Annotated in this window: 62 protein-coding genes, 3 tRNA genes and 1 pseudogene (2 of these 66 running past the window's edge); 28 read left to right on the top strand and 38 right to left on the bottom strand. The window is 68.8% G+C overall.

Annotated features, from left to right (window positions below; translation table 11 throughout):
* Positions 1-468 carry the 5' end (the start) of an acyl-CoA dehydrogenase family protein gene (locus tag A9A59_RS10640; protein ID WP_098504246.1) on the bottom strand. Its footprint begins 705 nt before the window's first position, so the window shows 468 of its 1,173 coding nt (coding positions 1-468); its start codon is at positions 466-468; the stop codon falls past the left edge of the window.
* Between the two features lie 161 nt (positions 469-629).
* On the opposite strand from A9A59_RS10640, the gene A9A59_RS10635 reads away from it, so the two are divergent.
* Genes A9A59_RS10635 through A9A59_RS10625 form a run of 3 tightly spaced genes read left to right on the top strand, consistent with a single transcriptional unit; the run spans position 630 to position 3,837 of the window.
* Positions 630-1,718, top strand: coding sequence for a TIGR03617 family F420-dependent LLM class oxidoreductase (locus tag A9A59_RS10635; RefSeq protein WP_165772666.1), 1,089 nt, complete (start codon positions 630-632; stop codon positions 1,716-1,718).
* 41 nt (positions 1,719-1,759) lie between these two features.
* The gene (locus A9A59_RS10630) at positions 1,760-3,448 is read left to right on the top strand and encodes an alkaline phosphatase D family protein (protein WP_098504244.1); all 1,689 of its coding nucleotides are present in this window, start codon (positions 1,760-1,762) and stop codon (positions 3,446-3,448) included.
* A 32-nt stretch (positions 3,449-3,480) separates the two neighbouring features.
* Entirely contained in the window at positions 3,481-3,837 is a 357-nt protein-coding gene (locus tag A9A59_RS10625; RefSeq protein WP_278286883.1) for a DUF192 domain-containing protein, read from the top strand.
* Here the strand turns inward: A9A59_RS10625 and A9A59_RS14470 are convergent.
* From A9A59_RS14470 to A9A59_RS10585, 8 genes and pseudogenes are all read right to left on the bottom strand, one after another.
* Positions 3,834-3,992: pseudogene (locus A9A59_RS14470) on the bottom strand (nuclease); the annotation flags it as partial. The gene A9A59_RS10625 and the pseudogene A9A59_RS14470 sit on opposite strands and share 4 nt — an antisense overlap.
* Positions 3,993-4,496: 504 nt before the next feature.
* Positions 4,497-5,462 (bottom strand): sulfurtransferase, encoded by a 966-nt coding sequence (locus tag A9A59_RS10615; RefSeq protein ID WP_098504243.1) that lies wholly within the window; start codon positions 5,460-5,462, stop codon positions 4,497-4,499.
* Positions 5,463-5,481: 19 nt separating this feature from the next.
* Complete coding sequence (locus A9A59_RS10610; protein ID WP_098504242.1) at positions 5,482-5,766, bottom strand: sulfurtransferase TusA family protein; 285 nt, start codon at positions 5,764-5,766, stop codon at positions 5,482-5,484.
* 21 nt (positions 5,767-5,787) lie between these two features.
* Positions 5,788-6,972, bottom strand: coding sequence for a YeeE/YedE family protein (locus tag A9A59_RS10605; RefSeq protein WP_165772665.1), 1,185 nt, complete (start codon positions 6,970-6,972; stop codon positions 5,788-5,790).
* Between the two features lie 202 nt (positions 6,973-7,174).
* Positions 7,175-7,251 (bottom strand) — tRNA-Met (locus A9A59_RS10600).
* Positions 7,252-7,315: 64 nt separating this feature from the next.
* Entirely contained in the window at positions 7,316-8,074 is a 759-nt protein-coding gene (locus A9A59_RS10595) for a metallophosphoesterase family protein (RefSeq protein ID WP_165772664.1), read from the bottom strand.
* Complete coding sequence (locus A9A59_RS10590) at positions 8,067-8,573, bottom strand: DinB family protein (RefSeq protein ID WP_098504239.1); 507 nt, start codon at positions 8,571-8,573, stop codon at positions 8,067-8,069. Before A9A59_RS10590 ends, A9A59_RS10595 begins: the two co-directional genes overlap by 8 nt.
* On the bottom strand, positions 8,570-9,223 hold the full coding sequence (locus tag A9A59_RS10585; protein ID WP_165772663.1) for a class I SAM-dependent methyltransferase: 654 nt from the start codon (positions 9,221-9,223) through the stop codon (positions 8,570-8,572). The genes A9A59_RS10590 and A9A59_RS10585 overlap by 4 nt, the downstream gene beginning before the upstream one ends.
* A 106-nt stretch (positions 9,224-9,329) precedes the next feature.
* On the opposite strand from A9A59_RS10585, the gene A9A59_RS10580 reads away from it, so the two are divergent.
* The 4 genes from A9A59_RS10580 to A9A59_RS10565 all read left to right on the top strand — a co-directional run bounded on the left by A9A59_RS10580 (position 9,330) and on the right by A9A59_RS10565 (position 12,201).
* The gene (locus A9A59_RS10580; RefSeq protein WP_165772662.1) at positions 9,330-9,632 is read left to right on the top strand and encodes a putative quinol monooxygenase; all 303 of its coding nucleotides are present in this window, start codon (positions 9,330-9,332) and stop codon (positions 9,630-9,632) included.
* A 58-nt stretch (positions 9,633-9,690) separates the two neighbouring features.
* Positions 9,691-10,512 carry an undecaprenyl-diphosphate phosphatase gene (locus A9A59_RS10575; RefSeq protein WP_098504236.1) on the top strand — a complete coding sequence of 274 codons (822 nt, stop codon included), beginning with the start codon at positions 9,691-9,693 and terminating at the stop codon, positions 10,510-10,512.
* Positions 10,513-10,574: 62 nt separating this feature from the next.
* Positions 10,575-11,417 (top strand): SDR family NAD(P)-dependent oxidoreductase, encoded by an 843-nt coding sequence (locus tag A9A59_RS10570; RefSeq protein ID WP_098504235.1) that lies wholly within the window; start codon positions 10,575-10,577, stop codon positions 11,415-11,417.
* Positions 11,410-12,201 (top strand): SDR family NAD(P)-dependent oxidoreductase, encoded by a 792-nt coding sequence (locus tag A9A59_RS10565; RefSeq protein ID WP_098504234.1) that lies wholly within the window; start codon positions 11,410-11,412, stop codon positions 12,199-12,201. Before A9A59_RS10570 ends, A9A59_RS10565 begins: the two co-directional genes overlap by 8 nt.
* 18 nt (positions 12,202-12,219) lie before the next feature.
* Here the strand turns inward: A9A59_RS10565 and A9A59_RS10560 are convergent, their stop codons facing one another.
* Entirely contained in the window at positions 12,220-12,648 is a 429-nt protein-coding gene (locus A9A59_RS10560) for a ferredoxin-thioredoxin reductase catalytic domain-containing protein (protein WP_098504233.1), read from the bottom strand.
* 109 nt (positions 12,649-12,757) lie between these two features.
* Here A9A59_RS10560 and A9A59_RS10555 point away from each other — a divergent pair, with 109 nt between their 5' ends.
* A complete protein-coding gene (locus tag A9A59_RS10555) occupies positions 12,758-13,531 on the top strand; it encodes a GNAT family N-acetyltransferase (RefSeq protein WP_098504232.1) in 774 nt (257 codons plus the stop codon).
* A 6-nt stretch (positions 13,532-13,537) separates the two neighbouring features.
* Here the strand turns inward: A9A59_RS10555 and A9A59_RS10550 are convergent, their stop codons facing one another.
* Both A9A59_RS10550 and A9A59_RS10545 read right to left on the bottom strand, forming a co-directional pair.
* On the bottom strand, positions 13,538-14,068 hold the full coding sequence (locus A9A59_RS10550; RefSeq protein ID WP_098504231.1) for a DinB family protein: 531 nt from the start codon (positions 14,066-14,068) through the stop codon (positions 13,538-13,540).
* Between the two features lie 75 nt (positions 14,069-14,143).
* Positions 14,144-14,917 carry a response regulator transcription factor gene (locus A9A59_RS10545; protein ID WP_165772661.1) on the bottom strand — a complete coding sequence of 258 codons (774 nt, stop codon included), beginning with the start codon at positions 14,915-14,917 and terminating at the stop codon, positions 14,144-14,146.
* 379 nt (positions 14,918-15,296) lie between these two features.
* Here A9A59_RS10545 and A9A59_RS10540 point away from each other — a divergent pair, with 379 nt between their 5' ends.
* A complete protein-coding gene (locus A9A59_RS10540) occupies positions 15,297-15,728 on the top strand; it encodes a CAP domain-containing protein (RefSeq protein ID WP_098504229.1) in 432 nt (143 codons plus the stop codon).
* A 26-nt stretch (positions 15,729-15,754) separates the two neighbouring features.
* Here the strand turns inward: A9A59_RS10540 and A9A59_RS10535 are convergent.
* Both A9A59_RS10535 and A9A59_RS10530 read right to left on the bottom strand, forming a co-directional pair.
* Positions 15,755-15,831, bottom strand: a tRNA-Val gene (locus A9A59_RS10535).
* A gap of 22 nt (positions 15,832-15,853) precedes the next feature.
* Entirely contained in the window at positions 15,854-16,873 is a 1,020-nt protein-coding gene (locus A9A59_RS10530; RefSeq protein ID WP_165772660.1) for a 5'-3' exonuclease, read from the bottom strand.
* 183 nt (positions 16,874-17,056) lie between these two features.
* Here A9A59_RS10530 and A9A59_RS10525 point away from each other — a divergent pair, with 183 nt between their 5' ends.
* On the top strand, positions 17,057-18,694 hold the full coding sequence (locus A9A59_RS10525; protein WP_133117598.1) for a methyl-accepting chemotaxis protein: 1,638 nt from the start codon (positions 17,057-17,059) through the stop codon (positions 18,692-18,694).
* Positions 18,695-18,706: 12 nt separating this feature from the next.
* Here the strand turns inward: A9A59_RS10525 and A9A59_RS10520 are convergent, their stop codons facing one another.
* Entirely contained in the window at positions 18,707-20,512 is a 1,806-nt protein-coding gene (locus A9A59_RS10520) for an O-antigen ligase family protein (protein WP_098504226.1), read from the bottom strand.
* Between the two features lie 18 nt (positions 20,513-20,530).
* Entirely contained in the window at positions 20,531-21,568 is a 1,038-nt protein-coding gene (locus tag A9A59_RS10515) for a GNAT family N-acetyltransferase (protein WP_098504225.1), read from the bottom strand.
* 106 nt (positions 21,569-21,674) lie between these two features.
* Here A9A59_RS10515 and A9A59_RS10510 point away from each other — a divergent pair, with 106 nt between their 5' ends.
* Complete coding sequence (locus tag A9A59_RS10510) at positions 21,675-21,986, top strand: hypothetical protein (protein ID WP_098504224.1); 312 nt, start codon at positions 21,675-21,677, stop codon at positions 21,984-21,986.
* Between the two features lie 93 nt (positions 21,987-22,079).
* Here A9A59_RS10510 and A9A59_RS10505 read toward each other — a convergent pair whose 3' ends face one another.
* Both A9A59_RS10505 and A9A59_RS10500 read right to left on the bottom strand, forming a co-directional pair.
* The gene (locus tag A9A59_RS10505) at positions 22,080-23,468 is read right to left on the bottom strand and encodes a glycine--tRNA ligase (RefSeq protein ID WP_278286881.1); all 1,389 of its coding nucleotides are present in this window, start codon (positions 23,466-23,468) and stop codon (positions 22,080-22,082) included.
* Positions 23,469-23,544: 76 nt separating this feature from the next.
* Positions 23,545-23,814, bottom strand: coding sequence for a DUF167 domain-containing protein (locus A9A59_RS10500; protein WP_098504222.1), 270 nt, complete (start codon positions 23,812-23,814; stop codon positions 23,545-23,547).
* A 121-nt stretch (positions 23,815-23,935) separates the two neighbouring features.
* Here A9A59_RS10500 and recA point away from each other — a divergent pair, with 121 nt between their 5' ends.
* From recA to A9A59_RS10470, 6 genes are all read left to right on the top strand, one after another.
* A complete protein-coding gene (gene recA / locus A9A59_RS10495) occupies positions 23,936-24,970 on the top strand; it encodes a recombinase RecA (protein WP_098504221.1) in 1,035 nt (344 codons plus the stop codon).
* A 12-nt stretch (positions 24,971-24,982) separates the two neighbouring features.
* On the top strand, positions 24,983-25,663 hold the full coding sequence (locus tag A9A59_RS10490; RefSeq protein ID WP_098504220.1) for a regulatory protein RecX: 681 nt from the start codon (positions 24,983-24,985) through the stop codon (positions 25,661-25,663).
* Between the two features lie 92 nt (positions 25,664-25,755).
* Positions 25,756-26,937 carry an acyl-CoA dehydrogenase family protein gene (locus A9A59_RS10485; RefSeq protein WP_098504219.1) on the top strand — a complete coding sequence of 394 codons (1,182 nt, stop codon included), beginning with the start codon at positions 25,756-25,758 and terminating at the stop codon, positions 26,935-26,937.
* An 84-nt stretch (positions 26,938-27,021) separates the two neighbouring features.
* Positions 27,022-28,422 (top strand): peptidoglycan D,D-transpeptidase FtsI family protein, encoded by a 1,401-nt coding sequence (locus A9A59_RS10480; protein WP_098504218.1) that lies wholly within the window; start codon positions 27,022-27,024, stop codon positions 28,420-28,422.
* Entirely contained in the window at positions 28,419-29,102 is a 684-nt protein-coding gene (locus A9A59_RS14340) for an FHA domain-containing protein (RefSeq protein WP_278286880.1), read from the top strand. Before A9A59_RS10480 ends, A9A59_RS14340 begins: the two co-directional genes overlap by 4 nt.
* A complete protein-coding gene (locus tag A9A59_RS10470) occupies positions 29,099-29,545 on the top strand; it encodes an FHA domain-containing protein (protein ID WP_098504217.1) in 447 nt (148 codons plus the stop codon). Before A9A59_RS14340 ends, A9A59_RS10470 begins: the two co-directional genes overlap by 4 nt.
* 11 nt (positions 29,546-29,556) lie before the next feature.
* Here A9A59_RS10470 and A9A59_RS10465 read toward each other — a convergent pair whose 3' ends face one another.
* The 3 genes from A9A59_RS10465 to A9A59_RS10455 form a co-directional block, all read right to left on the bottom strand.
* The gene (locus A9A59_RS10465; RefSeq protein WP_098504216.1) at positions 29,557-32,106 is read right to left on the bottom strand and encodes a M1 family aminopeptidase; all 2,550 of its coding nucleotides are present in this window, start codon (positions 32,104-32,106) and stop codon (positions 29,557-29,559) included.
* Between the two features lie 71 nt (positions 32,107-32,177).
* Positions 32,178-32,651: a thioredoxin-dependent thiol peroxidase gene (gene bcp, locus A9A59_RS10460; RefSeq protein WP_098504215.1), complete on the bottom strand. Its 474-nt coding sequence runs from the start codon at positions 32,649-32,651 to the stop codon at positions 32,178-32,180.
* A 58-nt stretch (positions 32,652-32,709) separates the two neighbouring features.
* The gene (locus tag A9A59_RS10455) at positions 32,710-33,681 is read right to left on the bottom strand and encodes an ATP-dependent 6-phosphofructokinase (protein ID WP_098504214.1); all 972 of its coding nucleotides are present in this window, start codon (positions 33,679-33,681) and stop codon (positions 32,710-32,712) included.
* Positions 33,682-33,758: 77 nt separating this feature from the next.
* Between A9A59_RS10455 and A9A59_RS10450 the strand changes: the two genes are divergently transcribed.
* Positions 33,759-35,141, top strand: coding sequence for a DUF3048 domain-containing protein (locus A9A59_RS10450; RefSeq protein WP_098504213.1), 1,383 nt, complete (start codon positions 33,759-33,761; stop codon positions 35,139-35,141).
* A gap of 96 nt (positions 35,142-35,237) precedes the next feature.
* Positions 35,238-35,459: a hypothetical protein gene (locus tag A9A59_RS10445; RefSeq protein ID WP_133117597.1), complete on the top strand. Its 222-nt coding sequence runs from the start codon at positions 35,238-35,240 to the stop codon at positions 35,457-35,459.
* Positions 35,460-35,557: 98 nt separating this feature from the next.
* On the opposite strand, the gene A9A59_RS10440 is transcribed toward A9A59_RS10445, so the two are convergent.
* The 3 genes from A9A59_RS10440 to A9A59_RS10430 form a co-directional block, all read right to left on the bottom strand.
* Positions 35,558-35,776: a helix-turn-helix domain-containing protein gene (locus tag A9A59_RS10440; protein ID WP_098504211.1), complete on the bottom strand. Its 219-nt coding sequence runs from the start codon at positions 35,774-35,776 to the stop codon at positions 35,558-35,560.
* A 105-nt stretch (positions 35,777-35,881) separates the two neighbouring features.
* Complete coding sequence (locus A9A59_RS10435) at positions 35,882-36,862, bottom strand: D-2-hydroxyacid dehydrogenase (protein WP_098504210.1); 981 nt, start codon at positions 36,860-36,862, stop codon at positions 35,882-35,884.
* Between the two features lie 7 nt (positions 36,863-36,869).
* Positions 36,870-38,045, bottom strand: coding sequence for a THUMP-like domain-containing protein (locus A9A59_RS10430; protein WP_165772659.1), 1,176 nt, complete (start codon positions 38,043-38,045; stop codon positions 36,870-36,872).
* A gap of 39 nt (positions 38,046-38,084) precedes the next feature.
* On the opposite strand from A9A59_RS10430, the gene A9A59_RS10425 reads away from it, so the two are divergent.
* Complete coding sequence (locus A9A59_RS10425) at positions 38,085-38,765, top strand: HAD-IB family phosphatase (RefSeq protein ID WP_165772658.1); 681 nt, start codon at positions 38,085-38,087, stop codon at positions 38,763-38,765.
* A complete protein-coding gene (locus A9A59_RS10420; RefSeq protein WP_098504207.1) occupies positions 38,723-39,232 on the top strand; it encodes a flavodoxin family protein in 510 nt (169 codons plus the stop codon). The genes A9A59_RS10425 and A9A59_RS10420 overlap by 43 nt, the downstream gene beginning before the upstream one ends.
* Here A9A59_RS10420 and A9A59_RS10415 read toward each other — a convergent pair.
* The 7 genes from A9A59_RS10415 to ftsH form a co-directional block, all read right to left on the bottom strand.
* On the bottom strand, positions 39,192-39,395 hold the full coding sequence (locus tag A9A59_RS10415; protein ID WP_278286879.1) for a hypothetical protein: 204 nt from the start codon (positions 39,393-39,395) through the stop codon (positions 39,192-39,194). The two genes, A9A59_RS10420 and A9A59_RS10415, sit on opposite strands and share 41 nt — an antisense overlap.
* Positions 39,396-39,475: 80 nt before the next feature.
* Complete coding sequence (locus tag A9A59_RS10410) at positions 39,476-40,708, bottom strand: DNA polymerase Y family protein (protein WP_098504206.1); 1,233 nt, start codon at positions 40,706-40,708, stop codon at positions 39,476-39,478.
* Positions 40,709-40,773: 65 nt separating this feature from the next.
* Positions 40,774-41,697 carry a DUF1385 domain-containing protein gene (locus A9A59_RS10405; protein WP_098504205.1) on the bottom strand — a complete coding sequence of 308 codons (924 nt, stop codon included), beginning with the start codon at positions 41,695-41,697 and terminating at the stop codon, positions 40,774-40,776.
* Positions 41,698-41,761: 64 nt separating this feature from the next.
* Positions 41,762-41,962, bottom strand: coding sequence for a 50S ribosomal protein L31 (rpmE, locus tag A9A59_RS10400; protein WP_098504872.1), 201 nt, complete (start codon positions 41,960-41,962; stop codon positions 41,762-41,764).
* Between the two features lie 11 nt (positions 41,963-41,973).
* Positions 41,974-42,240 carry a 50S ribosomal protein L27 gene (rpmA, locus tag A9A59_RS10395; RefSeq protein ID WP_098504204.1) on the bottom strand — a complete coding sequence of 89 codons (267 nt, stop codon included), beginning with the start codon at positions 42,238-42,240 and terminating at the stop codon, positions 41,974-41,976.
* Positions 42,241-42,244: 4 nt separating this feature from the next.
* On the bottom strand, positions 42,245-42,556 hold the full coding sequence (gene rplU, locus A9A59_RS10390; protein ID WP_098504203.1) for a 50S ribosomal protein L21: 312 nt from the start codon (positions 42,554-42,556) through the stop codon (positions 42,245-42,247).
* A gap of 112 nt (positions 42,557-42,668) precedes the next feature.
* The gene (gene ftsH / locus A9A59_RS10385; protein ID WP_098504202.1) at positions 42,669-44,678 is read right to left on the bottom strand and encodes an ATP-dependent zinc metalloprotease FtsH; all 2,010 of its coding nucleotides are present in this window, start codon (positions 44,676-44,678) and stop codon (positions 42,669-42,671) included.
* A gap of 261 nt (positions 44,679-44,939) precedes the next feature.
* Here ftsH and npdG point away from each other — a divergent pair, with 261 nt between their 5' ends.
* From npdG to cofE, 3 genes are read left to right on the top strand one after another with little or no spacing between them, the layout of a single operon-like run.
* Positions 44,940-45,590: an NADPH-dependent F420 reductase gene (gene npdG, locus A9A59_RS10380; protein WP_098504201.1), complete on the top strand. Its 651-nt coding sequence runs from the start codon at positions 44,940-44,942 to the stop codon at positions 45,588-45,590.
* A gap of 2 nt (positions 45,591-45,592) precedes the next feature.
* Positions 45,593-46,390, top strand: a complete 798-nt coding sequence (locus tag A9A59_RS10375) for an alpha/beta fold hydrolase (RefSeq protein ID WP_098504200.1) — start codon at positions 45,593-45,595, stop codon at positions 46,388-46,390.
* Between the two features lie 22 nt (positions 46,391-46,412).
* A complete protein-coding gene (gene cofE / locus A9A59_RS10370) occupies positions 46,413-47,165 on the top strand; it encodes a coenzyme F420-0:L-glutamate ligase (RefSeq protein ID WP_098504199.1) in 753 nt (250 codons plus the stop codon).
* 27 nt (positions 47,166-47,192) lie between these two features.
* On the opposite strand, the gene A9A59_RS10365 is transcribed toward cofE, so the two are convergent.
* The 3 genes from A9A59_RS10365 to A9A59_RS10355 all read right to left on the bottom strand — a co-directional run bounded on the left by A9A59_RS10365 (position 47,193) and on the right by A9A59_RS10355 (position 48,921).
* Positions 47,193-48,134, bottom strand: a complete 942-nt coding sequence (locus A9A59_RS10365; RefSeq protein ID WP_098504198.1) for an intradiol ring-cleavage dioxygenase — start codon at positions 48,132-48,134, stop codon at positions 47,193-47,195.
* Between the two features lie 92 nt (positions 48,135-48,226).
* Positions 48,227-48,655 carry a type II toxin-antitoxin system VapC family toxin gene (locus A9A59_RS10360; protein ID WP_098504197.1) on the bottom strand — a complete coding sequence of 143 codons (429 nt, stop codon included), beginning with the start codon at positions 48,653-48,655 and terminating at the stop codon, positions 48,227-48,229.
* Positions 48,655-48,921 (bottom strand): type II toxin-antitoxin system prevent-host-death family antitoxin, encoded by a 267-nt coding sequence (locus A9A59_RS10355; protein ID WP_165772657.1) that lies wholly within the window; start codon positions 48,919-48,921, stop codon positions 48,655-48,657. Before A9A59_RS10355 ends, A9A59_RS10360 begins: the two co-directional genes overlap by 1 nt.
* An 86-nt stretch (positions 48,922-49,007) precedes the next feature.
* Here A9A59_RS10355 and dut point away from each other — a divergent pair, with 86 nt between their 5' ends.
* The 3 genes from dut (at position 49,008) to rplS (ending at position 50,234) form a co-directional block, all read left to right on the top strand.
* On the top strand, positions 49,008-49,442 hold the full coding sequence (gene dut / locus A9A59_RS10350) for a dUTP diphosphatase (RefSeq protein ID WP_098504195.1): 435 nt from the start codon (positions 49,008-49,010) through the stop codon (positions 49,440-49,442).
* A complete protein-coding gene (gene crcB / locus A9A59_RS10345; protein WP_098504194.1) occupies positions 49,439-49,813 on the top strand; it encodes a fluoride efflux transporter CrcB in 375 nt (124 codons plus the stop codon). Before dut ends, crcB begins: the two co-directional genes overlap by 4 nt.
* Positions 49,814-49,886: 73 nt before the next feature.
* Positions 49,887-50,234 (top strand): 50S ribosomal protein L19, encoded by a 348-nt coding sequence (gene rplS, locus A9A59_RS10340; RefSeq protein WP_098504193.1) that lies wholly within the window; start codon positions 49,887-49,889, stop codon positions 50,232-50,234.
* Positions 50,235-50,334: 100 nt separating this feature from the next.
* On the opposite strand, the gene A9A59_RS10335 is transcribed toward rplS, so the two are convergent.
* Entirely contained in the window at positions 50,335-51,999 is a 1,665-nt protein-coding gene (locus tag A9A59_RS10335; protein WP_098504192.1) for an MDR family MFS transporter, read from the bottom strand.
* Positions 52,000-52,093: 94 nt separating this feature from the next.
* On the bottom strand, positions 52,094-52,501 hold the full coding sequence (locus tag A9A59_RS10330) for a DUF3293 domain-containing protein (RefSeq protein WP_106427075.1): 408 nt from the start codon (positions 52,499-52,501) through the stop codon (positions 52,094-52,096).
* On the opposite strand from A9A59_RS10330, the gene A9A59_RS10325 reads away from it, so the two are divergent.
* Positions 52,500-53,309: an enoyl-CoA hydratase/isomerase family protein gene (locus A9A59_RS10325; RefSeq protein WP_165772656.1), complete on the top strand. Its 810-nt coding sequence runs from the start codon at positions 52,500-52,502 to the stop codon at positions 53,307-53,309. The genes A9A59_RS10330 and A9A59_RS10325 overlap by 2 nt on opposite strands.
* A 104-nt stretch (positions 53,310-53,413) precedes the next feature.
* Here A9A59_RS10325 and A9A59_RS10320 read toward each other — a convergent pair.
* Together A9A59_RS10320 and gltX are read right to left on the bottom strand one after the other, a co-directional pair.
* Positions 53,414-53,487, bottom strand: a tRNA-Gln gene (locus tag A9A59_RS10320).
* A 50-nt stretch (positions 53,488-53,537) separates the two neighbouring features.
* Positions 53,538-53,692, bottom strand: partial view of a glutamate--tRNA ligase gene (gene gltX / locus A9A59_RS10315; protein WP_098504190.1) — the 3' portion only. 1,318 nt of this gene lie beyond the right edge of the window; only the last 155 of its 1,473 coding nucleotides appear in the window; the start codon falls outside the window, past its right edge — the gene reads right to left on this strand; it ends in the stop codon at positions 53,538-53,540.

Here is a 53,692-nt window from a genome sequence, read left to right as displayed (position 1 = left end):
CCCGTTGATGATGAAGTCATCCCCGTCGCGGACCGCGCGGGTCTGCAGGCTGGCAAGGTCGGAGCCTGCGCCGGGTTCGCTGTAACCCTGGCACCACTGCACTTCGCCGCGCAGGATAGCCCCGAGGTGCTCCCGTTTCTGCTCTTCGTTGCCGTGGATGATGAGCGTCGGGCCGATCATCGAAACGCCCATGCCCCCGACCTGCGGGGCCCGCGCCTCGGCGAACTCCTCGTTCATAATGAACTGCTCCATCACGCCGAGCCCGGCGCCGCCGTACTCCTTCGGCCAGGCAGGTGCAATCCACCCCTTCTTCGCGAGCTTATCGCGCCACTCCTTCAGCACGCCGCCCCGCTCGCGTGCCAGTTCCATCGGGTTCGCATCCGGGTCGACCTTCGGCCGCTCCTTCTCAAGGAACTCGCGCACTTCGGCGCGCCATGCCGCCTGCTCGGGGGTGTCTCGGAAGTCCATCGCCTTCTCCTGCCGTGTCGTTAGGGGCTTCGCGAACACTAGCAAACGGCAACCCTGACGTAAAGGGAAAGGTCACCGGCGGCACGCAACCGCCGTGCAGCCCCGTTCCCCGGCGCGTAGACTGCGCACGCAGTCGCATTCCCAACGAAAGGACGCCCGCCATGAAAGTTGGTTCAGGTTTTGGCGGCACCTGGCTCACCGCCGTCCCCGACCAGGCCCGCCACGCCGAAGAGCTCGGCTACGACTTCGCCAGCACGCCCGAAACCCAGCACGACTCCATCCTCGCTGCCACCCTAGCGGCCTACTCCACCGAAAAGCTGGAAATTCAGACGAGCGTCACCATCGCCTTCCCCCGCAGCCCCACGGTCCTTGCCATGGAGGCCTGGGATATCCAGCACCTCAGCAAGGGCCGCTTCGTCCTCGGCCTCGGCTCGCAGGTGAAAGGGCATAACCAGCACCGCTTCAGCGTCGACTGGCCCGGCGCTCCGGCCACCCGCATGAAGGAGTACATCAAGATGCTCCATGCGGTCTGGGACTCCTTCCAGGACGGCAAGAAGCCGGAGTTCATCGGCAAGTACTACCACTTCACCCTCATGACCCCGAACTTTAATCCGGGGCCCATCCCCTACCCCCGCCCCAAGGTCGGCCTCGCCTGTGTCGGCGACGCAATGGCCCGCGTGGCCGGCGAAGTTGCCGACGTCGTCATGCCCCACGGCTTCATGACCGACAAGTACATGCGCGAGGTGGTCCTTCCGAACGTCGCCATCGGCCTGAAGCGCTCCGGGCGGACCTGGCAGGATATCGAAATCGCCGGAGGCGGCTTCACGGTCTTCGGCGAAACCGAGTCGGAGATCGAGCAGGGCCTCGAACGCCTCCGCCAGCCGATTTCGTTCTACGGTTCAACCCGCTCCTACCACGAAGTCTTCGAAGTCCATGGCCTGAAGAGCCTTGGCATGCAGCTGCACGAGCTCTCCCTGCAGGGCAAGTGGGATGAGATGCAGCGCGTCATCCCCGAGGAAGTTCTCCGCGTCTTCGCCCAAACCTCCACCTACGACAAACTGCCCGAGTTCGTGGCCAACCACCGCGAATACGCCTCGCGCATCACGCTGCCCCTCCCGGCCTCGACCCCCGAGCAGCGCGAGCGCGCGAAGTACATCATCGAGCAGGTCCGGAAGGTGCAGGTGCCCCGGGTCCCGCGCGGCCTCGAAGATCTCTCCGCCATCCCCGACCGGCCGAAAGCGACCGCCTGACGGCCCATCCCCGCCCGGCGCCTGCCGCGTAGGATCGGTCCATGCCCACGCGACCCTGGCGCCGGACTGCTCCGGCATTCCTTGCCCTGGTCGGAACTGGAGCCTTGGCTGCTGTCGCTGTCGACCTCGCCGGCGGCTTTGCGCTCGCCGCACGACCATGGGAGGGCTCGGCACTCGCCTGGGCGGTGCTGGCCGCCCTTTCCGGGACGCTCCTGTCGCTGCGCTCGCAGGTGGCGGCCTCCGTGCTCTGGCTCGCCGCAGCCTGGGCAGCGCTCGTCATCGTTCGCCTCGGCGAGGCCCCGGCCATTGCGATGCTCGGGAGCGGCCTCATGGGGCTTGCCGGCCTTTTGGCGCTCGCCGGGCCGCTCCGCCGCCAATCCCGCCGCACGGCTGGCACGCTTGCGGGCGCCGCAGTCCTGTTCGCCATCCTGACCGTCGTCGGCGTTCGGGTCCACGATGCGTACCTCGGCCCAACCCACCCCGCCTCGGCGCTCGAGCCGCAGCCCGTCGACCTTGTCGAATGGGCGTGGGCGGGCGCCGTCACCCCTACGTCCTTCGCCGTGACCGCCCAGCTTGCCGAGCCCGTCCGCAATGCCGGGCCTCCCGAACCCGCCTTGGTCGTCCGGGCTGCGGATGAAGGAACGGTCGTGGGCCGATTCGCGCCGGTTACCGTGAGCCCCGCGGGCGTCGCCCGCTTCGAAGCCGCTGGGCTCGAGCCCGGCGCCCGGTACCGCTGGTCCATCGCCCTCGGCGACCGCGAGGAGCGCTACCGCACCGGTAAGCTCCAAACGTTCCCCGTCGGCCAGTCGAGCTTCACGCTCGCGTTCGGTGCCTGCGCCTCGACCGGGTCGAACGGCCAGGTCTTCGACCGCATCCGCGACGCGGAGCCCCTCCTCTTCATCCACACCGGCGACTTCCACTACGCCGACATCGACGAAAACGACCCCGCGGCAATCCGTCGCGCCTACGCACGCTCGCTCAGGAGCCCCGCGCAGCAGGCTCTCTGGCTGGCCGCGCCCGTCGCCTATACGTGGGACGACCACGATTACGGGGGCAACGACGCCGACCGGACCACCGCCTCGCGCGACGCTGCCCGGTCCGTCTACCGCGAGATCGTGCCCCACTACCCCCTGCCGCTCGATGGCCCAATCGCCCAGGCGTTTACCGTCGGGCGTGTGCGCGTCATCCTCACGGACAGCCGCTCCGAACGCGCACCCTCCAGCGTCCCCGACGGCCCGGACAAGAGCATGCTCGGCGACGTTCAGCTCGCGTGGTTGTTCGACGAACTCCTTCGCGCCCGCGACACCGCCGCCCTGGTCATCTGGGTCAGCAGCGTCCCGTGGATCTCGTCGTCGGCCGGCGGCGATGACTGGGGCGCATACGCCGCCGAACGCCGCCAAATCGCCGACTTCGTCCTCGAGCACGGGATCCGCAACCTTGTGATGCTCAGCGGTGATGCCCACATGCTCGCTGCGGACAGCGGCGCGAACAACCGCTTCGCTGCCGGCGGCGCCGGTCCGGGCTTTCCCGTCTATCACGCCGGGGCCCTCGACCGGCGCGGCTCGGTCAAGGGCGGCCCCTACAGCGAGGGTGCCCGCCCCGGCGGCGGCCAGTTCGGCCTCCTGGCCATTGACGACCGCGGCGATGCCATCGAGGTCACGTTCAGCGGCCGCAACTGGCGCGGCGAAGAACTCATCCGCCACGCCGTCACGTTCGCAGTCCAGCGGTAGCCGGCGCCCGGTGCCCGGTGTACCCTCCGGCCGTGCCGCCCACCGTCCGTCTTGTGAACCAGCGCACCGGCGAAACGGTCGCAGCGCGCGTCAGCGTCGCCGATTCCTTCTGGAGCCGCTTTCGCGGGCTCATGTTCCGTCGGCCGCTCGAGCCCGGCGAGGGCCTATGGATTCAGCCCTGCTCCTCCATCCACATGCTCGGCATGAGGTTTGCGATCGACGCAATCTTTCTGGACCACGACGGCCGGGTCCTGAAGGTTGCCCGCGGCGTCCGCCCATGGCTCGGGCTGGCAGCTGCGCGCGGAGCCCGGTCTGTGGTCGAGCTCCCCGCCGGCTCCGCCGCCGCCATCCAACCGGGCAACCGTCTCGAGGCGGTCCCAGTTCCCTAGCCGCTCTCGCAGCCGATGCCGTCGCCGTCGCTGTCGAAGCCGTGCGGGTCAGGTGGAAGCACGACAAACCTGCGGTGCGGAATGCTCTTGCAGTCGAGGTCGGGTGGTGGCGGAGGAATGCAGACAGTCGGGTATGACGGGTCACACCGTCCTGATCCGCCCGGCGGGGATGTCGGCGTGAGTCCGGGCGGCCTGCTCGTGGCGGTGGGCGTCGGCTGGGGCGGACGCAGAGTCGGCGTGGCCGTCGGAGGCAGAGGCGGCGTCGTCGGCGTTGCCGTCGCCTGGCCGGCCGGTCGTGTGGGAGTTGCCGTCAGTGCCGGGGTGGGCGAGGGCCGCGGAGGCGTGACGCCGGCTGCCGTTGGCGTCGCAGTCGGGGTCGCTGTGGCAGTGGGCGTCGCCGCACGGCTTTCGGCCGGTCCGGCACCGACGTTGGCCTCCTGCTGCCCCGCCCCGGCACCAGCCGCGTCTCGTTCCGCCTCGCCTGGACCGCCGCAGGCTGCAACGGCCAGTACCAGGGCGCCTGCTGCCATGCCAAGCCATGCCCTCACGTCATCAATCCTAACCGCGATGTCAAGCCGGCACGGCCGAAACCGAAAAGAACGAGAGCGGGGCGCCCTGCTGAGCGCCCCGCATCGTGAATCCGCGCCGTGAAACGGCAGCTACTGCTGGACCGGTGTCTCCTTCGAATTCCCCCACTCGGCCCACGAACCGTCGTACACCTTGTTGCCTTTCCCAAGGCCGACCAGGCGGAGCGTGAACAGCGAATGGGCCGCGCGCACACCCGTCTGGCAGTAGGTGATGACCTGGGTGTCTTTGGTAATGCCGACTTTCGCGAACTGCGCGCGCAGCTGGTCCGCCGACTTCCACACCTTCGGGTCGGTCTCCGTCAGCGATGCCTGCCAGTCGAGGTTGACGGCATTCGGAATGTGACCCCCGCGGGCCGCGCGCACGTCTGCGCCGGTGTACTCCGCCTGCGTGCGGGCGTCGAGAATCACCACATTGGGGTCCGGGTTCGTCGCCTTGTCCTTGACATAATCAAGGGCACAGATGACATCGGGGTTCGGCTTCGCGACGAACTTCGCCGGGGTCGGGTTCGGCACATCCTTCGTCACTGGCCGGCCTTCCTTCTCCCACTTCGCCCAGCCGCCGTTCACCACCCGTGCCTTCGGGTGACCGTAGTAATCGAGCACCCACCACAGGCGCGTCGCCCAGAGCCCGGTTCCATCGTCGTAAATTACGACCTCCTTGGTTCCGTCGATGCCCAGCGCGCCCACCTTCTCGGCAAACAGGCTCTCACGGATCACGTACAGCTTCTCGTCCGGGTCCTTCAGCGCGGCCTGGTCGTACCACACCGCACCCGGGATGTGGCCGGCCTCGTAGGCCTCCTTCTTGCGGATATCCACGATAACCAGCGACGGGTCGCCAAGCTTCCCGGCGAGCCAGTCGGTTTCTGCCAGCAGGTCCGGCTCGGCGTAACCTGCCGGCTCCGCTGCGGCGTCGCCGTTCGAGCCGGCGCCGTTCGTATCGTCATCGTCGCCGCCGCACGCGGCCGCGAGCGGCAATGCCAGCAGAAGTGCAAATACCAGCCCCGCCAGGGGCAGCCGCCGCCGCAGAGATTCCAACATGTCGTTTCCTCCTTGTTCCTTAGCCCTTCGAAAGTTCCGCAGCGCGTCGCGCAATCTCCGCGAGCGCCTTTTTCTGGTCGAGCGTCCCTTCGGCCGGTTCGAGCCGGATGCGCCAGGTCCCCCGGCCAACGGGCTCAATCGTTGAGCGGTAGTTCAGCTTTGCCCCTTCCCACGGCACCGTCGAAAGCGCCGGGGCGTGGTCGGTCAGCACCTCGAGACACTCGCCCGCTGGCAGCTTTGCGAGCGCCTCCCGCGCCTTCATCGCCGGGTAGGGGCACATCTCCCCCCGGACGTCCAGTTCCATCTTTCCCTCCTTGCCTCTCAACTACGGGAGCCGCCGGATCAGCGCGACGCCGACCCAGGCGCCCCCGAAGAGCGCGATGCCATAGACCCAGCCGGCCAGCGCCAGCGAGGGGATTGACGAGAAAAACGCCCCGATGGTGCACCCAATGGCGATCACCGAGGCATACCCCATCAGGATGCCGCCCGCCGCGGCCTGCACATACCGGCTCCGCTGCCGCGGCCACCGGAGACGGAACTCACCCGAAAGCACCGATGCGGTGAACGCCCCGGCCACCAGCCCGAGCATCGTCGCCGTCCGCACCGTGAACCACTTCTCGGCCCCGCCCGGCGTGCAGCCTGCCAGCAGCTCGCTGCCCTTTAGCGGCAGCGAGCCAGCATCGAACCAGCCGAGCACGTTGTCGGCCCAGAGCGAAATCCCGCCGGTAACCCCGAGCGGCACCTGCAGCCCGAGCGCGAACACCGAAAGAACCGCCAGCGCAACCGCCCCGGTCGTGTAGCTCCACCCGTGGCCGCCCCAGACCCGGTCCCAGCCCTGGCGCAGCTGCTCGCGCAGTCCGAAGGCCGGCTCCGGCGGGGGCGCAGGGAACTCCGGCATCTTCGGGGTGCGCGACTCCCACCAGAGCACGAGGACGTACAGCCCCGCAAGCGCCGCGAGCGTCAGTGCCAGCGCCAGGGGGTAGCCGCCCAGTTCGGCCGGCAGCCACACGGCCGTCCGCTCGCGGATGTCGTTGTCGTACCACCAGGCCCACTGCCGATTTGCGACGACCGTCCCCGCCACGATGCCGGCCATCGCCACCCACGAGGCCACGTACCCTTCGCCCATCCGCCAGAGCGACCCCGAGACGCAGCCGCCCGCCAGCACCATGCCCACGCCGAACAGCACGCCGCCCACGACGGTCGCAATGCCGACCGGCTGGATGTGCGGCCCGGCCGGCGCGATGCCGAATCCCGGGTCCGGCGCCAGCCGCGCCTCGAGAAACACAAAGCCCACGGTAGCGACCGCCAGCCCGACCAGGATCGCCCGGAACAGGCGCCCGTCGCCGAGCAGAACCAGGTCGCGGAACGCCCCGGCGAAGCAGAGGCGGCTTCGCTGCAGCACCACGCCGAACGCCACGCCGATAAGCCAGAAGGCGCCGATCGCGAAACCCCGCTGGTCGAGCAGAAGCCAAACAGCCGCGATAACCCCGCCCAGGGCAAGCGGCTTCACCGCGAAACGGGAAACGGTCGAGGGAGCGGGAGGGGCGAGTGTTGTCACGCCGTGTAACGTAACGAAGTTGAGCTACTCAGTCAACTTCGCCCCGATGATGGAAAAGCTCCGCACTCGCGGGGATTCACGCGGACCGCAGGCCTGCGACTGCACCGCGTAGCCGGGCAGCGAACCGGAGGGGAAAGCCGGGCAGATCTGCAAGTGGTAGCAGGGGGGAGGCTCGAACTCCCGACCTCACGATTATGAGTCGTGCGCTCTGACCTGCTGAGCTACCCTGCCCCGTCATCTCCAATCTACCACGAGCGGCCCTTCTGGGGCATCGCCGGACCCGGCCGACGACGCCCTACCCGTCCACCCGCTCAGTCCGCCACCGTACGCCGCGAGCATCGAAATCGACAATCACGCACAGCCCCGCCCGGCGGTTCGCATCGCTCAACGGCATCGGCGCTCCCGAGTAGACCGCCGTCACCCCGTGGCGGCTGACGTCAGCGTGCGGCTCCCAGTGCCCCAGGGCGACGTAATCCCAGTGCCCCCGCGCAGCGGCCAGCTCCCGCTCGTGGATCGGCAATGACCGGTAGGTCTCGCCGCCCTCCGGGACGAAGTGGCCATGCGCGAGCGCGATGTGCCATCGCCGGTCGAGCCGCTCCGGCAGCCCGTCGAGCGGCCGGAAGTGCCAGTCTGAGTCCAGGTACGCCCGCCCCCAGACCACCAGGTCCACCCCTTCCGGCTCAATGACCTCGCCTCGGTGCTCCCGCACGATCGTCAGCCGCTTCGCGATCGCCTCCATATCGTGGCGCCAGTAGATGCTCCCCGGGTCCATTGGGTCATGGTTCCCCGGAATGAGGAACGCCTGGCCTTTGAAACGAGCAATCTGCGCGGCAGCCCACTCCACCGTCTCCGCAGGCACCCGGTCATTGTCGAAGATATCCCCCGCCAGGACGAGCACATCCGCACACGCCCGGTTGGCGAGGTCGATCACCCGGGAGAATGCCGCTTCCATCCGCCGGCGCCGCTCCACCCATCCCGGGTGGTCGTTTCCAGCGTACGCACCGAGGTGCACATCGGAGGTATGCACCACCCGCAGGGGCCGCGGCTCACGCACCGAGCGCCTCCCGCATACCGGCCAGCTGGCGCGCATGGTCGAGCGCGTGGAGTCGAAGGAAGAGCAGCCACTCGCGCCAGTTCAGCGGGCCGAAGAACGGGTGCTCCCACCGCACCTCCAGGTGGGCCCCCGGGTCAGCCGCCCGCACGTGCTCATACAGCGAAGCGTTGCCGGCCGCCTGGGCCTCGAGGATCTGCTCCCGCTCGCGCGGCAGCTCCGGGAGACCGTTTGCAGGGCGCTCGCCCGTCAGCGCCACGTGCAGCACCGCAGTTGCGACCTGCAGGTTCCAGCCCACCACGTGGGCGAGACAGTCCATCGGGCTCCACTCGTCTCCGGGTGGATGCTCCTCATACCGCTCCGCGGGGATCGCCCGCGCGGCGGCGAACAGCTCGGCCATGCCGCCTTCGACCCGTTCAATCAGCTCCTCGATGCTCCGCGACGCTGCCTGCGCCACGAGGTACTCCCGGATGCGCACCCGTTCCGATTCCGGCATCGTCATGCCCCGGCTCCTTCCCCGGCGAACCGCCGGTAAAACTGCACGGTCGAAAACCCGGCCGCACGGCGTGCCGCCGGCCGCAGCTCTCCGGGGAGCCGGAGTCGGTGCCAGCGGTGCTCAACCATCACCACGCTGCCGCCCGGACGTGCAGCCTCGGCCAGCGCCGCCAGCGCCGCCTGCTGTTCGTGCCGGGGCAGGTGCCCAACATAATGCGCGGCGATGACCGCATCGAACCCCCTGCCCACCCGGCGCAGGTCACGCCCGTCCCCATGGGCGACGACCCCCTCGCCGAGCCGCCGGGCGGCTGCTGCGACAAAAAACGGCGAAAGCTCAATACCCCGGAACTCAACGTCCGGCAGCCGCGCCCGCAGCGCCGCCAGCAGCATGCCCGGTCCCGGGGCAACCTCCAGCACCCGGCGCGCCCCCGTCCGCCGTAGCCAGCCGGCCAGCAGCTCGGCGACCCGGCGCTCGCTCCCCGCCCAGTACACCGGCCGGATGACGCGCTCGTAGAGGGCCACACTCCGCGCAGAAAAGTAGCCCTCAGGCAGGAAATGCCATCGCCGGAAGTACCAGCCCGGGTACTCCACCCCCTCCGCTGCGGCCGGGTGCTGCTCCAGTGCAGCCCGCAACGCAGCCGCCTGTGCCGGAGGCATTCCCTGCAGCATCATGCCTGCGCATTCTCCGCGCCGCGGTGGGTCCTGTCACGCAACCGTCCCCCGGCCCGTAGAATGCGCCCTCATCCCACCCGAGGTATCTACCATGATCACCATTGTCGCCAAACTCCAGGCGCAGCCCGGCAAGGAGGCCGAACTCCGCGCCGCGCTCACCGAGATGGTCGCCGCCGTCAAGGAAAAGGAGGCCGGCGCTGTGCCCGCCTACTCCCTCCACGTCTCCGACTCCGACCCGACCGTCTTCCTGTTTTACGAAAATTACCGCGACGCTGCCGCCTTCGAGGCCCACGGCAAGACCGACCACATGCGTGCTCTCGGCGCAAAGCTCGCCGGGCTCCTCGCCGGCCGGCCCGTCATCGAGCGCTATACCAAAATCGCCGGCGTCGACTGAACGTCGGCTTTCCCGGGGATGGTTGTCTCTTAGCACGGCCGGCGCGAACGTTCCCCCCGTGGACCTCGTTCGCGCCGTCGTGCTCGGCATCGTCCAGGGCCTCGCCGAGTTCCTGCCGATCTCCAGCTCCGGTCACCTCATCCTTGTCCCGGCCCTCTTCGGCTGGGAGGACCAGGGGCTCGCCTTCGATGTCGGCCTCCACGGCGGCACCCTCCTCGCCCTGCTGGCCTACTTCTGGCGCGACTGGTACCTCATGTTCCGAACCGGCCTGGCCGACCTCGCCCGGCACGGTGCCCGCGTCTCCGCATGGAGAACCGACACCCGTCTCCTCTGGCTCCTCGCCCTTGGATCTCTCCCTGCAGCCGTCGTCGGTCTCCTGTTCGATGACTGGATCGAGGCGAACGTCCGCCAGCCCTGGCTCGTCGCCATCATGCTCGCGCTGATGGGCACGATGATGCTGGTCGCCGATCGGCTCGCCGCCAACCGCCGGCCGATGGCCCATGTGGGCGTTGGCGATGCGCTCGCCATCGGCGTCGGCCAGGCATTCGCGCTCATCCCCGGGGTCTCCCGCTCCGGCGCGACCGTGACAGTAGCGCTCGCCCGGGGGCTCCGCCGCGAGGATGCCGTTCGCTTCGCGTTTCTCCTGGGGACGCCGGCGTTCGTCGGGGCCCTGCTGCTGAAATCGGCCGACCTCGCCGCCCTCTCCGGGACCGAGGCCCGCGACATGCTCGTCGGCTTCGCCACCTCGGCGATTGTCGGCTTTGCTGCAATCCACTTCCTGCTGCGCTGGGTGCGTACCCGCTCCCTGCTTGTCTTCGTGCTCTACCGCTACGTGGTGGCCATCCTCACCCTGGCTATCGGCGCCTACCGCGTCGCCTGAGCGGCCTCCAGCCGCCCCCGCCCGTATGATGCAGCCACACCAGTTGTCCCGGAGGTTTCCGCATGGTTCTCGAACGTCTGCGGCTCGATGGCCCGCCGCGCAGGGTGGCCATCGTCACCGGCGGCGGGCGCGGGCTCGGCAAGGCGATGGCCATCGCGCTCGCTGAAGCCGGCGCCGATATCTGCATCGCCAGCCGCACCCGCGCCCAGCTCGAAGAAGCAGCCGCCGAAATCCGCGCCGCCGGCGGCCGCGAGCCGCTCGTCGTACCCACCGATGTCCGCGTCCGCGAGCAGTGCGATGCGCTCATCGAGCGCACCGTCGAGCACTTCGGCAGGCTCGACATCATGCTCAATAACGCCGGCATCGGCGACCGGCGAGGCGCCGGCAACCGCATCCAGGACCTCGACGACGCCGACTGGCAGGACACCATCGAGGTCAACCTCTACAGCACCTTCTACTGCTCCCGCGCCGCTGTCCGCCAGCTCCTCAAGCAGGGCACCGGCGGCGTCATCGTCAACGTCGCCAGCGGCACCGCCCTCCGCTCGTCGCCGCAGTCGCTCGCCTACGCCGCTGCCAAGGCCGGCGTCATCTCGCTTACGAAAAGCCTCGCCGCCCAGGTGGTCGGCGAAAATATCCGCGTCAACTGCATCATCCCCGGCTTCGTCGCCCAGGCCCCGGCGCAGTCCGAAGAAGAGGCCAGCATGCGCGCCCAGCGCGGGCGGTTCATCACCGTCCGCCGTCTCGGGGAGGCCTGGGAGCTCGGCCCCCTCGCCGTCTTCCTCTGCTCCGACGCTTCCAGCTATATCACCGGCGAATCGTTCGTCATCGACGGCGGTGGCCTGGCCGGCGGCGTCGCCCCCACCGGCTGGGTCGTCGCCGAACCCGCGGAGGTGCGCCATGGCTGAGTGGAACCGCAAACCCGGCTTCGACCTGTCCGGCAAGAGGGCGCTGGTCGTCGGCTGCGCCAACCCGGCCGGCCGCGCCCTCGCCCTTGCCCTCGCCGAAGCCGGCGCCGACGTCGCGGTCGCCTCGGCCACAACCGACGGCGAGGAGATGCTCGAAGCCCGCCGCATCGCCAAGGCCGTCACCGAAATGGGCCGCCGCTCCTTCGCCCAGGGCTGGGACGTCACGCTCCCCACCAACGTCCAGGTCAGCATGAAGCAGCTCGGCAAGGAGTTCGGCCGCCCGACCATCCTCGTCTATAACGCCGACCTGCCGTTCGCGAAGCCGTTCGAAAAGGTGACCGATACCGAGTTCGCCCGCCTCCAGGCTGTCAACCAGAACGGCGCCTTCTACACGGCGCGCAGCTTCGTCCGGGAGTTCCCCGAAGGCGAGGGACCCGGGCGGCTCATCTTCGTTACCTCGATCTTCGCCGAGCGCGGCGTCGAAGGCCTTGCGGCCTACACGGCGGTGAAGTCCGGCGTCATCGGCCTTTCGACGGCTCTCTCGCAGGAACTCGCCGCCCGGGGCTTCACGTCGAACTGCATCGCCACCGGCTGGATGGACTGGACGCCCGGCCGCGGCCCCGATGAGATCGGCGCCAACCTGCTGATGCGCTTCATCCCGATGCGCCGCTTCGGCCGCGCCGACGAACTGGGCCCGCTCGCCGTCCTCCTCGCCTCCGAAGCGGCCGGCTACATCAGCGGACAGGTCTTCCACGTCGACGGCGGTGTGAGCCAGCACCTGTAACGCCCGCGGGCGGGCGCGCTACTCCGCGTGCCCGCCTTCAGCGCGCTGCCGCTCCAGCACCCTGCCCAGCGCCCGGCCCTTGTCGGGCGTTGGGTCTTTCACCAGCCCGTAAATCTCCCGTCCTTCGTGGTCCTCGGGCAGGTACTCGGTGATGGGCAGACCCTCCTCGGTCACGAACAGGAGACAGTGGCAGTACTTATAGATCTGCATTTCGTCGCACGCGCAGATCCACGTGCGCCGCTTCACCTCTTCGTCTTTCGGGAGGTACAGCCCCTCCGGCCAGTTCCCGTTCTCGTCCTTCGAGGGGTAGAAGTTGCACGGACAGAGCGGCCGGCCGTACTCGTCGAGGTTGGCCGCCAGCCCCAGGATCACCGCTTCGGTAATGCTCGGGTCCGGGTGGAAGTGGGTCCCCGACTTTTCCGCGAACTTCCGGGCGTACGCCCACATCTTGTCAATTGAAGCCTGGCTCGGCCTGTCCAACGGCGTTCCTCCTCAGCTGTTGCTCTGATTATCCGGCCCGCAGGCGAACCCTGCTCGTTCCGCGTACCATGCGGCCATGCCCCGGTCCCATCCGCTCGCCCACCGCATCGCCGCCGCCATGCGTGAGGCAACCCTCGCGCTCGGCCGTCATCCCGTGCTTGGCGACGTCGCCGAGGTGGCCGGCTTCACCTGCATCGACGCCGGCCTCGGCGTCTCGAGCGCGAATGTCGCTCTTCCGGGGAGCGTGGAAGGGCCGGCCATGCCTGCGCTGCGAGAGGTCGCAGCATGGTTCGCCGCCCGCGGCCTCAACTTCCGCGTCGACCTGCCGGCCGATGCGCCGTCCGACCTCATGGCCGCGGCGATGACGATCGGGTTGCGTTTCCGCGAACGCCAGCCCGTCATGCTCCTTGAGCGCCTCTGGCCCGAGCCGCTCCCCGGCAAGCTCGACGTCCGGCCCGTCGCCGATGACCGCGATGTAGAGGACTTCTGCGCGATCGACACGCTCGAGTTCGAGGACGACCCCCTGCTCGCGTCCATCATCGCCGCCGCGCGCGAGCACCCGGCCGTCCGCCTGCTCACAGGCTTCCTCGAGGGCCGGCCGGTCGCACGCATCGCAGCCATGCTCCACGGCGACCTCGCGACCCTCCACAGCCTCTACGTCCACCCTGCCTTCCGCCGGGGCGGGCTGGGCACCGAGATGACCCTCCGCGCCATCGCGCTGGTCCGGTCCGAAGGGGCAGCTGCGGCCGCCCTCGCGTCGACCCTGGCCGCCGTGCCGCTCTACGAACGCCTCGGATTCCAAACCATCGGCGCGACCATCGTCATGGGGTGCGATAGCCCGCTCCCCTGAGCCCGGCTAAATCGTCAGGCCGCCGAGCCCCTGCACGCCCCGCACGTACTCAATCTCGCCCACGTGGCGGTATCCGTGGCTCAGGCACACACCGTAGATGCCGTCCCAAAGCGACATCTCCCCGAGCGGCTTGATCGTGACTTTCCGCTCGTCGAACTCCTCGGGCGACATGCTGGCGAGGTATCGGTCGGTCGCTTCCCAGACCTTCTGCTGGTACTCGTGCCACTTCGCCACGTCGGAAATCCGGATGTCGTTCGCCTCCTCGGCTGTCATGCCCGTGCCCTGGCTGGTGCGCGGCAGGCCGAAGTACTCGTGGTAGTTTCCCTCCAGCCACACGGTCGGCTTCTGCTGGGCCACCCAGTTGATGATGTTGTCCTCGGTGCGGACGTAATGCCACAGGCTGAAGAAGGCGCTCACGCCCCCCTCCTTCGGTCGAAAGTTCAGCTGCTCGGCGGTCATCCCTTCGACCGCCTTATCGAGCAGGTCGTGCATCGACCTGAGTGACGTCCGCAGAATCTCATGCGCAGTGCGGGGCATCAGTCCTCCACCATCGTTCGTCTGGTGGGGCCGATTCTACGCCACAGTGCGCTCGACGTTGTCGAATGGCGCCGGCTAGACCGCGACGGCCGTGGGCTTCGGCTCTTCCAGCGCGTACCCTGCGCCCCAGCGGTTGACGATGTAGACCGGCCGGCTCGGGTCATCTTCCAGCTTCTGACGCAGGTAGCGGATGTACAGCCGCAGGTAGTGCGTCTCGCCGGTGTACTGGTTCCCCCACACCCGCGCAATGAGCGCCTTTGATGGCACGACCTCGCCCGCGTGCTCGGCCAGGGTCCAGAGCAGGCGGTACTCCGTCGGCGATAGCGGCACCTCGCGCCCATCCTTCCACACCGTCTGCGATGCCGGGTCGATCTCGATCGCTCCCACGCGTACCCGCCCCGGCGTCTTTCCGTTGGACCGGACCGCGCTGCCGGCCGTCATCTCGATGCGCCGCAGCAGCGCCCGCAGCCGCAGGTCGATTTCGTCTGTGCTGCAGGGCGGCCGGCAGTATTCGTCGGCCCCCGCCTCGAAGCATCGCAGCATTTCGGCCGTCGTACCCGTGCATCCCACAGCGATGACCGGTACCCGGGTCGCCCGCCGCAGCCGGGCGATCGCCTCGGATGGGAACCCGACCTCCCTGCCGAGGTCGACGACCACGGCGTCGGGCTCGGCCCGCTCGAAGGCCGCCGCAGCGCCGGCCGGGTCCCCGAAGGCGGCAACCCGGTAGCCGCTCGCCTCCAGCTCCCGGGCGCGGTCAAACGCCCGGTCGAGCCCCTGCGAAACCACGGCCACGCGCAGTCCGACGGGCGGCGGCAGCTCCGCGGTATCACGCATCCGCAGATCGGGCATCGCCGTTTCCCTCCCCATCGGTGCCTTCCCCGATGTTTCGCCGCGGGGCGGCAGCCGAAAGTACCGGTATGCGGAGCCTGTCGCCCCTTCCGGTCCTCCTCGGTTGCGCAGCGCTCTGCTCGGCGCTCAGCCTTGCCGCGCTGCGTTTCAATCCGGCAGCCGAAACCGTAAACCCCGCATCCCAAATGTCGGCAGAGGAGGCCGCCCTCCCCGCTGCCGGCTCCCCGTCTGTCACGGAGCTGACACCCCCGGCGGACCAGCCGGCCCACCTGCCGCCGTCGCGGAGGCCCGCGCCACCCCGCCTGCCCCGGCCGCCGAGCCGGTGCCCCTCGCGCTCACGCACGCGCCTGCAGCAAGCAATCCCGAGCCGGTTGCTGCGATGCCCGCGGCCGTGTCGCAGCCGCGGGAGTTCGTCTCCGTCGAGGACCGGGCGGTCGAGCTCCTCGCCGCCATGAACGCAGCCCGCGCCCAGGCAGGGCTCGAACCGCTCACCTGGGACTCCGACCTCGCCGCCGTCGCGCTCGCCCGTGCCGGCGACCTCATCGAGCACGACTACTTCGACCACTACGGGCCTGATGGCCGCAGCGCCTTCTCAGAACTGGCTGCACGCGGGATCCGCTACGGACTGGCCGGCGAGAACCTGGCTCGAAACAATTACGCCGAAGCCAAAACCGTTCAGGCCGCGTTCCAGGGCCTGATGGGGAGCCCCGGCCACCGGGCAAACATCCTCGAGCCCCGGTTCTCCCGGGTCGGCGTCGCAGCCGTCCGCGCTGGCCGGGTCTGGCTCTACGTCACCATCTTCACTGACTGACCCGGCGGCCCGCCGTAAACAGTTGGTGGTGGGCGATGAGGGGCTCGAACCCCCGGCCTTCTCGGTGTAAGCGAGACGCTCTGACCAGCTGAGCTAATCGCCCACGGGCTGCTACCTCTCCAAGTCTACCGCCCGCCGGCCGCTTCGGTCGCCTCCGCAAGCCGTTCGAAGGCCGCAGCCGTTGCCTCGCGCTCCACCCCGAGCGCCCGCTGCTCCTCCAGCCAGGCGCGGAAGCCGGCAGCGTCCCACCGGCCGACCCGCCGGAATCCCTCCAGCGACGGGAAGCCGGCGGCCGCCGCCCGGAGGTCCATCAATGCGCGGTTACGGTCGGCCACTGCTCGCGCCTCCCCGCTCGCGATTGCAGCCTCCAGCTTCGCATTCCGCCGGCCCAGCACGCCGGCTGCACGTCCCGGCTCTTCGAAATAGGCATCCAGCGGCGCCTCCGCCAGCAGCCGCGCGGCCGTCAGTGCCCCAACGCCCGGAATTCCCGGCAGGTCGTCGGATGCGTCCCCGCTGGCCGCCCGGTAGTCGAGGTACCGCTCCCGCGGAAACGCCGTCGGCCTACCTGCCGCGTCCCGCGGAGCAGTCTGCTCCGCGAAGTTCTCCGCGGTAATGACGACCTTCTTCACCGGCGAGTAGACCGAAATGCGGTCATCGACAAGCTGGAGGAAGTCGCGGTCCGTGGAAACGATCCGGACGGGGCCATCCTCCGCCAGTGCGCGGGCGGCGATCAGGTCGTCCGCTTCGGTGTTCTCGCCCCGCAGGACTTCGATGGGCAGCATCGCCGCCAGTTCAATGAACGCGCCGATGGCGGCGAGGATGGACGGCTCGTTCTCGGCGAATGCCGGATCCGACTCCCGTCCGGTCTGGTACGCGGGGAAGATCGCCCGCCGCCGCACCGGGCGTCCCGCATCGAAGGCGATGGCGAGCCCGGTCACGGCCCTGGGGGAGTCCAGCAACCGCCCCTGCGCGCCCGGCCGGCCGTCCGGCGGCTCACCGGCACGCACCAGCGCGCCGAACACCGCCTGCGCCAGCCCGAGCAGCGCCGCCCGCTGCTTTCGCTCGGGCGTGTGGGCGCCCATGGGCCGCCGCAACGCATGGAAGCCTGCCCACGCGAGATTGTTGCCGTCCAGCACCAGGAGCACCCGGCCAGTATCGCACACACCCCGACCTGGCGACCGGTGCCGATTGGTTTGGTTTACGGCACATATAAACAATTATCTCGACGCTCGTCCGGGATTGACCTATCCATCCCTTCGGGAAGGCCCTGATTCGCCGTGCGCGCGCTCCGCCCGAGGATTGTTGCAGCCCCTTGTCGAGGTTCCGAATTGTCTACGCAGCGTCTGACCGAAATGCTCGAGGTAACGCCGTCCGACCAGGCCCTTCGCCAGCGCTGGCTGCAGCTCACCGACCGCGATGTGGCCCTCATCCGCGAGGCAGCTGTCTTTCTCCGCCCCCGCGCTGACGACATCGTCCGTCGCTTCTACGACCACTCCTTCGCCTTCCCCGAGTTTGTCCGCAAGGTCGAAGAGTCCAGGTCGAGCAGGGCCCGACTCGAGGCTGCCCAAAAGGATTACTTCCTCCGCCTCCTTGAAGCACGGTTCGACAACGAATACTTCGAGCACCGCCTCCGTGTCGGTGCTACCCATGCAGTGTTGAACATCGAGCCGCGCTGGAACGTTGGCAACTACGCCGTCTATTCGAGGCTGGTCTTCGATGAGCTGGCCAAAAAGCTCAAGGGCCAGAAGCTGATCGAGACAATCGAAGCCTTCGCCAAGGTCTTCATGCTCGACGCCAGCCTTGCGGTCGAAACCTACATTTCAGAGGGTGTCCTGGCGCGCCTCGTCGACGCCTGTAAACTCGTGAACGGTGCTGCTGGCTCCATGCGCGAAGGTACCGCGCAGGTCGATGCCGCCGCCCGCGAAATCGCCAACGCCACCCAGGAAGTCGCCCGCGGAGCAACCGTCCAGTCGTCGTCGCTCTCGGATCTCAGCGGCCAGATGCGCTCCCTCGCCGACGGGGTCAATGAGGTCGCAATGGCTGCCTCGGCGCAGGCCGATGGCCTCCGCGAGGCTGCCGGCACGGCCGAATCCGTCCGCACCGCGCTTTCCGGCGTCGCAGCATCGGCCCGTGCCGCCGCCCAGAAGGGCGAGGGCTCCCTCGCCGCCGCCCGCGAGGGCATGACCGCCGTCCAGCAAACCGTCGACGCCATGAACACCATCCGCGAGGCCGTGCGCGGCACCGCCGGCGAAATCGAGGAGCTCGGCCGCCGCGGGTCCGAAATCGGCGCCATCGTCCAGGTTATCGAGGACATCGCCAGCCAGACCAACCTCCTCGCTTTGAACGCCGCCATCGAGGCCGCCCGCGCCGGCGAGCAGGGCCGCGGCTTTGCCGTCGTCGCCGAGAACGTCCGCTCCCTCGCCGAGCGCACCGCCGTCGCCACGAAGGAGATCGCTGGCCTCATCGCGGCAGTCCAGCAGGGAACTGGTCAGGCTGTCCGTGCCATGGAGGCGTCCGTCCGCGACGTCGAAGTCGGTGCCGCCCGCGCGAACGAAGCCGGCGCGGCGCTCTCCCGGATCGTTGATTCCGCGACCGACGTCAACGCCGAAATCGAGCGGATCGCCGCCGCAGCCGCGGGCATGCAGGAGGGCGTCGAGTCGCTTGCCATCCAGGTCCGCGACGTCGCCGCCATCGCCGACCGGCTCGCCGGCCTCGCCGCCGAGATGCGCGGCCGCAGCGACCGGGCCGTCGAGGCGATCACCTCAACGTCCGCCGTCGCCGAGGAGTCCGCGGCGGCCAGCGAGCAGGTGTCCGCCAGCGTCGAGGAGGTCACTGCCCAGGTCAGCGAACTCGCCGGCCTCGCCCAGAAGCTCACCGAGGTCTCGCGCGACATGGCTGCCTTCCTCGCCCGGTTCGGCGCCCTCGCGCACGACTCCGAGGGGCGGAGCTACCGCGCTGCCGCTTAGCAGGCGCGCCTGCTACGGCAGCCCCTCCTCGGCGATCGACGGCAGCGGCACCACGTACGTCCACCGGTCCGTTTCGTCGAAGACGAGCACCCCGCCATCGTGCACCGCCTGGACCAGCTGCCCGGCGTACCACGCGGTCGCCACCCCGTGCGGGTTGAGCGCAACTGCGCGCTGGACGACGGGAAGCACTTCCTCGGGCGGGCGCCCCATGGCGACCAGCACGGCCGCCAGGTTGAACGCATCGCCCGCTCCGAAGCCGAACCGCCGGTCGAATCGGCGCAGCGCCCGCTCAGCATCCCCCAGCCGGCCCGGGTCGACCGATGCGGCGGCCACCAGGGCGACGGTCTCCCGCCTTGCGTAGTCCCGCTCGAACGGATTGATCCGCGCCGCCGCCTCGTACCGCTCCGCTGCACGGGCAAACTCGCCGCCCGCAAACGCATCCCAGCCCGCCTGTGCGCGCAGGTCGGCGGCCGGCAGGGCGACCGCGATGACGACCCCCGCCGCTGCCGCGGGCACCCCGGCGAGGAATCCCCAGGAGCTCGGCCGCCGCTGCACTGGCCGGGCCATTGCTGCCGCTCCCATGGCCCCCAGCATGGCAAAGAACAGCGCATGCGCGGCCAGCGAAATTGGGTTGAGCAGGGTCAGCGCGCCGTAGGCTGCCATCGCCGCCCACGCATACGGCCAGTCAGGGCCCGGCCCGCCCCGGGCGCGGCGCACTGCCCGGATTGACGCCGCCGCACATCCGCCGACCAGCGCGAGCAGCAGCGCCAGCCCGGCAAGGCCGGTGGTTGCTGCCGTATCCAGCACGGAGTTGTGGGAGCTCTGGGCGATGAGGTCATACTCCTCGTAGGCGCCGCCCAGGTCGGCCGGCCGCCAGCGCGGAAAGCCGAGGTGGAGGCCGTCAGGCCCCGTCCCGAGCAACGGCCGCGCCGCAATGACGTGGAGCGTGCCTTCCCACAGGGCCAGCCGCGTCGAGCCGCCGGTTTCCGCCCGGGTGGCCTGCCCCGAAACCCGCGCCGCGGTGCCCTCGAGCCCGCCGGCGGCCAGTGACGCGACCGTTACCAGCCCGAGCGCAAGGCCGATGACCGGCGCAGCACGCAGCAGCGGCCGCCCGGCCTCGCCCGCAATCCACCGGGCCACAGGCACGAGGACGAAAAACAGCAGCACCGCGGCCAATCCCGACCGGCTCTCTGCCTCGAGCACGATGAAGAGCGCTGCCGCCCAGCTCGCCGCTGCACCGGCCGCGAACCGCCGCGCGGGCACAAAGGCCACGAGGCCCATCGAGATAACCGCAAACGCCGCGAGCTCGTTGGCGTTGCCAATCGTCCCGATCGCCCGGTCCGAGGTGTCGATCCACCAGTCGAACGGGTCCTTTCCGGCTGCCTGGACCGCTGTGTAGGCGAACGCGGCTGCAAGCCCGGCGAATCCTGCCCCGAAAACCCGCCAGCGGCCGGATGCCGCCAGCGCCCAGCCCCCGGCGAAGAGCGCCGCACAGGCAAACTGCGTCACGATGCCCTGCCGATACTGGTAGTAGCCGAACACGCTCCCCCGCCAGTCGAGCCCTGCGGCCGCAGCTGCGACCACGACCGCCAGCCATCCACCGAGCACGCCCTGGAGCCACCCGGGCATGGTCCGCCGCCAGCCGCCCCAGAGGAAGCCGGCCACGGTCGCGCCGCCGGTGGCCGCGAGCAGCGCCTGCTTCGGCAGGGTGAAATCGTCATAGAGTGCCGGCCAGAACACTGAGGGGACGCCGCCCAGCGCCGTCGCCATCGCGCCGGCCAGCAGCCAGTCGGCCGGCGCTGTTCGTCGAACGCTCACACGGTCATGGTACGACCGTTATCCGGTATGGCCCGGTTCACCCCGCGCCCAGAGCGCCCGCTCATCGATGCGCCGCTCCATGGTGTGCTGCACGGGCACGAAGCCGTGCGCCAGCCAAAACGGCGCGCCCGAATAGTTGCCCGAGGCCCAGTGGAGCGTGCATAGCTCATGGCCGCTCGCCGCCGCCCACGCCATCGATGCCCGCAGCAGGGCCGTCCCCACGCCGCCGCCCCGGGCCGCCCGTGCCACGACGCCTTCGAACAGGTAGAGCCGCTGGTCGTTACGGACATTGGGCGGCGTAAACCCCGGCAGCAGGAACGACTGCATACCAATGGCGCGTTCGCCCTCCCACGCCAGGAACGTTGGCGTTTCGCCTGCCAGCGATGCCTGCAGGAACCGCTCCATCGCAGGCTCCGTCTCCGGTATCGCCGGCCAGAACATCGGCGAACTCCGGTGGTGCTCCATCAGCTCGAGGCTGAGCTGCCGCACTGCCGCGATATCTTCCGGCGTCGCCCGGTCGACCCGTACGCCTGCGGCGGGCCGCCCGTCGACCGGAGCGCCGGTCAGCCGCGTGGCCGCGGTCATCGTCCGCCCGAATCCGAGATTCACCCAGGCCTCTTCCGTCTCCCGGTCGCCAGGAACCACTTCCACGCGGTGAATAAGCAACCCATCGCGAACCCAGCGGCCGGCCAGCGCTGCGTACAGCAGCCGGTAGATGTCGGTGGCGTTTTCGCCCGCGGCGACTGCGTGCCCCAGCACCGGCACCATCGCGGAGCGGGGCGGCACAAACTGCGCGGCGAAGTCCGTCGGCGCGATGAACACCCGGTTCGCCGCGCAGAAGCCGACCACGCGCCCATCCCGGACTGCGACCACACCTTCCGCAAACTGCCCGCGGCAGATGGCGCCCAGCACCTCGCCAGCCGCCGCCGGGTCCTCCAGCGTCCCTTCGAGGAAAGGGAGACGCGCGCGGTCGGCACGGTGACGGGCGGCGAGCAGCGTCGCACACGCGGGCAGGTCGTCATCAAGCAGGGGGCGGACCTGGATGTGACCGGGCATCCGCCGAACTGTAACAGGACGGGCGCTTCGCCTTTACCCCGCCCTGTTTCGCGCGTGTTTCGTCCATGTTACAATTCCATTAAATCTGCTTGGAGGCAGAGTACGCATGAGGAGCAACGTCGTGACCGACCCCGAGGAAGCTGTCAAGCAGGCATCCGCCCACCTCTACGAGGCCCTGACCCATCATTACGGGCCCCTCGACCTCGCCGCGCACCAGCCGATCGTCCGCGCCATCTCGGAGTACGGCCAGCGCTGCCGCGAGCATGATGAGGTCGGTCAGGAAGTCGCCAGCCGCCACGTGTACGAGGCGCTCACCCATCACTTCGGCCCGCGCGACCTCGCCGCCAACGACCCCGTTGTCAGGGCCCTCGCCGAGTACGGCGAAGCCTGCCGCCGCGCCGGCGTCCGCAAAAGCTGAGGGCCGGCAGCAGCCACGGGCAATGAGGAGCGCCCGGAGGGAATCTCCCCGCCGGGCGCCGTGCTGTCGGTCCTTGGGCTTCGTTCCGCCCGCCTAGCAGCGCGGGACCCGCTCCTCGAGCGCGGCCACCAGCCCGCTGATCGGTACCCGGACCTGCGCTTGCGTGTCCCGGTCGCGGATGGTCACGCAGTCATCTCCCGGCTGGCCGTCCTCGCCGACCGTCTGGAAGTCAATCGTGACGCAGCATGGCGTGCCAATCTCGTCCTGCCGCCGGTACCGCCGCCCGATGCTTTGCGTCTCGTCGTACTGGGTCATCCAGAGCGGCCGCAGCATGTCATACACCCGGCGGGCCGTGGGCCGGAGCGCATCATTTTTCGAAAGCGGCAGCACCGCCACCTTGATGGGCGCAAGCCGCGGCTTGAACTTCAGCACTACCCGCTTCTCGCCCTTTTCGTCCGGCTCCTCGCTGTAGGCGTCCAGCAGCACCACCGCGAGCGTGCGCGTCAGCCCGGCCGCCGGCTCGATCACCCAGGGAACGACGTGCTGTCCCGTATCCTCGTCGAAGTACGTGAGCGGCTGGCCGCTCAGCTTCGCGTGGGAGCTCAGGTCGAAATCGGTCCGCGCTGCGATCCCTTCGAGTTCGCCCCAGCCCCAGGGGAAAAGATACTCAATGTCCGTTGTGGCCGCGCTGTAGTGCGAAAGCTCGTCCTTGTCGTGGTCCCGCAGCCGGAGCCGCTCGGGCGCAATGCCGATCACCTCGATGTACCAGCGCAGCCGCTCCTCGACCCACTGCCGGTGGAGCGCCAGGTACTCGACCGGGTTGTCGCGGTCCCGCGGCGGCATGCAGAAGTACTCCATCTCCATCTGCTCGAACTCGAGCGTCCGGAAGATGAACCGGCCCGGGGTGATCTCATTGCGGAAGCTCACCCGTGTCTGTGCGATGCCGAACGGAAGCTTCCGCCGCATCGACTGCTGCACATTGACGAAGTTCACGAAGATGCCCTGCGCCGTCTCCGGCGGCAGGTAGGCCATGTTCGCCTCGTCGGCCACCGGCCCCACCTGCGTGCGGAACATCATGTTGAACTGGCGGGGCTCCGTCAGCTCCCCGCCGTCGTATGGACACAGAGGATTCCCGTTCGCATCACGCGGTACCTCGCCGTAGGCCCCCTCCTCGAGGTGGTCGGCCCGGAACCGCCGCTGGCACCGTTTGCAGTCGACCAGCGGGTCCGTGAAGTTCGCAACGTGGCCGCTCCCAACCCACACCAGCGGATTGGTAATCAGCGCAGCATCCAGCCCGACGACGTCGTCGCGCTCCTGCACCATCGAGCGCCACCACGCTTCGCGGATATTCCGCTTCAACTCCACCCCAAGCGGCCCGTAGTCGTACGCATTGGCGAATCCGCCATAAATTTCGGCCGATGGGAAAACGAAGCCGCGACGCTTCGCGAGCGAGACAATCGTCTCAAGGTCGGGTGCTGGCACGGGAACCTGCCTGGATACCGGAGTCGGCGCGCCGGGCTGACGCGCCGCCATCATGTCACCTTACCGCGCCGGGCCCTTAGCCGCCGGAGCCGGCGAGGCGCGCCCGTACGTCCTCGACGCTGAGCGGCACCTCAAACACCTTCACCCGAGACGCGCCGCCCCTCACCAGTACGACATCGCGCCCCGGCAGCCCCAGCGCCTTCGCCAGCAAAGCGGCCACGGCCGCGTTCGCCTGCCCATCGGCAGGTGCCGCACGGACACGTACCCGCAGTGTGCCACCCGCCTCGAACCCCTCCACGGCATCCCGGCCGCCGCGCGGGGTCACCCATACCGTCAGTCTCGTCATGAAAGGGCCCGGTCAGCCATGTTGGTGTAGAACAAATGTTTGTACTGTGCTATGGTACGCCACGACGGCGCCCGGGGATGGTATCATCCGGCGCCGAACGAACCCGGCGGGTGGCCCACACATGGCAGATGCAGACCGCGCTCGCGCGCTCGAACTCGCGCTCTCCCAGATTGAAAAGCAGTTCGGGCGCGGCGCCATCATCAAGCTCGGCGACGCCGAGGCGAACCAGACCGAAGTGATCTCCTCCGGCTCCCTCGCGCTCGATATCGCCCTCGGCGTCGGCGGCATCCCCCGCGGGCGGGTCACCGAAATCTTTGGTCCCGAGTCGGCCGGCAAGAGCACCCTTGCCCAGCACGTCATGGCCGAGGCGCAAAAGATGGGCGGCACCGCCGCCTACATCGACGTCGAACATGCCATGGACCCCGGCTACGCCCGCGACCTCGGCATCAAGCTCGAAGACCTCCTCGTTGCCCAGCCCGATACCGGCGAGCAGGCCCTCGAGATCTGCGAAACCCTCGTCCGCTCCAATGCGGTCGATGTCATTGTCGTCGACTCCGTCGCTGCCCTCGTGCCCCGGGCCGAGATCGAAGGCGAAATGGGCGATGCCCACGTCGGCCTCCAGGCGCGCCTCATGTCCCAGGCCCTCCGGAAGCTGACCGCTACCATCGCCCGGACCAGCACCGCGGTGATCTTCATCAACCAGCTTCGCGAAAAGGTCGGCGTCGTCTTCGGCAACCCGGAGGTGACCCCCGGCGGCCGTGCGCTCAAGTTCTACGCCTCGGTCCGCATCGACATCCGGCCCGTCGACTCCATCAAACGCGGCCCCGACATTGTCGGGCGCAGGGTCAAAGCCAAGATTGTCAAGAACAAGGTCGCACCGCCCTTCCGCCAGGCCGAGTTCGACATCATGTTCGAGCCCCCGCGAGGCATCTCCCGCACCGGCGATATCCTCGACCTCGGGGTTGAGCATGGCATCCTGACCAAGAGCGGCGCATTCTATTCCTACGGCGATATGCGCATCGGCCAGGGTCGCGAGAACGCAAAACAGTTCCTCGACGATAACCCCGAACTCGCCGTCGAAATCGAAAACGAAATCCGCCGCCAGGTTGGGCTCCCAATCCGCGAAGTACGAGGTGAGCAGCTGGTGGAACGGTAGTTCCCCGGCCGTATGGACGAGTCAGCAAGTCCCCAGGTTCCCCGCGTCGTCTCAATGAGCCCGGCCGGCCGCGGCAGGCTCCGTATCGTTGCGCTCAGCGACGGCCGCGAGCTCGTCTTCTCCGACGAGGCTTGCGAACGGGCCGGCCTGGCTGTCGGCATGGCTGCAGACGCCGACCTGCTCGCGCAGCTCGACCACGAAGAACGCCGTGCCAATGCGCACGAGGCCGCCCTCCGGCTCCTCGACGCCCGCCCGCGCTCCGAGCATGAGATGCGCACCCGCCTCGCCCTCCGCGGGTTTGACCCCGAGACGGTCGCCCACGAAATCGAGCGGCTCCGCAGCGCCGGCCTCCTCGACGATGCCCGCTTCGCCCGCGCCTGGGTCGAAGACCGGATGCGCGTCTCCCCGCGCGGCACCGCCATGCTCCGCTACGAACTCCTCGGCCGCGGCATCGATCCCGAGGCAGCAGCCGCTGCCACCGACGGCATTGACGACCTGGAACTGGCCCGCTCGCTCGCCATCCAGCGCGGACGCCGCTACGTTGACCGCTCCCACGAGGAGTTCCTCGCGAAGGTTGGGGGCTTCCTCCGTCGCCGCGGCTTCGATTACCGCGTCACCGCCGAAGCCCTGCGCACCGCCTGGGAACAGCTTGCAGGCGACCGCCCGGGCCCCGATATCGCCGACGCACCGTAAGTGCGGCGCTATCGAAGCGCACCAATCTCTGGCAGAATCCGCAGGCACGCTATCCTCGGCCATCGCGGCCGGCACCGGAGGTTACATCGTCCATGGAATTGCGCTTCGGCGAGAAAGAGGAGGCCCTCCGCGCGGAGGTCCGCAAGTTCCTGCAGGAAACGCTCGGCAATCGCCTCGAAGAAGGCGGTGAACAGCTCGGCACCCGCTCCGACGAGGAGTTCGAGTTCGCCCAGGAGTTCAACCGGAAGCTCGCCCAGCGCGGCTGGATCGCGCCCGCCTGGCCGAAGGAGTACGGCGGCCTAGGCGCCTCCATCTTCGAGCAGATGGTGTTCAACGAGGAGTTTGGCTACTGGGGCGCACCCGATACCGGCACCCGCGGCTTCGGCGTCGGCATGATCGGGCCCACCCTCATCATCCACGGCACCGAGGAGCAGAAGCGCTATTACCTCCCGAAGATCACCAGCGGCGAGCACATCTGGTGCCAGGGGTACTCTGAACCGGGGGCCGGCTCCGACCTCGCCTCGCTCCAGACCCGCGCCGTCCGCGACGGCGATGACTACATCATCAACGGCCAGAAAATCTGGACCTCCGGCGGCCACCGCGCCAACCAGATGTTCTGCCTCGTCCGCACCGATCCGGAGGCCCCGAAGCACCGCGGCATCAGCTTCCTCCTGATCGATGACATCAAGAACACGCCGGGCCTCACCATCCGCCCGCTCATCAACATGGCGAACCGCCACCACTTCAACGAAGTTTTCTTCGAGGACGTCCGCGTCCCGGCCAAGAACCTCGTCGGCGAGGAGAACCGCGGCTGGTATGTCGCGATGACACTCCTCGATTTCGAACGGTCAGGCATTGGCACCACCGCTTCCCAGCGGCGCACCCTCGAAAAGCTCGCGCGCACGCTCCGGGAAGGCCCGGCCGACCGCCGCGCGAAGTACCGGACGAAGCTCGCCGACCTGGTCATCGCCAACAACGTCGGACGCTACCTCGGCTATCGCATCGGCTACATCCAGTCAAAGGGCCAGGTGCCGAACTACGAGGCCTCGGTCGTCAAAATCTTCCAGTCGGAGCTTGGCCAGCGCATCTACAACTTCGGCGTCAACATGCTCGGCCTCGCCGGGCAGCTCCGCCCCGAAGAACCGCGCGCGCCGCTCCACGGCGAACTCCCCGAGTCCTACCTCATGTCGGTCCCGTCGACCATCTACTCCGGGACCAACGAAATCCAGCGCAATATTATTGCCACTCGCGGGCTCGGCCTTCCGCGCGGCTAGGCAAACCGCCGGCCCAGTCCACAGGCCGGAGGGCGTGCAGCACCGGCTGCACCCCCTCCGGCACTCCCCACGTACAATCGGTCCGTGCTCACCCCCGCAGAGTTCGAGCGCCGGCTCAGGGTCATTACCGCCCTGGCGGCCCTCTTCGGCCTGGCCGTGTTCGCGGCGCTCCTCTGGTGGCAGGTGCTCGATACCGGCCTTGCCAGCCAGGACCGCAATCCCCGCACCCTTAGCCGCTTCTACGACCCCGGCCGCGGCCGCATCCTCGACCGCGAGGGCAATGTCCTCGTTGAAACCCTCAGCGGAGGCCGGCGGTACCTCTACGATGCCTCGCTTGCGCACGTCGTCGGTTACCTCGACCCGCGCTACGGCTCCCAGGGCATCGAACTCGCCTACGATGCTGTCCTGGCCGGCCGCACCGGCAGCGGCTGGCTCGACGCCCTCCGTTACGAACTGCTGCGCGAACCTGTACCGGGGGACGACGTCCGGCTCACGATCGACCCCGCCGTCCAGGCTGCAGCCCGCGAGGCCCTCGGCAACAGGAAGGGAGCCGTCGTCGCACTCGACCCTGTCACCGGCGAGATTCTCGCGATGGTGAGCGTCCCGACGTTCGACCCCGGCAGCCTGGGAAACACCGGCGAGTCCCTGCTGCAATCGCCCGACGCGCCGCTGCTCAATCGCGCGACCCAGGGGCTCTATCCGCCCGGGTCGACCTTCAAGGCCGTGACCGCCGCGGCTGCCCTGGAAGCCGGCATCATTACCCCCGAAACAACCGTCGAATGCCCGGGCGAAATCATCATCGACGGATTTCCCATCTCCTGCCGCAACACGCCGCAGGGCGTCGGGACCTACACCTTCAGCCACGCCTTTACCTACTCCGTCAACGCAATCTTCGCCCAAATCGGCGTCGAGCTGGGCTGGCAGCGGCTGGAAGCAACCGCCGCCCGCTTCGGATTTGGCCGTCCCATCCCGCTGCCCCTTGAAACGGCTGCCTCCCAGGTCAGGTCGCCCGGCGCCAGCCGAGACACCGTCCTGCTCGCCTCGACCGCCTTTGGCCAGGGGCAGCTGCTCGCCACGCCGCTCCAGATGGCGCTCGTCACCGCCGTCATCGCAAGCGGCGGCGAGTTGCCCCGGCCCCGGATCGCCCTCGAGGCCGTGGACCGCAACGGTGCGGCCCGGCCGCTCTCCGCTCCGTCGTCCACCCGCGTCCTTGACCCGCGGTTCGCCAGCCAGGTCGCGGCCATGATGGCCGCGGTCGTGGAAGCCGGCCAGGCGTCCGGAGTGGCAATCCCCGGTATCCGGGTGGCGGGCAAAACCGGCACCGCCGAGGCGGGCGACGGCACGTCCCACGCATGGTTCATCGCCTTCGCTCCCGTCGAGCGGCCGCGTATTGCAGTCGCCGTCGTCGTCGAATCCGGCGGGCAGGGCGGATCTGTCGCCGCGCCGATTGCCGGTCAGGTTATCCGTGCGGCGGTGGCCCGATGACCGGCCAGCCGCTTCTCGAACGCGCGATCGCGCGTGTCTTGCGGCTCGGCCTTCCTGCCTCGCTCCATCCGTCCTCCCTTGCCCAGGCGGTCGTCGATGCGGTCCTGGGTGCCGCGGCCGGCGGCGAGGTCCCCAACCGCATCGTGGTGCGCCTCAGCCCAGGTGATGCCCGCAGCCTTTCCGACGTTCTCGATGACCTTGAGCCAGCCATCCGTGAGAGCCTCGACGCCGCCTGCCGCTCCACCGGCCTGCGGCCCTTCGCTGCCTGGCAGCTCACCTTCATGCCCTCCGTTGCCTGTGAGCCGGGCCAGCCTGCCGTCAACGTCGATTTCCACGACCCCGCCGCGCCTGCCAGCGTCGCCACGGTCCGTGAGACCGTCCGCATCCGTCGCCTAGAAGGGCTGCGTCTGCGCCTCGCCGCGGGCCCTGCGGTTCCGCTGACCCACACCCCGTTCGTCCTCGGCCGGGGGGCCGACTGTGACCTCGTCGTGCCCGACCTGACAGTCTCCCGCCGCCATGCCGAAATCCGCCATGGACCCGGCGGCGGTCTCGAAATCCGCGACCTCGGCAGCCGGAACGGCACCTTCGTGAACGGCGAACGTGTCGCCGCCGCGCCGGTTCACGCCGGCGACGTCATCATGCTCGGGTCGGCCGAGCTTCGCCTCGAGGCTGCCCCGTGAGCGACTCCGTTGAGCTGCTCCTCCTGCGGCTGGCGCTGTTCGCGGTGGTTTTCGGCACCTGCGCGGCCGTCGCATATTCGCTCCGCTCGAGCTACCTCCCCCGGCCGGGCGGTCGCGGTGACCGACCCGCCGCCCAGTGGCGGCTCGTGCTCGAAGTCCCGGGCGAGTCAGGCGTCCCGCGGGGCACCTCCTACCGCCTCGCCGGCGTCATGGAGATTGGGCGTGACGGCGGCGCAGCCATCGTTATCGGTGACCCTTCGGTCTCCGCGCGGCACGCCCGTCTCGAACTCCAGCCCGGCGGCTGGCTCGTGCGCGACCTCGGCAGCACCAACGGCACCTTCGTCGACGGCCTCCCTGTCCCGCCTGGCGGCCTGCGCCTCCGCGGTGGCGAGCGGCTGCAGCTCGGTGCCGTCGTCCTCCGGCTCGTTCCCCCGGAGCGGTAGCGGCAGCGCCGCTACTTCCGCGCTTCCAGCCGCTCCAGCCGGTCGCGGAGCTTCGCGTTCTCCTCCCGCAGCTTCTCGAACTCCTCGCGCAGCTTCCGCACCTCGTCGTCGGTCGCGGCCCCTTTGCGCAGCGCCAGCGCATTCTCCCGCGCCACCCGCACCCCGCGGCCGTCCAGCTCGCGCGCTGCCATCCGCTCCAGCGCGGGGACCTGCGACTCGTCCTTGAGGGTCTTGAGCGCGTTCGCCGCAGCGATGCGCACCCGGAAGTCCGGGTCGTCGAGAAACGTGGCAATCTCCTCGCCGAGCGCCTTCTTGCGCTCCGGGAAAAACTCGCCCAGCCGCGCCAGCGCCCCCACGGCCGGCGGCCGCGCCTGGAACGGCTCGCCGTATCGCGCGGCCCGCCGCAGGAGGTCGAATCCCCGCTCATCGCGCAGCTCAACCAGCCCGTCGATGCACCCAACCCGCACGACTTGCCGAAACGACGGCCGGTCGAATTGCGCTGCGATCGCGTCGAAGGCGGCTGGCAGCCGCAGTTTGCCGAGGCTCCGGCAGGCCTCCGCCTCCACGAACCACGACTGGTCGCGCCGCGCATACTTCTGCAGCGCCTCGAAGACGGCCTCGTCGCCGCGGAACTCGCCGAGCGCGGCCACGACCGCCCGGCGCGCCCGGGGCTGCCGCACCGCCAGGCATCGGAGCAGCGCGTCGCGCGCCGCGGTTGTCCGGATTTCGCCAAGCGCCCGTGCTGCTGCGGCCTGGACACCCCACCAGCGGTCGCCCATCACCGCAGCCTCAAGTGCGGCTGTCGCCTCAGCGCCGCCCTTTTTCCCCAGCTCGGCTGCGGCCCACGCCCGTCCGAGGATGCTGTCGTCCTCGCGCAGCTGCAGCCGCAGCTCCCCGACCGACTTATCCCACTCCAGCTCCTTCAGCACCCAGCCGTACGGGTCGAACCGGCACAGGTCCGGCTTCCACGGCAGGGGGAACACGAACTGCTCCTCAGCGCGCGTCACCTCCACCCGGAACGCCTGCGGCTTCCCGCGCCCCTTCCGGAAGTCGATCGTCACCGGGAAGCGGAAGATCGGCGTCCCGTCCGCCGTCTCCTGCGTTTGCTTCACGCTCACCGCCGCCAGCCCGCGCTCGTCATCCCAGCTCCAGCTGACCTTTAGCTTCGGGTGTCCAGGCCGGTACACCCACTGGTCGAAGAACCACTCCAGGCTGCGGCCCGTCTCGGCTGCAATGGCGTCCACCAGGTCCTGGGTTATGACGTTCTGCTCGGCGTGCTCGCGGACATACCGCTGCAGCGCCCGGAAAAACGCCTCATCGCCCAGCTCGCCCCGCAGCATGTGCAGCACGAGCGAACCTTTCTCGTACAGGTGCCGGTCGAAGATGTCGATCGGGTCATGGAAGACATTCGTCACGACCGGCCGCCGGTACCGCTCGTCCAGGTAGAGCCGCGTATTGTCGATGACCCCCTGCCGGTACCGGTCGACCCCGTGGTGGTGCTCGTCCCAGAGCATCTCGAAGTAGGTCGCGAACCCCTCGTTCAGCCAGCCATGCGACCAGTCCCGGCAGGTGAGGAGGTCGCCGAACCACTGGTGCGCCAGCTCGTGCGAAATCAGGTCATCGCTGTCGAAGTCCCGCTTCGCCTTCGCGTCGAGGAGGATGTTCTCCGTCATCGTCGTCGCGCTCGTGTTCTCCATCCCCCCGAACACGAAATCCCGGACGACGACCTGGCTGTACTTCGCCCACGGGTACGGCATGCCGGTCAGCTTCTCGAACAGCGCGACCATCGCCGGCGTGTTCGCAAACGTCCGCGCTGCTGCCTCGACATCCTTCGACTCAACATAATAGTCGATGGGCACCCGGTCGGCCGCACCTTCGACCCGTGCGAACTCACCCGCCGCGATGGTGAGCAGATAGGCGGGGTGCGGCCGGTCCTGGTGCCAGTGGAACGTGCGCGTGCCGTCGCGGTTCCGTTTGTCGCTCAGCAGCCGCCCGTTGGAGAGCGCGAACCAGTCCCCCGGGACCGTCACCACGACGTCCGACGTGAACTTGTCGCTTGGGTGGTCGAAGCACGGAAGCCAGAAGCGGGTGTCCTCGTCCTGGCACTGGGTCCAGACCTGGCGCGGCTTGTCGGGGTAGCCCGCATCCGGCCCGATGAAGTACATCCCGATGCGCGGCGCCGCCTCGTACGTGATGGCGATCGGCAGCTCCTGCCCCCGCTTTCGCCCCTCGCCGATGTCCACGGTCAGCTGCCGCCCGTCGTACTCGAACGGCACATCTCGCTTCCCGACCGTAACTGATGAGATGGTCATATCGACCGCATCGAACGGCACGAACCGGGTCCCGTCATTGAGCGGCGAAACCGTGTGCGTGACCGTTCCCCGCACCCGCCGCGCCTCGACATCAAGGGCGACCTCGATCTTGACGTGGAGGATGTCGACTACCCGGTCCCGCGGCCACACCGGCCGGTCGCCCGGCAGCGCGTGGGGCGGAGTGCGCGGCTCGTCGGCAGCCAGTGCGAGCCGGCCGCAGGAAAGGCGCTCACCATACAGGAACGACATCGGCAGGTCCGCCTCCTCGTGTTCTGGCGAGCCATCCTACGGGCCGGCCTCCCTACGGGCGACGCAGCCGCTTACGTTGCGTTGGCCTCCAGCCACGCCAGCACTTCGTCACCGTGCGCGTCCGGCTTCACCTTCGGCCAGGTCTTCGCCACCTTCCCCTCGGGGTCGATAATGACCGTCGACCGGATCAGCCCCTCGTACTCCTTGCCGTACATCTTCTTGGTGCCCCATGCCCCGTACGCCCGGGCGACCGCATTGTCGGTGTCCGCCAGCAGCGGGAACGGCAGGCCGTACTTGTCCGCGAACTTCCGGTGCGAGGCGCTGCTGTCGCCGCTCACTCCCAGCACCACCGCTCCCTTCGCCTGGAGGGCGCCATAGTTGTCGCGGAAGTTGCATGCCTCCCTGGTACACCCCGGAGTGTCATCTTTCGGATAGAAGTAGAGCACGACCCACTTCCCCGCGAAGTCGGCCAGGGAAACGGGCCTCCCATCCTGGTCGGGCAGCGTAAATGGCGGCGCCGGCGTGCCGGCTTCGGGCATCGTCATCCTCGGGTCCTCCTGCGAGGGATTCGTCAAATCCTACGCGGTGCCCTCCCCCGATCCGTCACCCGGAAAGCTGCTGGGCGAGTCGCAGGAGGCCGGCATTCACGGGCGGGTGCCCATTGTTCACCACATCACGCAGATTCACCTCAACCGACCGGCCGCCCTGCCGCCCGATCATCACCCCGGTTCTTCCCGCGACCAGTGCCTCGACGGCCATCGCCCCACCCTCCGATGCAACGAGCCGGTCGCGCATCGTCGGACGGCCTCCCCGCTGCGTGTGCCCGAGCACCACGACCCGGTACGGCCGGTCGAGCGCCTTGCCGATAATCGGCGCGACACCGAACGCGCCCCCCGCCTCGTCCCCCTCCGCGACCACGATGATGTGACTCCGCTTCCCCTTCGCCATGGTCTCCCGGATCCGCTCGATGACCAGGCCAATCTCCGCATGCGCTTCCGGCACCACCACGCCCGCTGCGCCCCCCGCGACCGCCGTGTGCAGCGCAATCGCCCCGCTCGTCCGTCCCATCACCTCAACGAAGAACATCATCCCGGTTGATTCGCCGGTGTCCCGCAGCTGGTCGATCGCCAGCAGCGCCGTGTTCACCGCGGTATCGAACCCGATCGACTCCTCCGTGCCCCAGACGTCGTTGTCGATGGTGCCCGGCAGCCCGGCCACGGCAACCCCGCATTCATCCTGCAGGGCCAGCGCACCCCGGAAGCTCCCGTCGCCCCCGATGACGATCAACCCATCGACGCCGTCGAGCTTCATCTGATTCGCTGCCTGGGCCCGGACCTCCGGGTCGAAGAACTCCGGGCACCGCGAGGTCCCGAGGATTGTCCCGCCGCGCTGGATGATATTCCCCACAGCCCGGTCGTCCAGCTCCACGAACGCCCCCCGGACGAGCCCACAGTACCCGTCGAGATAGCCCACCATCTGGACGCCGAGCCGGGTCGCCGTCCGCACGGCCGCCCGGATCGCTGCGTTCATCCCCGGCGCATCGCCGCCGCTGGTCAGGATTCCGAGTCGCTTCATGTCCACCACTCTGCGGGTTTCCCCGTGAACCGGGCAAGCGCCGTTGAACCCAGCGGCCCCGCTGGTAGCATCCAGCCATGGGGGGACTATCATCCATTTCCAGGTCGCGCCTGCTCCTCTTTGCAGGCGGAGGGCTTGGAACCGTTGTTGTTGCCGTCATCATCGCCGTCCTCCTCTCCGAAAGCGGAGGATCGGCAACCACTGCAGACGATACCCGTCCGTCGCCGACTGCGACCGCATCCGCCACCGCGACACCAACCGCCACCGCGTCGCCGACCCCGGCGGACCCGCCGCACGCTGGCATCCTCGATGGCGTTCCGATGACTGCCGAAGAGTGGGCCGAACGCAAGGACATCCTCCCCCTCGCGGTGATGTTCGACAACACGCCGAACGCCATCCCGCATCACGGCATCGGCGAGGCTGACCTTGTCTACGAAGCCCTCGTGGAAGGCGGCATTACGCGCCTCATGGCAGTCTTTTGGCGGCGAGACCCCGGGCTCATTATGCCCGTCCGCTCGGCCCGCACGCCCTTCGTCATCTGGGTCGACGAACTCGGTGCCCTGTACAGCCACGCCGGCTCTGCCACAACAACGAATGAAGCGAACGCCGCCGGCCAGATCATCGAGTGGGGCATCCGCGACCTCGACGCCTTCAAGCCCGGCTCGAATGTCGCCTACTACCGCGACTCCTCCCGCTACGCCCCGTACAACCTGGCCACGACGGCCGAGCGGCTTCGCGTGGCGGCCATCGCCCTCGGGTATGCCGGTCCCCCATCAGTCGAACCGTGGAGATTCCGCAATCCCTCCGACCCTCAGCAGGGTGTCCCCGCCGGCGGCATCCAGGTCGATTTCTCCGGCCGCATGTACGGCTGGCAGCTCATCCAGTGGAAGTGGGACGAAGCCCGCAAGGCCTACGGACGTTTCCAGTTCGGCGGCCCCTTCGTCGATGGCAACACTGGCCAGCAGCTGTTCTTCTCGACCGTCATCGTGATGCGCGTGAATGCCGCTGTCGTCGATAGCTCGGGCCATGTCCTGTTGGAGCAGTTCGGTGAGGGCCCGGCCACCGTCTTCACCGGCGGCCGCGCCATCGAAGGCACCTGGCGCAAGGCCGACCGCAAGGCCCGCACCCGCTTTTACGACGCCTCCGGGAACGAAATTGCCTTCGAGCGCGGCCCGATCTTCATCGAGGTCATCCCCCAGCAGGGCACATTCATCTTCACGGCGAACCCGGGCGACCTGCCCGACCTGCCGAAATACATACCGCCGCCACCCCCGGCCCCTGGCGAGGACGAGGAGCCCACGCCTGAGCCCGCGCCCGAGCCCACTGCTACGCCGACGCCACCACCGACAACGTCTGCCCCGACCCCGGCGCCCTCCACCCCGCCGGCCGCCACGCCGACAGCTTCGGCCATCGCGGAGCAAACGTCCGCGGCCACGCCCGCCGTTCCCGCGAGCCCCTGAGGCGGAACAGGTAGCCTGTTAGGGCACCCTCGCTATGATGGCCAGTCGAACAATCATCCCGCGGGGCCGCGGCCCCGCATCCGCCCTGGAGACCTGATGGCTGCTTCCCTGCCCTTCCTGATTAGCGCCATGAGCCTTGGCGTCATCAACCTGCTCATCTTCCTCGCGTCCGCCGTCATTCTCACCATCCCGGTGTTCGCGACGCGCGGTCGCACGCAGGCCATCTGGGCGGCGGTCATCGGGACCATCCTCCTCGTCGAGGCCGTCATTCTCATCGCGCTGGTGGTCCTGACAGGCCAGGGCAAAATCTTCAACTGAGGCGTGGCCCCTCGGCACGCTTCCCAATAACAGGTGCCCGGTCAGCCTCGCGCTGCCCGGGCGTGTTGTTGCCTCCCGTTGCTTCCCGTCGGGTCGTCTTAGAGCAGGCGCCGGATCGGCTTCCGCCCCGGCCGCGGGTCGTAATTGCTCTTGAACATCTCGAGCTTGTCCCGCTCAATCAGGTACTTCCCCGCAAACATCGTCGCCGGGATCTTGTTCTGCTTGATGAGCCGCCGGAGGCTCTGCGGGTGGATGGCGAGCTCACGGGCCGCCTCCACGAGGTCGTAGTAATCGTCGAACGGTGTTACCGAGGCCATGGGGGCAACCTTCGAACAGGGTCCGCCGAATCGCTGAACTGCTTAGGCACCTGAGAACCTAGCAGACCGGCTGCATTATTGTCTACACCCCTGAGCATTTGCGCCTTAGCCGCGCACCTCGTTGACGAGCGGCTCCCCGGCCCGCATCCGCGCAAGGTTCGGCAGGAAGTACCCTTCCGTCGCCCGGCGTTCGTTCCCCGCAGCGACGGCGGAGTTGTGCGGCGAAATAATCACATTCGGCAGCCCCCAGAGCGGCGAATCCGGCGGCAGCGGCTCTGTGGCGAAGACGTCGAGGTACGCACCGCCGAGATGCCCCGTCGCGAGCGCCTCAATCAGCGCCGCCTCGTCCACCACCTCGCCCCGCGCCACGTTCAGCAGGTACGCCCCCCGCGGGAGGGCAGCCAGCACCTCCCGGCTCACGAGGCCCCGCGTCTCGTCGGTGAGCGGGCAGGCAAGGACGAGCCAGTCGGTCTCCCGGGCGAGCACAGGCAGCTCCCCCGGGGGCACCACCCGCTCTACCGGGTCGCCCTCCCGCCGCGGGCTTCGGCGCACTCCCGTGACTTCGAGCCCGAACGCCCGCGCGAGCCGCGCGACCTCGCTCCCGATCGCCCCAAGGCCGACCACCGTCATCCGCTGACCGGCGAGGTCGGCCGGCGCTTCGCTGGCTGGCACCGGCTCCCATGCCCGCCGCCGCTGCGCGTCGGCCCAGCGCAGGAACGGCCGCGCAAGTATCAGCATCCCGCCGATCACTGTCTGCGCAATCGGCTGCGCCGTCGAACCGGACGAGGTCGAGAGCACCACCCCGCGGTCGAGAAAGCGGCGGAACACCGGGTTATCCACGCCGGCGTTGAACGTGTGCAGCCAGCGCAGGTTCGGTGCGCCCTGCGTTGCCGCGAAGAATGACCGCGAGTACTCCGGGTACACATCGCCGGAAAAGTACGCGAAATCGATCCGCTCCAGTACCTCAGCCGGCAGCCGGGCTGCCGGGTCATCTGGAAGCATAACGAGCTCCAGCCCCGGCCATGCCGCCTCGATGGCCTGCCGGTAGGTGCGTGCGATGTACGGGGAAACGAGCAGCACTGGCATGGCCGGATTATCCGCCCTCGCCGCTTTCCGGGCGCAATCGCCGCCCGATAACGACCACCCGCTCGCCCCCGGCGGTAGTGCAGATCAGCGTGACCTCCTCGCCCTCGAGCCTGCCGAGCGCCCGCCGGAGCTCGTCGGGCTCCAGCGGAAACGCCCGACGCCGGATCTCCGCAGGCTTCCATCCGCGGCTCCGCAGCAGCTCCCGCAGCCGCTTCACGCCGAACGGCATCACCTCCAGCACTTCGAACGCCGCGCAGAGCGGGTTGGCTGCCGCCCGGTCGGCGCTCAGGTACGCCACTCGCTCGTCGAGCTGCCACGCACCGAGGGCTGCAGCCAGCTGCCGCACCAGCCCGGCGCGGGTCACGCAAGACTCCGGGTCGAACAGGTAGCGTCCGACCTGCAGCCGCACGTCGTCACCCTCCGGCGCGTCCGAGTCGAGTTCGTGCCCGCCCGGGAGGAGCACCGCGCGCCGAAGCCCCGGCGCTGCGCCGCGGCCGGCCCAGAGCGTCAGCTCTTTGAGCTCCCGCCCGACCTGCACCGCTTCGACTTCACACCAGCCGGGGACCATCGCCCGGTCGAGTCCCGGCGGCCCCTTGAGCGCCCCGGCGGCCGCCCCGCCCAGCAGCTCGAGGCAGGCATCCCACGGCGGCGAAAATCCCGCCGGGTCGAACGTGCGCGCGCCGCCGGCCCGCCGGCCCGGGTCGAGGACGACCGCCGTCAGCGCCAGGTCGCACGGCGGTTGCAGCGCATCGCCGATGACCACTCTGCCGCCGGTGTTGACCTGCGCCAGCAGCGCCGTCGCAGGGTCGTGCTCGACCCCGGCGGCCGGCATCCCCGCCTCCGCGATCGCGGTGAGGTCGCCGCCCAGCCCGCAGGTCAGGTCCACAACCGGCAGCCCGAGCGCGGCCAGCCGTGCCGCCCGCCGCCGCGCCACCTGCGGGTGCGTGAGCATCTCCAGCCCCTCGGCCGTTGCGAGCCGCAGAGGCACCTCGCCGAACCGCTGCTGCATCCGGGCCCGCAGCGCGAGCTGCTCGCCCAGCGCCGCCGCCTCCTCCGGCGGGAACCTCCGGCGCAGCTGCATCGCAAGCCGGACAGGGTCATCGCCCGGCAGCGCGGTCCCGAGCGATGCAAGAGCCTCCTGCCCGGCCGCGCTTGCGAGGTACCGCGCCCGCTCCAGCTTCACCGGTCACCTGCCCGCGCCGAAGCGTGCGAAACTGTCGTCGTGGCCAATCTCATCTGCTTCGACTTTGACGACACCATCGTCCTCGACAATACCGCCCGCCAGCTCTTTGAGCGCTTCGCAGCCCCCGGCTGGCGCGACCTCGAGGCCCGCTACCGTGCGGGAGAATTCTCGGTCGAGCAGTACAACGCCGCCGCCCTCGACCTCGTGGAGGCCGACGATGCAACCCTCCGCGCCTTCGCACTGGAAACAGCCCGGCTTCGGCCAGGCTTCCTCGAGCTGATCGATTGGGCCACCTGGAACGACTGGCTGCCGGTTGTCGTCAGCAACGGCTTCGACCTCTACATCGACCCGGTGCTCGATGCCCACCGCCTCGACCGGCTGGTCCGCCACTGCGGGCGCACCTGGTTCGCCTACCGCTGGCGCGTCCGCTACGACAGCCCCCGCGGCGTCGAGCTCCAGGAGGGGTTCAAGCTCGCTTACGCCCGCGCCTTCCGCGACCTCGGCGATTTCGTCGTCTACATCGGCGATGGCGCCAGCGATATCCCGGCTGCCCGGCTTGCGCCCGTTGTCTTCGCGCGCAGCACCCTCCGCGAGCAGCTCGAAGACCAGCACCCCCGGCTGTACCCGTTCGAAACCTTCCATGACGTGATTGCCGTGCTCGAACAGGAGGCTCCCCGGTGGTACGCATCTTCCTCCTCTACGACTCCAGCGGAGGGCTGACCGCCCGCCTCGCCGACGCCGTCGAAGCCGGCATCCGCGATGGGGGCGGGGAGTGCCTGCGCCGCACGGTCGAAACGGCCCTGCCCGCCGATCTCCTCGCCTGCGACGGCCTCATCGTCGGCTCACCGAACTGGAGCGGCATGACCGGCCGCCTGAAAGCCTGGTTCGATGCCTCCGGCGACCTCTGGGAATCCGGCGAACTCGCCGGGCTGCCGGCAGGCGCGTTTACGGCCGGTTACTCCCGCTCGGCCGGCACAGAAGCCACCCTCCTGCAGCTGCTCCACCTGCTCCTCGCCCACGGCCTGGTCATCGTCGGGCTCCCCTGGAGCGAACGGATGCGGCGGTCCGGCTCCTACTACGGCGCCACCGCCCATGGCGAGGTCACCCCGGACGACGAGGCGCAGGCCCGGGCCCTCGGCGCCCGCGTCACCGCCTTCGCGCGCCGCCTCCGGGCGGCTCCCCCGTAGCCGCCGGCGGCCGGTACGGCTGCAGGAACCAGCCCCCCGCCACGAGGTCGTGGAACACCGTCAGCCGCCGTCCGCCCTCCAGCTCCACCTCGAAGTAGACCCTCGCGATCTCCTCGCGCCACCACTCGTCGTCGATCCGCCACCGGTCGTGGATCGCGGCCACCCGCCGGAACCGGCCGCGCCAGGCGATAGCGCGCGGTTCGCCCGCGGCATCCGCCTCGACGGCCAGCCCCCGCGGACGGTTCAGGAACCGTAGGCCACGAGCGCCACCTGGCGCTCCGGGATCCGTGACCATGGCTGCACCTCCACGATGCGGTACACCTGCGGCTCACCAGCCCGCGCATGCAGCTGCGCAATCGCTTCGTCCAGCTCCCGCTGCCGGCCGCGTCCCGAGCTCCACAGCAGCTGCTGGTGCGCGTACTCGCTGCAGATGCCCGCCAGCTCGACGCCCACGCTCAGCGCTGGTGCCGGCAGCCGCAGCGCCTCCACCTTCGACCGCAGCACGAACAGCGCATGCCGCGGGTCGGCGGTCGGCTCACGGAACGCAAGCCGGCGGCTCACCCGCGTGCTGTCCTCCAGCCCGGTCCACCAGGTGATGATGCGCACGGCTCGTCCTGCGACCTCCTCCCTCCCGAACGCCCGCGCGAGCGCCGCTTCGCTGCCTGCAAGCAGCGCCGCCTGCGAAACTGCCGGCGCCGGCAGCTCGACCTCCTCCGTCACCCGCAGCTCCTCCTGCGCGGGCTGCAGCCGCGAGTCGTCGCGGCCGTTCGCCAGCTCCCACGCCCGCCGGCCTGCCGGTCCGAACTGCGCCTGCATCGCCGAAAGCGGCAGCGCGGCAACCTGCGCCAGCCGCTCGATGCCGAACAGCCGCAGCCGCTGGTGCATCGCCGGCTCCACCGGCAGCACCTCAACCGGCAGGTGGGCAAGGAACTCCCGCTCCCGGCCCGGCACCACCGCGATCGACTGGCGCGGCCCGCCCCGGTCACCCGCGATGCAAAAACCAAGCCCAAGCGCGCTGCAGGCGGCATGCGCCGCGAACACCGTCGTTGCTGCCCCGGCCAGCACCGGCAGGCCTGTCTCCCCCGCGAGGCTTTCCCGCAGCTGCGCAAGGTACGCTGCCGTCCCCAGCCCCAGGAGCTCGGGCAGCCCCCGGATTTCGCAGTGCAGGTGTCCCTGGCCTGCCTCCTCCACCACCGGGCTGCGCTCGCGCAGCAGGGCTGCCAGCCGTTCGGCCTCCGCCCGGAGCACCGATGCCGCCAGCGGTAAAAAGACCGCACCCGGGCAGAGCGCCAGCGCCCGCCGCAGGCTCATCCCCGGCGCAACCCCGGCGGCCATCGCCTCCGGCGAGCAGGCTGTCACCTCCGCATGCTCCTCCGGTGCGCCTCCCACAACCACCGGGCGCCCCGCAAGCTGCGGGTTCTCCCGCCGTGCAACCGCAATCGCGAACCAGGGGACCTGGATGCAGGCAAAGTCCATCGGACTTCCGAGAATAGAACATACGTTCTAAAACCGGAAGAGCCCGCGTGTGAAAATTCTGCACCCTACGGCGCCGGCGCCCCCCGGCCCGGCCCGGCCGCCTCCAGCGTCGCCTCGAACGCCGCAATCGCAACCTCGACCTGGCTGTCATCCGGCACCTTCGTCGTCAGCGCCTGCAATGCGATGTTCGGTGCAAACAGCGCCCGCACCAGCCCATTCTCCCGGTAGCGCGCCCCGAACCGCAGGATCTCGTAGCTCACACCGGCCACCACCGGGATCAGCACGATGCGCGAAGCCACGCGCACGACCAGGCCCTCATCCACCAGCAGGTCGAAGACGAAGAACGTCACCAGCGCCACCAGCACCACCACCAGCAGGAAGCTCGTGCCGCACCGCTGGTGCTCCTTCGGGAACCGCCGCACCTCGGCCACCGTCAGCGGTCGGCCCGCCTCGTACGCATGGATCGTCATGTGCTCCGCGCCGTGGTACTGGAACACCCGCCGAATGTCGGGAATCAGCCCGATCGCCGCAATGTACCCGACGAACAGCCCCAACCGCACTACCCCCTCCGTCAGCACCACCCAGGCCCGCGCGACATCCCACCGTTCGAGCAGGTGCGCAAGGAGGATGGGTGCCGCGAAGAACACCGCCACCACGAAGAGCAGCGCCAGCACCATCGTCCCGAGGAACGCCTTCTCCGGGAATTCGATTGGCTCACCGCTCTCGTCCTCTTCCTCGAATGCCACGCGCGAGGAGAAGTTGAGTGCCCGCATGCCCAGCGCCAGTGTCTCCCACAGCACGACCACGCCGCGCAGCAGCGGAATCCGCCGGCTCCGGCCGGTGTAGATGCCGTGCAGCCGTTCGGAATGGGTGACGATGTGGCCCTTCGGGTGCCGGACCGCCACGGCCATGTGCTCCGGGCCGCGGATCATCACCCCCTCGATGACTGCCTGGCCTCCGTAGTACACCTGCGCCGGCTCTGCTGTCATGTGCGGACCCCGGAAAATGGAAAAGGGGCGCCCATCGGCGCCCCCTCGCTGTCGCTCTTGCGGCTTAGCCGCGCTGGTACCGCCGGTTGAACCGCTCCACGCGCCCGGCCGTGTCGACGATGCGCTGCTCGCCCGTGAAGAACGGATGGCACACATTACAGACATCGATGTGAATCGTCGGCTTCGTCGACCGCGTCCGGATCTCGTTGCCGCACGAGCAGCGGATGACGGCATCCACGTACTGCGGGTGAATCCCAGCCTTCATCGTCATCTCCCTCACGCGCTCTCGAGCGCGTAGACGCTGACCTTCTTGCGCCGTCCCTTCGCGAACGGCTCGAACTTCACGCGGCCATCGATGAGCGAATAAATCGTGTAGTCGCGGCCCAGCCCGACGTTCGCGCCCGGGTGGAACCGGGTGCCCTTCTGGCGGATGATGATTGCGCCCGGCTTCACCACCTCGCCATCGAAGTGCTTCACGCCGAGCCGCTTGCTGTTGCTGTCACGCCCGTTCTTCGAGCTGCCGACACCCTTTTTGTGCGCCATCTCGCTACCCCTTCGTGATCGACTCGACGACGAGCCGGGTCACCGGCTGCCGGTGCCCGAACTTCCGCCGGTAGCGGACCTTGTTCTTGTACTTCATGAAGACGAGCTTCGGCGCCCGGCCGTGCTGCGTAATCCGGGCGCGCACCTTCGCGCCCTCCACCAGCGGCGTGCCGACCGTCACGCTCGGACCATCGAGGACCATCATCACATCGAGGTCCACAATGTCGCCCGGCTCACCTTCGATGCGGTTCACTTCGAATTCCTGCCCCTCAACGAGGCGCAACTGGCGCCCATCGGCGCGAACGATCGCTTCCATAGTTCGAACTCCGGGAACTCCCAGGCGGTTCTTCAAGTGTCGCCGGAGCCCCGGGTCCAGTCAACGAACCCGGGGCTCTCGTGAATGCCTCGCTGCAGTCCTGCGACGCCGGTCAGCCCCCGTCGGTTCGGGACTGGTTGCTGCTCTCCCACGCCAGACCGGTCGTCGGCTTCGGCTCGAAGATGGGGCGCCGGGGCGTCTCCTCCGCGGTCGGCTTTGCCGCGGCTTCCGGCTTCGGCTCTGCCAGGTCCGGCGGCGGCCACGGCTCGTCCGGGTCGCTGTTCAGCAGGCGAACAAGCTGCTCGCCCTCCAGCGTCTCGACCTCGATGAGGACATTCGCCAGCTTGTCGAGCAGCTTTCGGTGCTCGAGCAGGATCTTCGTCGCTGTCGCGTGCGCCTCGTCGATCAGCTCCCGCACCTCCTCGTCGATCTCCTCGGCAATCTTTTCGCTGTAGTCCCGCGTTTCGGAGATTTCGCGCCCGAGGAAGATCAGCTCTTCGGTCTTGCCGAACGTCCGCGGGCCGAGCTTCTTGCTCATCCCCCAGCGAGTCACCATCGACCGCGCGATCCGGGTCACCTGCTGAATGTCGCTCGAAGGCCCGGTCGAAGCCTCGCCGAAGACAATCTCCTCGGCCGCGAGCCCGCCGAGCGCGCTCGCCATCCGGTCCTTGAACATCGAAGGCGTGTGGTAGCTGGTGTCCTCCCCGAGGAAGCGGGTGTGCCCGCCGCTCATCCCCCGGGAGACGATCGTTACCTTGTAGACCGGGTCGTGGTGCTTCAGGAAGTGCGCCACGATGACGTGCCCGCCTTCGTGGTAGGCCGTGACCTTCTTCTCGAGGTCGCTCATCACCTTGCTCTTCCGCTCCGGCCCGAGGATGACCCGGTCGATCGCCTCGAGGAACTCCTTCATTGTGATGATCTTCTTGTTCCGCCGGGCGGCAAGGATGGCCGCCTCGTTCACAAGGTTGGCAAGGTCCGCACCGGAGAAGCCGGATGTCGCCTTCGCGAGCACCGCCACGTCGACGTCGTCTGCGACCGGCTTGCCCTTCATGTGGACGTTCAGAATCGCCTCGCGCCCCTTGATGTCTGGCGCGTCGAGCACGACCTTCCGGTCGAAGCGCCCGGGCCGCAGCAGCGCCGGGTCGAGGATGTCGGGCCGGTTCGTCGCCGCAATCACGATGACGTTCGTGCCCGTGTCGAAGCCGTCCATCTCGACGAGGATCTGGTTCAGCGTCTGCTCGCGCTCATCGTGGCTGCCGCCCAGGCCGGCCCCGCGCTGCCGGCCCACCGCGTCGATTTCGTCGATGAACACAATGCAGGGCGCGTTCTTCTTGGCCTGGTCGAACAGGTCGCGCACCCGGCTCGCACCAACGCCGACGAACATCTCGACGAATTCGGAACCGGAGATGCTGAAGAACGGCACCCCTGCCTCGCCGGCCACCGCCCGCGAGAGGAGCGTCTTGCCCGTGCCCGGGGGCCCCACCAGCAGCACACCCTTGGGAATCCGGGCCCCCAGCGCCGCGAACTTCTCCGGATATTTCAGGAACTCGACGACCTCGGCGAGTTCCTCTTTCGCCTCGTCCACACCCGCCACGTCCGCGAAGGTCACGGTCACCTTGCTCCCGGTGAAGAGCCGCGCACGGCTCTTTCCGAAGCTCATCGCCTGCGAGTTGGACCCCTGCGCCTGCCGCATGATGAGCAGCAAGAACAGACCGAAGAGCAGGAACGGGAGGATATTCAGCAGGAGGCCGAGGAACGGCCCGAAGCCGGAGCTGTCTTTGTACTCCAGGTTGACGGCAGGTACGCCCTCAGCCGTCCCGGGTGCACGGCTCAATGCCACCCCGCGCTGGGTCAGGATCTCCTCAATGTTCGTGTTCGGCCCGGCCTTCGCTTTGACGACCTTCCCCGTCTCTTCGTTCGCCTGCCGAATATAGGTGACCGTGAGCGTCCGACCGTCCACCTCGATCTTCTCGATGCGCCCGCGCTCAGCGTCCGTGATCACCTGCCCGAATTCGACCGACTGGTGGTCGCTGCCGTTGGCGAAGAACGCGAAGAAGATCGCGATGACTGCGACGATGACGAGGAGCCAGAAGAAACTGTTGCGAATCCAGCGGGAATACAATAGGGAACTCCGTGACGGCGCAGTCGGTGCCTGCGCACGATTCGAGTATAGCAGGTGCCCCGGGCCGTGCCCGCCGCCGATGTAAGCGGCGCTGTACGCTCCAGGCGCCCGCGCAGGGGCCTCTAGTATCGATACGTCACCGCCGCGCACCTGGCGCAGCACCGGCTCCCGGGGCCTCAAGGACGCGCGTTTCGCTCCCTGTCCTTCCAGCCGCTACGCTGTAGGCCATCCCCACTCGCGTTCCAGCTCTGAGGAGGCTGCATGAAGCTTGCATTCGTCGGCGGCACGGGTCCTGAAGGTCTCGGGCTTGCCATGCGTTTCGCCCGCGCCGGGCACGAGGTCGCCATCGGCTCCCGTTCCGCCGAGCGCGGCGAAGAAGCGGCCGCGAAGGTCCGCGAGGCCGTGCCCGGCGCCGTCGCAACAGGCGGCGACAACGCCTCCGTCGTCCGCGATGCCGACGTCGTTTTCCTCACCTTCCCCTACAGCGGGCAGGCGGCCACGCTCGAAGCGCTCGCCGGCGCCCTTACCGGGAAGATTGTCTGCAATGTCGTTGCCCCGCTCGAGTTCCGCCAGGGCGTCGGTGCGGTCGCGCTCGATGTCCCCGGCGGCAGCGCCCTCCAGGAGGCGATCGCCCAGCTCCCCGAATCGCGCGTCGTCAGCGCGTTCCAAAACCTCAGCGCCGAGGAGCTCCACCACCTCGACCACCCGATCGAGGCCGACGTCCTCGTCTGCGGCAAAGACGCCGAGGCCAAGCAGGTCATCATCGGCCTCGCCAATCAGATCGCCGGGGTGCGCGGCATCGACGCCGGCGGCCCCTCCCAGAGCCGCTACGTCGAAATGCTCACCGCGCTCCTCATCAACCTGAACCGCAAGCACAAGACCCAGACCAGCATTCGCATCGTGGGAATCTGACGATGCCGTTCACCGAGCGCTCCGGCACCCGCATCTGGTACGAAACCCGCGGCTCCGGGGACCCCCTCGTCATGGTCTATGGTATCGGCGGCCACTCCGGCGACTGGTGGGACGCCTTCCCGGCGCTCCTCGAGCCGCACTACCGCCTCGTCCTCCTCGACAACCGCGGCACCGGCCGGTCCGAAAAGCCGTCCGCGCCCTGGACCATGTCCGACATGACCGCCGACGTCATCGCCGTCGCCGACGACCTCGGCCTGGAGCGGTTCCACCTCCTCGGCTGTTCGCTCGGCAGCATCATCGTGCGCCACGTGGTCCGCGAGTATGGGCCGGCGCGTATCCGTTCGCTCAGCCTCCTCTGCCCGCCCAATGGCATCCCTGCAACCGAAGAGGACCTCCGGACCGCGCTCTTTTGGGACCCCGCCAAGCCGCTCATCGAGTCCGCCCGCGCCAGCTGGCCGATCATCCACCCACCGGAATGGACCACCCGCAACGAACACGAGCTGGTCGACCGGTTCAACCGCACGATGGCCAACCCAACGCCTGCCCGGACCTTCCAGTTCCAGCTCCAGGCCGCCCAGGCTGCGCCGGACCCAAACCCCGCCGTCGATGCTGCAGACTTCCCGGTGCTCATCCTCCACGGTACGCTCGACCGACTCGTGCCGCCGGCCAACGCCGAACTGCTCGCCCGGCAGATTCCCCGCGCCCGCCTTGCATGGCTCGAAGGCGACAGTCACAACTTCTGGGCGCACGATCCGGAGCGCACGGCCGCGGTGCTCCTCGACTTCCTCGCGTCCGCCTGAGCAGTCGCCCGGAGGTGGAACCATGAGCTCGATCGAAATCTTCGGCGTGCCCGGGCTCCCGGAAATCGTTCCGGGAACCGACCTTGCCGCCGCCATCTTCGACGCGGCATCCGCTGCCGGACGGCCCCTCGCCAGCGGCGATATCCTGGTCGTGACCTCGAAAATCGTCTCCAAGGCTGAGGGACGGGTCGTCGACCTCGCCACCGTCGAGGTTTCCCCCTTCGCCCGGCAGTACGCCGAGCGCTGGGAGAAAGACCCCGCTGTGGTCGAGCTGGTCCTCCGCGAGGCCCGCCGCGTCGTCCGCCAGGTCGGCCCCGTGCTCATCACCGAGACGCGCCACGGCTTCGTCTGCGCCAATTCCGGCGTCGACCAGTCCTCCTCCGGCGGTCACGGCCGGGCCGTCCTCCTGCCCGAAGACCCCGACGCCAGCGCGCGCCGCATCCGGGCCGGCCTTCGTGAGCGGGGCATCGATGTGGCCGTCATCATCTCCGATACCTTCGGTCGTCCCTGGCGCGAAGGCCAGACCGACGTTGCCATCGGCATCGCAGGGATGCACCCCATCACCAGCTACATCGGCCAGGTCGACCCCCACGGCCACGAGTTCCGCGTCCAGGCGCTCTGCACCGCCGATGAAATCGCCGGGGCCGCCGAGCTGGTCAAAGGCAACCTCTCACGCGTCCCGGCTGCCGTGGTCCGTGGCCTCCCCTGGGAGCCGGATGAACAGGCCACGATGCAGCTCATCATCCGCGAACCGGAGCGCGACCTTTTCCGCTGAGCGGGTGAGCGGGCCCCGGACGCCCCGCTACAGGCCCACGACCAGGCTCGCGGTGTGGCCGCGCGCCGGGTCGCCCGACATCTCGGCAAGCTGAAGCTGCCAGCCGTCCCGGAAGATTCCGTCCGTTTGCAGCGAGACACGGGACAGGTTCCTCCCGCTTTGCTCGTAGCCGGTCGTCGCGTACACCTCCGCGCACGCATCCTCCGGGAACGCAAGCTGCGAGGTCGCGATCTTATTCGCAGCCGCCGTCGCTCTCTCCAGGCTCGGGTAAACCTCGAAGTGGATGTGCGGCCACCTTCCCGGGTAACAGCCAGGGAAGACCGTCAAAAATGACACCCGGCCTGCCGAGTCCGAAGCCTGGACTCCTCGCAGGTAATTCTCATTCGGCAGCGCGTACATCGAGTACCGCCCATCCCGGTCGCAGTGCCAGAGGTACACGGCATGCCCGGCAAGCGGCGCGCAGCCGCGCTCCGTATCCACGAGCGTCAACCTGACCGTCAGCAGGACACCGGGCGCCACGGTGTTCGAGACCCCGAGGCTCGAGCGGATATCGCTGCGGACAATGCCGCTTGCCGTCAGCACGTTCGGGCCATTCGCCCCGTTGCCCGGGAACGGTCCCGCCGTCTCCTGCGGGATCGCACCGTTGCAGGCCGAGGCCGGCGTCACCGCCTCGGTCGGAATGGGCGAGACCGGGCGCGTCGCCCCGGCTCCCGGCTCGATGGTGCTCCTTCCCTCCCCCGATGCAGTGCCGATGCCCCCCGGGGCTGCGGGCGTCCCGGCCGGTTCGCCCGGGCGGTCGCTCCCGCTGCACCCCACAAGGGCGAGGGCGGCAACGCCACCGAGCAGTCTCAGCGCTCCCCGCCGGTCGAGCTGGTCCCGTAATGTCGCCAGGTCGAATTGCAGGCCACGGTTGTTGATGTCGTCGTCTTCGTGGGTACGGTCAGGAATGCGCGAGACCCGGTGACGCATGGCCGAACATCTCCCTGGATTGCCATCATCGGCAGACTGGCGGTGATGCCGCCAATCTCCGCACACGTGAGGCCACAAACAGGTAAAGAGGGTCAACGTTGGGAAAGGTCGGCCGGCCTCGGGCGGACCGCCTCGGCCACCTGGCCCGCCCGCTGCAGCTGCCGTGGATTCAGCGTGACCAACCGGTCGCCCAGCGTCTCCGCCACGGCGAAGTAGAGCGCATCGCTGCCCCGCAGCTGATGCTCGGCCGCGAGCGTCGCCGCCCGTTCGGCCAGCGGCAGCGCCACGGGCAGAAATTCGAAGAGCGGGGAAGCCCGCAGCTGCTGCTCAACCTCGCGGGCAAGGTAGCTGTCGCCCGTTCCCGCGGCGATAGCCGCCGACACTTCAGCCAGGGCAATGACTGGTGCGCGCAGCGGCTCGCCCTCCGCCAGCGCCTCGCGCAGCCACGCAACGGTCGTCTCGTGCTGCCGGTCCCGCGCGTTGAAGAGCGAAACGAACACGCTGGCGTCGAGCGTTGCCATCAGCGCTCGCCCCCCGGGCCCGACAGCGAGGGCATCGTCAGCCACGCCTCGCCGACTGCAGCAGCCAGCCGCTCGATCGCCGCGATCTCTGCCTCCGCCTCACCCCGGTCGACTCCCGCGATGTCGCGGTCGGAATACGGCCGGAGCGTTGCCACCGGGCTGCCGTTGACGGTAATCACGTACACGACCCGCTCCTCCCGCACGGCGCGGACCACCTGGGTCGCCTCGTTCTTCAACTGCCGAACGCCGATTGTGCGAATGGTCATCGTCCTTCGTGGCCACATGGTGGCCACCCAAACGGTGCCAGTCAAGCGCCCCTGACGCTGCCTCCGCTCGCTGCTACCATCCCTGCGTGGAAGTCGCCACGGTCCGGGTCAAACTCCTCCGGGACGGCGCGCGCGTTCCCACCCGCGCCACTGAACTCGCCTCCGGATTCGACCTCTCAGCCTGCATCACCGGCCCCGTCGCGATCGGCAATCGCCCGGTGCTCGTCCCCACCGGCATCGCCCTCGAAATCCCGCCGGGCATCGACGCCCAGGTTCGGCCGCGGAGCGGCCTCGCGCGCCACGGCGTCCTGTGCACCTTCGGCACGATCGATGCCGACTACCGGGGGGAACTGCTGGTAACGATGTACACCATTGCCCCCGGCATCGAGCACGTCGTCCAGCCCGGCGACCGGATCGCCCAGCTCGTCTTCACCTGGCTCGCCCCGGCCCGGTTCGAACTCTCCGATGACCTGGCGCCGACCGCCCGCGGCGCCGGCGGCCACGGGAGCACCGGCCGGTGAGCTATCTCTACGTCATCCTCGGGGCTGTCATCGGGGCGCCCCTTCGCTACTTCGTCGGGAGCCAGTTCAAACCCGGGCCCTGGGGGAACTTCCCGCTCGGCACCTTCGTGGTGAACGTGACCGGCTGCTTCATCATCGGGCTCCTGCTCGAGTTTTTCGCCGAGCGCGGCTCGCTCTCCCGCGAAGCGCGCCTCTTCCTCGTTACCGGCTTCCTCGGCAGCTACACCACCTTTTCGGCCTTCGGCTGGGAGACCTACGACCTCGTGAAGGTCTCAGAGCCGCTGACCGCCGCCGCCTACGCCGGGCTCTCCCTCGGAGTGGGCGTCCTTGCAGTCTGGGCCGGGGCGGCCGTCGCCCGGGCGATCGGCTGAGGTGCCGCCGGGCTGGAACGTAGCCCACTGGAAGCTATCCTAAATTGGTTACCTCCACCGGGGTTCTCTCACCATGTCCTACGAACTCGATACGCTCGTGCCCAACGCGGCGCCCGTCGAGCGCCCTGAATTCAACAGCGGCGACACTGTCCGCGTCCACGCCAAGGTCATCGAAGGCAACCGGGAGCGGATCCAGGTCTTCGAAGGCGTGGTCATCCGCAAGCGCAATAAGGGGCTCTCGTCCAACTTCACCGTCCGCAAGATCGCGGCCGGCCAGGTCGGCGTCGAGCGTACGTTCCCCCTCTACAGCCCGCGCGTCGACAAGATCGAAGTGGTGCGCCGCGGCAAGGTGCGCCGCAAGAACCTCTATTACCTCCGCGGCCTCACCGGGAAAGCCGCTCGCATCAAAGAAAAGCGCTAGCCGCCCCCTCTCGCAGCACCATGTGAGCGCGGCCCGGGCGATATTCGCCCGGGCCGCGCGGCGTCTGCCGATTGCGCGGGGCCGCCCGGCAGCATAAGAGTCAGTCGCCGATGGCGCCGGGGACCGGCACCCGCCCGCCGGGAGCAGCCTCGCGTCCCGGTTCGCCGGGAGGCCCCCCGGTAACGGTCCGGCGCAGCGGTAGCTCCGGCATCAGGAACGCCAGCACCGCACAGAGGATCGCCGCCGCGACTGCTCCCCAGTAGATGTGCCGGACCGCGATGACGACGCCTTCGCCCTGCGCCGTCCGCGTGCGGTCGAGCAGGGTATCGCCGTCCGGCATCGCCCGGATTGCCTCCTCGATGCGCGCGTAGACCGCCTCGTTCAGCCGAATCGTTGGGTCATCCAGCTGCTGGACAAGCGCCGGGCCGAGCGTGGCCTTCTCCTCCGCCGTGAGCCGGTCCGCGAACTCTGCGTGGTAGGTGTTCGCGAGGATCGCCCCGAAAACCGCGATGCCGAGCACAGCGCCGATCTGCCGGAAGAACTGGCTCGATGAGCTCGCGACGCCGATGTACTGGTAGCTCACCGCGTTCTGCACCACCAGCGACATCGTCGGGAGCACCAGGCCGAAACCGAAGCCAAGCACGACCATCACCGCACTCACCTGCCACAACCGCGTTTCGAGGCTCACCTGTGTGAGGGCGCCGAGCGCTGCCGCAATCAGCACCGTGCCGAAGACCGTCTGCCACTTGTACTTACCCGTCCGGGCAATCACCTGCCCGCCGACCACGCTCGTCAAGAGCACCCCGAGGCTCTGCGGCGTCGTGATCACCCCGGAGGTTGTGGCGGATGCGCCCAGCGCCGTCTGGACATAAATGCCAAGAAACTGGAACGCCCCGAATACGCCGAACCCGAACGTAAACACCACCAGGTTCGACAGCACGAACACCCGGTTGCGGAAGAGATGGAGCGGGAGCGTCGGCTCAGGATGCCGCAGCTCCTGCAGCACGAACAGCACCAGCAGCACTGCCGATCCCCCCAGCAGACCGATAATCTGCGGCGAATCCCACGCGTACCTGTCGCCCGCCCAGACCAGCGCGAGCAGCGTCATAACCGAGGCCGCCGAGAGCAGCCCCGCGCCGAGGAAATCCAGCTTCGGCGAACCGCTGCGCACCTTCGACGGAAGGTTGAACCAGATGGCCGGGATGGCCACGAGCCCCACCGGGATGTTGATGTAGAACACCCACCGCCAGCTCAGTGTGTCTGTCAAAAAACCGCCAAAGGTCGGCCCGACGACGCTGGCCAGGCTGAACACCCCGGTGAACAGCCCGATGTACTTGCCGCGCTCTGCCGGGGCGAAGAGGTCGCCCATCGTCGCGAACACCGAGGCGAAGATCATGCCGCCCCCGAGTCCCTGCAGCGCCCGCATCCAGATCAGCACCGGCATGTTCGGGGCCGCGCCGCAGGCCGCGGAAGCAACCATGAACAGGAACACCCCGCCGATGAGGAACAGCTTCCGCCCGTAGATGTCGCCCAGCTTCCCAACCAGCGGGATTACCACCGTCGAGGTCAGCATGTAGCTCGTGAACAGCCACGAAAGGAGCGTGAACCCACCGAGGTCGGCAAGGATTCGGGGCGTTGCGGTAGACACCACCGTCTGGTCCAGCGCGCCAATGAACAGGGACACCATCAAGCTCCCCAGCAGGAGCCACTTCTGCCGAGGGGTAAGCGTCTCCGCCAGCGGCTGCTGAGCTGCGGGTGCGTGCATCGGCTCGTCTCCTACGTTCACGTCAGCGTGAAGCGTTCACCCGAGCGTACATAGTTCGCGCAGACCAAACAATTGGGGAAGTCGCTGCCCTGGGTCAGCACCACGCGAGCCGCGCCCGCTCGCCGTCGAACCAGGCGACGGCCGCCTGTCCGAACTCCCGCGCCAGCGCCAGCACCTCGTCCAGCGGCGCACCCCAAACCGCGAACGACGGCTCCTGGTGGGTGCCGTCAGGCGATCGGCCTTCGGCCGGACCCCAGTGCCATCCTCGCCGTTCGATTTCCGACCGAAGTTCCGCATTCCTGGCCTCGTTCACCTCCCGCGGCGGCCGCTCGTGTCCCGGGTTCCACGCCGTGACGATGGCGAACGGCCCCGGGGCCCCCGGCACGCAGTCGCCGACGCGGAATGTCACCCGGCCGCCCGGCAGCTCGGCCTCGTACACCGCCGAGCCGTACACCGCTTCCAGCTCCGGGTCTGGCGCCCGGCCGGTAGAATCCCCGGTCATGGAAACGCCCCTGCACTTCGATTCACGCGGTCCCATCGGCATTCTCACCCTGAACCGGCCCGAGCGCCTCAACGCCATTGACCATGCGATGCTCCGCGCACTCCGGGCCTTCTTCGACGCGCGCCACCGCGACTACGGCACCCGCGTCATCATCATCACCGGCGCCGGCCGCGGCTTCTGCGCCGGCCTCGACCTGAAGGCCGGCCCCGAGCAGGGCCCCTGGCAGCCCGGCGTCGGCCCTGTCCAGGACTCGCTGACCTTCCAGGAAGACATCGCCGACTTGATGGTGAAGATGCGCGAATGCCCCCAGGCGCTCATCGCCGCGGTCAACGGGCCCGCAACTGGCGGCGGCCTTTCCATCGCCCTCGCGTGCGACATGCGCATCGGGACCGCGAACGCTCGGTTCGCCTGCTCCTACCTCAATCTTGGCCTCGGCGGAGCTGATGTCGGCTCCTCCTACTTCCTGCCGAAAATCGTCGGCATGGCCCACGCGGCCGACATGCTCTACTCCGGCCGCATCGTCGAGGCCCAGGAGGCGCTCGAGATGGGCCTCATCACCCGCATCGTCGAGCCTGACGACCTCATTCCCGCCGCGCTGGCCATCGCCGACGGGATTGTCCGCCGCGCGAGCCCGCTCGGTCTCCGCCTCACCAAGCAGGTCCTCAACGAGACCGTCAACGGCATCAGCCTGCAAACCGCACTCAAGCTCGAAAACCGGAACCAGATCCTTGCCAGCCAGACCCAGGACGCCCGGGAGGCCCGCCAGGCCTGGTTCGAAAAGCGCGACCCCGCCTGGCGCGACGCCTGACATTCCAGCCGGGAAGCGGAATGGCCCCGGTTGCCCGGGGCCTCGCATCCGAACGTTCGTTGAGAATCGTGAATTGCCGCGCCGCCGGCGCCGCATGGCGGTTCTGGCTGGGGATGGAGGATTCGAACCCCCACATACAGATCCAGAGTCTGCTGTCCTACCCTTAGACGAATCCCCAGCGCGGCATCCAGATTACCAACCCGCGCGCTCCTGCGCCAAGGCCGGGTTTCAGCCGAGCCGGGCGCGCGCCGCCCTCAGCCGCGCCAGCGTCCGCTCCCGCCCAAGGATCGCGAGCGAATCGAACAGCGGAATGCCGGTCGGCCGCCCCATCACCGCCACGTACAGCACCGGGATGAACTTCCGCAGCTTCATCCCGAGGGGCT

The organism is Tepidiforma thermophila, assembly GCF_002563855.1.
GTDB classification, from domain to species: domain Bacteria; phylum Chloroflexota; class Dehalococcoidia; order Tepidiformales; family Tepidiformaceae; genus Tepidiforma; species Tepidiforma thermophila.
The sequence above is the reverse complement of the archived record's forward strand: the minus strand, read 5'-3'. Positions and strand labels throughout refer to the sequence as shown.

Bases quoted from the DNA above. Each gene is read 5' to 3' on its own strand.
- A9A59_RS10635 (WP_165772666.1), top strand. From the start codon at position 630: ATGAAAGTTGGTTCAGGTTTTGGCGGCACCTGGCTCACCGCCGTCCCC.
- A9A59_RS10630 (WP_098504244.1), top strand. From the start codon at position 1,760: ATGCCCACGCGACCCTGGCGCCGGACTGCTCCGGCATTCCTTGCCCTG.
- A9A59_RS10615 (WP_098504243.1), bottom strand. From the start codon at position 5,462: ATGTTGGAATCTCTGCGGCGGCGGCTGCCCCTGGCGGGGCTGGTATTT.
- A9A59_RS10610 (WP_098504242.1), bottom strand. From the start codon at position 5,766: ATGGAACTGGACGTCCGGGGGGAGATGTGCCCCTACCCGGCGATGAAG.
- A9A59_RS10590 (WP_098504239.1), bottom strand. From the start codon at position 8,573: ATGACGATGCCGGAATCGGAACGGGTGCGCATCCGGGAGTACCTCGTG.
- A9A59_RS10585 (WP_165772663.1), bottom strand. From the start codon at position 9,223: ATGCCTCCGGCACAGGCGGCTGCGTTGCGGGCTGCACTGGAGCAGCAC.
- A9A59_RS10580 (WP_165772662.1), top strand. From the start codon at position 9,330: ATGATCACCATTGTCGCCAAACTCCAGGCGCAGCCCGGCAAGGAGGCC.
- A9A59_RS10570 (WP_098504235.1), top strand. From the start codon at position 10,575: ATGGTTCTCGAACGTCTGCGGCTCGATGGCCCGCCGCGCAGGGTGGCC.
- A9A59_RS10565 (WP_098504234.1), top strand. From the start codon at position 11,410: ATGGCTGAGTGGAACCGCAAACCCGGCTTCGACCTGTCCGGCAAGAGG.
- A9A59_RS10560 (WP_098504233.1), bottom strand. From the start codon at position 12,648: ATGTGGGCGTACGCCCGGAAGTTCGCGGAAAAGTCGGGGACCCACTTC.
- A9A59_RS10555 (WP_098504232.1), top strand. From the start codon at position 12,758: ATGCCCCGGTCCCATCCGCTCGCCCACCGCATCGCCGCCGCCATGCGT.
- A9A59_RS10550 (WP_098504231.1), bottom strand. From the start codon at position 14,068: ATGCCCCGCACTGCGCATGAGATTCTGCGGACGTCACTCAGGTCGATG.
- A9A59_RS10545 (WP_165772661.1), bottom strand. From the start codon at position 14,917: ATGCCCGATCTGCGGATGCGTGATACCGCGGAGCTGCCGCCGCCCGTC.
- A9A59_RS10540 (WP_098504229.1), top strand. From the start codon at position 15,297: ATGCCCGCGGCCGTGTCGCAGCCGCGGGAGTTCGTCTCCGTCGAGGAC.
- A9A59_RS10515 (WP_098504225.1), bottom strand. From the start codon at position 21,568: ATGCCCGGTCACATCCAGGTCCGCCCCCTGCTTGATGACGACCTGCCC.
- A9A59_RS10510 (WP_098504224.1), top strand. From the start codon at position 21,675: ATGAGGAGCAACGTCGTGACCGACCCCGAGGAAGCTGTCAAGCAGGCA.
- A9A59_RS10500 (WP_098504222.1), bottom strand. From the start codon at position 23,814: ATGACGAGACTGACGGTATGGGTGACCCCGCGCGGCGGCCGGGATGCC.
- recA (WP_098504221.1), top strand. From the start codon at position 23,936: ATGGCAGATGCAGACCGCGCTCGCGCGCTCGAACTCGCGCTCTCCCAG.
- A9A59_RS10490 (WP_098504220.1), top strand. From the start codon at position 24,983: ATGGACGAGTCAGCAAGTCCCCAGGTTCCCCGCGTCGTCTCAATGAGC.
- A9A59_RS10485 (WP_098504219.1), top strand. From the start codon at position 25,756: ATGGAATTGCGCTTCGGCGAGAAAGAGGAGGCCCTCCGCGCGGAGGTC.
- A9A59_RS14340 (WP_278286880.1), top strand. From the start codon at position 28,419: ATGACCGGCCAGCCGCTTCTCGAACGCGCGATCGCGCGTGTCTTGCGG.
- A9A59_RS10465 (WP_098504216.1), bottom strand. From the start codon at position 32,106: ATGTCGTTCCTGTATGGTGAGCGCCTTTCCTGCGGCCGGCTCGCACTG.
- bcp (WP_098504215.1), bottom strand. From the start codon at position 32,651: ATGACGATGCCCGAAGCCGGCACGCCGGCGCCGCCATTTACGCTGCCC.
- A9A59_RS10455 (WP_098504214.1), bottom strand. From the start codon at position 33,681: ATGAAGCGACTCGGAATCCTGACCAGCGGCGGCGATGCGCCGGGGATG.
- A9A59_RS10450 (WP_098504213.1), top strand. From the start codon at position 33,759: ATGGGGGGACTATCATCCATTTCCAGGTCGCGCCTGCTCCTCTTTGCA.
- A9A59_RS10445 (WP_133117597.1), top strand. From the start codon at position 35,238: ATGGCTGCTTCCCTGCCCTTCCTGATTAGCGCCATGAGCCTTGGCGTC.
- A9A59_RS10440 (WP_098504211.1), bottom strand. From the start codon at position 35,776: ATGGCCTCGGTAACACCGTTCGACGATTACTACGACCTCGTGGAGGCG.
- A9A59_RS10435 (WP_098504210.1), bottom strand. From the start codon at position 36,862: ATGCCAGTGCTGCTCGTTTCCCCGTACATCGCACGCACCTACCGGCAG.
- A9A59_RS10410 (WP_098504206.1), bottom strand. From the start codon at position 40,708: ATGGACTTTGCCTGCATCCAGGTCCCCTGGTTCGCGATTGCGGTTGCA.
- A9A59_RS10405 (WP_098504205.1), bottom strand. From the start codon at position 41,697: ATGACAGCAGAGCCGGCGCAGGTGTACTACGGAGGCCAGGCAGTCATC.
- rpmE (WP_098504872.1), bottom strand. From the start codon at position 41,962: ATGAAGGCTGGGATTCACCCGCAGTACGTGGATGCCGTCATCCGCTGC.
- rpmA (WP_098504204.1), bottom strand. From the start codon at position 42,240: ATGGCGCACAAAAAGGGTGTCGGCAGCTCGAAGAACGGGCGTGACAGC.
- rplU (WP_098504203.1), bottom strand. From the start codon at position 42,556: ATGGAAGCGATCGTTCGCGCCGATGGGCGCCAGTTGCGCCTCGTTGAG.
- npdG (WP_098504201.1), top strand. From the start codon at position 44,940: ATGAAGCTTGCATTCGTCGGCGGCACGGGTCCTGAAGGTCTCGGGCTT.
- A9A59_RS10375 (WP_098504200.1), top strand. From the start codon at position 45,593: ATGCCGTTCACCGAGCGCTCCGGCACCCGCATCTGGTACGAAACCCGC.
- cofE (WP_098504199.1), top strand. From the start codon at position 46,413: ATGAGCTCGATCGAAATCTTCGGCGTGCCCGGGCTCCCGGAAATCGTT.
- A9A59_RS10365 (WP_098504198.1), bottom strand. From the start codon at position 48,134: ATGCGTCACCGGGTCTCGCGCATTCCTGACCGTACCCACGAAGACGAC.
- A9A59_RS10360 (WP_098504197.1), bottom strand. From the start codon at position 48,655: ATGGCAACGCTCGACGCCAGCGTGTTCGTTTCGCTCTTCAACGCGCGG.
- A9A59_RS10355 (WP_165772657.1), bottom strand. From the start codon at position 48,921: ATGACCATTCGCACAATCGGCGTTCGGCAGTTGAAGAACGAGGCGACC.
- rplS (WP_098504193.1), top strand. From the start codon at position 49,887: ATGTCCTACGAACTCGATACGCTCGTGCCCAACGCGGCGCCCGTCGAG.
- A9A59_RS10335 (WP_098504192.1), bottom strand. From the start codon at position 51,999: ATGCACGCACCCGCAGCTCAGCAGCCGCTGGCGGAGACGCTTACCCCT.
- A9A59_RS10325 (WP_165772656.1), top strand. From the start codon at position 52,500: ATGGAAACGCCCCTGCACTTCGATTCACGCGGTCCCATCGGCATTCTC.
- A9A59_RS10330 (WP_106427075.1), bottom strand. From the start codon at position 52,501: ATGACCGGGGATTCTACCGGCCGGGCGCCAGACCCGGAGCTGGAAGCG.